The organism is Apibacter adventoris, assembly GCF_002964965.1.
Lineage (GTDB): Bacteria > Bacteroidota > Bacteroidia > Flavobacteriales > Weeksellaceae > Apibacter > Apibacter adventoris.
On sequence record NZ_PSZN01000005.1, the window covers coordinates 57,672 to 105,378 of the forward strand.

Below are 47,707 nucleotides of genomic sequence, written 5' to 3' on the forward strand. Positions count from 1 at the left end.
TTTAAACAATTTAGTGCTGTTGCAGATCTATTAGAACATGACGGAGAAGAAGTAGGAGATTCTAAAACTATGCTTTTAGAATTATGTGATGATCACGAAACCATTATTCGTATTATACGTTCTGAGTTAATTCCTATCGCAGACAAATATAAAGATGAAGGAACTAGTGATTTTCTTACAGGAGTAATGGAGCAACATGAAACTATGGCATGGATGCTTCGCGCGACAGCTAAATAATAATAAGTAAAATAATTTCATATTAAAAAAACCTCTAATATTGAGAGGTTTTTTTATTTTATAACCAGATAAAAGGTATTTGACTTTTTATAGATATCTTGCCAAAAACTAGTAATATTGAGTTCTTATAAGTTTTAAACAATATTTATTTTCATAAATTAATTGTAATAATTTTATTTTGTTTAAAATTTAAATGAAACAAATTTTTTATATAAAAAGTTATAATTACAGAATTACATACCAGAATATTTAGTAATTATTTTTTCAAACCATTTTTGAGGAAGTACTTTTTGTATAAATAAAGAAAGTTTTTGAATATTTGAACCAAAATAATAATGAGGTTTTAATTTAGATTTTTGAATTAATAATTTTTCTAAAAAAGGAGCTAAAATTTTAGGATCAAAGCCATTATTTACATCTTGATTTATACCTTCATAAACTTTTTTAAATATAATTTCATAAGGAGTGGAGACTTTGCTTTTAATTCTACTATCTGCAATATTTGTTTTAACATCACCTAAATTTACGGTACATGCTTGAATATTCGTATTATTTAGTTCATATCTCAAAGCTTCTGTAACAATATCTAAAGAAGATTTAGAAGCAGAATATATTCCTCTGAAAGGCAATCCGATTTTGCTTCCAATTGAAGATATATTTATAATTTTCCCAGTATTATTCTTTCTCATTATTGGTAAAACTTCGGAGATCATATTTATAACAGATATTAAATTTAGATTAAATAAATCTGTTATTTCTTCTTCAGTAGCATCTTCAATAGCCCCAACCATTCCCCTTGCTGCATTATTAATTAATAAATCAATAGAATCAGTTTCTTTTTCAATTTGACAAATTGCTTTTTTAACTTCGGATTTTATAGTAATGTCAGTAACTATAGTTTTAAAATTGGTATTACTAGGTAGAGAACGGCTTAGACCGTAAACTAAATATCCCTTTGCTTGAAAAAAATTACCTAAAGCTAATCCTACGCCAGAAGATGAGCCTGTTATAATTATACTTTTAGACATCCACAAAAATTAATATTAACAAAATTAAAATATTAATTTGATAATTGTAGTATAAAAAATAAAATGACCTTAAGCTATATGTTTAATATAACTTAAGATCATAAAATTAATAAAAAATAAATTTATATCTTATATTTAATTATATAGTCAATGAGTCCATCTATAGGCCGTCTAAGTGCAATACCTATTTTTAAATCATTTTCAGAAAGTTTTTGTTCTAATTCGTCTTTAAGATAAAAACCAATCGAGCCATTGAAATTGATAGGAACTTCTTTGCAATTATCATATTGTTTAATATAATAATCAATAAAAGTTTGAATTTGTTTATTGACTATTTTTTGGATAAATTCATGATCTTTGTTTTCTATGATAAATTTTGCAAATGTAGCTAAATAGGCATTTGGATTTGGTTTTTTATATAAATTAACTTTAATGTAGTCAGCATCCATATTATATTCTTGCTCTAATTTTTTAGATAATTCTTCAGGAAGTATTTTAAAATTATATGCACGTATTAAATCTGCCCCTAATTTATTTCCACTACAGTCATCCATTAAAAGGTAGCCCAAAGATAAAACTTTTTGATTGAGCTTTTCGCCGTCATAATAGCTACAATTAGAACCGGTACCTAATATACAAACGATAGCCTTACTATTAGGTGGAGTTGTTGCATATACAGCGCCATAAGTATCTTCCTCTACAATGATTTCTTCAGCTTTTGAAAAGAATTTTTTTAATGTACTGCGTACAATATTTTTCATATTTTCCGTACCACAACCAGCCCCATAAAAAAATACTTTGGAAACTTTTGTTTTATTTTGAACTATATCAAAACGTTCATTTAGCCGTTTTAACATTTCTTCTTTATCTATAGCCTCAGGACTTAAACCATTTGTTTGTGAAGAAAATAAACGGTTGCCCTGACTATCAATTGCAACCCAATCAGCTTTAGTAGCTCCAGAATCTGCTAATAGAATCATATTTTTATTTTTTGTATTTAGTTATGAGTTCAAAAATACAAAATAATAACTGGGAATAAAATAAAAAAATGTGATTTATATTTTAAAATTTTATTTTATATGTAATATTAAAAGTTATTTTTTATAATAAAGTTTAAATATTATAATTTTAAAAATTGCATTAAACATTTCATGTATTTATCTTTCTTGAATGAGTACAAGATTGTAGGTTTTATTCCTCTTTTTTCACTTTTTTCATTTAATTTATTGATAAATCCCATAGATAACATTTTTCTTTGAAAATTTCTTCGGTCTAAATTTTCTCCTAAAAATGCTTCATAAATAAGTCTTAATTCACTCATCGTAAATTTTTCAGGAAGTAATTCATAACCAATAGGAATATGATTTATATATTTACATATTTCAAAAATTGCAGTATTAATTATTTTGTTATGATCTCCATATAATTTTGGAAGTTTATTTATATCAAACCAACGTATTTCTTCCTTTTCATTACAAAACATTTTAACTTTTGAATAATTTACAAAAGCATAATAGCCAATACTTACATACCGTTGATTTAATATATTTTTATCTACTTTAGAATAAAGTCTATTGATTTCTCCAAAAACATGGAACTGAGTTAATAAAATATTGTCTATTCCAATATTTTCTTTTAAAGCGCGGTAAGCTGCTTCTTCAACTGATTCAGTTTTATAAATAAAACCTTCTGGAAGCATCCACTTATCATAAATCATTAATTTTTTAAGCAAGATTTTGATTTTTCCATCATAATAACCGAATATTACATTGTTAAGTAAGATACTCGGTAAAAATTTATCTTTAGAGTTTAAAAGTAAATGTTTACTTTCAAAAAAATGATTCATGACTTTTTCTAAAAAAATATAAATTTAATATTGAATATTATCAACAAAAATACTTATTTTTTTTATTTATATTTATTAATATAATGTAATTGTAATAATTCCATAATATTATTTTATTAAATATAATTATTATATAAAATTAAAATAATATATACTGTTTAGTTATAAAAAATATGCAATAGAACATAAAATGACGTTTATGTGTTTTTTTGTTGCAAGTTTAAAGAGTAGATTTTGTTAAATTTTGTGATTTCTTATTTAATAATAGCTATTTTTTTATATGATATTAGTCACAACCTATTAATATAAATTATTTAATTTCAATGCATTAATTATTGTTTTTTTTACTTGTTTGTAATTGAATTAGGATAAATATAGCCAAACAAAAAAATTTAAATTATCTTTAGAGTCAATATGACGCATATATGTGTCTATATGGGCTTATGTGTGTATAATAAATAAAAAAACTTCTAATTAAGTATATTGATCTATGAAAAAAATTATAATCTCAATTGCAATTTTAATTATTTTCGAAGCTAATGCACAACAAACTGATTTTGTTACAATTCAAAATGATAATGGTGTAACTTTAGGATATTCTCCTACTTCTGGAGTAAAAATTTTGACCATTGAAGGCAAGAAGTTTAAAGACCTTAATAAAAATGGAAAACTAGATAAATATGAAGACTGGAGACTATCAGTAGATGAAAGAGCAAATGATTTAGCACAAAAAATGTCTCTTGAACAAATTGCAGGATTAATGCTTTATAGTAAACATCAGGCGATTCCCTTAAATGATAAAGGATTCGGATCTGGTAAATATAATGGAAAACCTTTTACAGAAAGTGGGGTAAAACCATGGATACTATCAGATGAACAAAAAATTTTTTTAAAGAAAGATAATTTAAGACATATTTTAATAACCTCAGTACAAAGTCCGGAAATTGCTGCACGCTGGAATAATCAAATGCAGGCTTTTGTTGAAGGAATAGGTTTAGGTATTCCTGGAAATACAAGTTCAGATCCCAGACATTCCGGACAAGCTACAGGTAATACAAAAGCAGAATTTAATGCCGGTTCAGGAGGTGAAATTTCCATTTGGCCCGATGGTTTAGGACTTGCTGCTACGTTTGACCCATCTCTTATACGTAAGTTTGGTAATATAGCATCACAAGAATATCGAGCTTTAGGAATAACGACCGCATTGTCACCCCAAATAGATTTAGGCACAGAACCACGATGGTATAGGATTTATATGACGTTCGGCGAAAGTCCCGAATTATCAGCCGATATGGCAAGAGCTTATATTGATGGATTTCAAACATCTACAGGCAAAGATGAAATTTCAGACGGATGGGGATATAAAAGTGTAAATGCAATGGTTAAACATTGGCCTAGTGGAGGTCCAGAAGAAGGAGGTAGAGATGCACATTGGGCTTTTGGAAAATTTGCTGTTTATCCAGGAAATAATTTTGATATGCACTTAAGACCTTTTACAGAAGGAGCATTTAAACTAGATGGTAAAACTTCTAAAGCGTCAGCCGTTATGCCATATTATACAATTTCTTATAATCAATCTAAAGATAAGAGCAACTATGCAAATGGATTTAATAAATATATTATTAATGATTTATTAAGGGAAAAATTTGGTTATGATGGAGTTTTATGTACAGATTGGATGATTACTGAAAATGAAGGTAAAACACCTGATGAATTTCAGGGTAAACCCTGGGGAGTTGAGAATAAAACCATAGCTGAAAGACATTATATTGCTTTAATGGCAGGTATGGATCAATTTGGAGGAAATAATGTTATAGAACCTGTACTCAAAGCTTATAAAATGGGTGTTAAAGAACATGGAAAATCTTATATGAGGAAAAGATTTGAACAATCAGCAGTTAGGCTTTTAAAAAATATTTTTCGGTTAGGATTATTTGAAAACCCATATTTAGATCCGCAAGAAAGTGCTAAAATAGTTGGAAATCCAGAATTTATGCAAGCGGGATATGAGGCACAGATAAAATCTATAGTACTATTAAAAAATAAAGGAAAAGTATTACCAATAAAAAAAAGAAAAACTGTATTCATTCCAAAAAATTACTATCCTTCTACCAAAGATTGGTGGGGAAACTGGTCGAGACCAAGCTTAGACTATCCAATAGACTTGGAATTGGTTAAAAAATATTATAATGTTACTGATATTCCTGAAAAAGCAGATTTTTCAATAGTCTTCGTATCGAGCCCTTACAGTAATAATGATGGAGGAGGATATGATATTAATGACCGCAAAAGAGGAGGTAACGGTTATGTGCCTATTTCTTTACAGTATAATAGCTATACAGCCATAGATGCTCGCAGTCATAGTATAGCTGCAGGAGATCCCGTTATAGATCCTTCCATTAAAGATCGATCATATAAAGGAAAAACCGTAAATGTTTCCAATGCTTCAGATTTGTCAACAATTTTAAGTACTAAAAATCAAATGGGGGATAAACCCGTAATAGTTGTGGTAAATATTAATCGCCCCATGGTATTTAATGAATTTGAAAATCAAGTAGAAGGTATTATAGGCCGATTTGGTATAGGCGAACAAGCAATATTAGATATTATTTCAGGAAAATTCGAGCCATCAGGGCTTTTACCTTTACAAATGCCAGCAAATATGTCTACTGTGGAAAAACAGAAAGAAGATGTTCCTTTCGATATGGAATGCCATCAAGATAGTGAAGGAAATGTCTATAATTTTGGTTACGGATTGAATTGGAAAGGAGTTATAAGAGACGAAAGAACCGTTAAATATGGAATAAAAAAATAAATATAGTCTAATATTTAATTGTAGTATTTATACAATTTAGATATATGATAAAAAATTAATAAAAAATCAAACTAAAACCATAAAAATAAAATAAATTATGAATAATACTGTGAAAACTATAAGTGTCTTTGCTGTTACGTTTTCTATAATAAATATTGCTTATGCCCAGAACAGTAAGACAGATAGTATTAGAGTGAAGGTAGAATCGAAGAAAGATCAGAATTCATCAGTAATGTTAAATGCCTCAGCAGATAATGGACCAAGAAATGTTAATATAGGACTTCCCGCAAGTGTAGGAGGAACGACGATTTTAGAAAATGGGCTTCCGGTAGTTTTTGATTTTATGGGGCAAATGCCTGTAAATGCTTGGAGATCAGATTCTAGTTTTGATCGTATGGAGGTACAAGATGTAGCAAAGACAGCAATTACTATCGGAGATATTGGAGTTTCAGTAAGTACTTATACTAATAAAGGAACAGAAAAATTACAAGGTTCAGGAGCCTTTACTACTAATTCTTATGGTTTATTAAGAGGGAGTTTTAATGTCAGTGGACCAATGAAAAATGGGTTCTACTATTCAATAAGTGCCTTTGCCAATATGGATCCGGGAACATTTAATGCAGCATTTTCCCAATTTCTTGATAAAACCCAGATTTACAAAGCAATAATCAATAAAAAATATAATGAAGGAAAAGGAGAAATCGGGATACAATACAAATCTGCAAGTTCTGAATCCGTTTCTACTAAACAAAATCCTTACTATTATCGATCTAATGGAAAAGTAGATGCTGTAGAAGGATTTAAATTAGGAAGAGATTCATATCTGGAAAAATCAGGAGTAGTTCATTATGTGAATCCGCTTACAGGAGAATATGTAACTAAAGATGCAATGAAAGGTTCAGGAGCAGAAAATCATATTATAGATATTTTTGGAAAAAATAGTCTAGATAATGGAATGAAGTTAGATTATATTTTGAGGTATCAACATGCAGAATCAGGAAATTATAATCCATATTATTCATCAATAAGTAATCCCATAGATGGGAAAACACGTTATCGCTATGTAGGAACAGATAATATATATAATGGAAAAGTACAATCTGTTTTAATGCTTTATACCCCTAGAATACCTACTAATACCTATATGACTCGCGTGGAACTAAGTAAAAAAACGGACAAACATCATTGGAATATTGGTTTTGACGAATGGTATTATCATGTTCACAATTCTAATACTGCAACTTATTCTTTTTATCATGAAGTTGCTCCCAATCCGACTCGTTTAATTCAGGAAACTTATGATCCTGTAACGGGAATTTGGTCACCAAGAAAAGGGTCAGATATATATGGAGGATATAACCATAACGGGGCTATGCAATATTATACAGGGAGTGAAAATAAAATGGCTTTATATGTAACAGAGAAATGGAATCCTTCTGAAAAAGTGGAAGTAGAAGGAGGAGCTAGATTAGAATGGCAAAATGTAAATGGAAAATGGTATACAGATGAAGACAGAAAGGTAGCAGGAACCAATTGGGTATCTGGAAATAAAACAAATGTAAAAAAAGATTGGATAAACAAAACATTTATAGCGAAAGGTTTATGGAAAATAATTCCATCATTTGGAATACAAGGAGATATAACCTATACCGAATTAGGGGGAAAACTTAGTAGTTATGCAGGAGCAGATGATCCTGGTATTAAAAAATCTAAAATACCCGGTGCATCTATGGGAGTATATTTTAACCATTCTTTAGTGAGAGTAGTTTCAAAAGTAACTTATATACAACGTAGTAATTTTACAAATAACTCAACATTTACTAATCCTAAGGACCCTTCGGATTATATGAAAAAAACAATAAGTTACGATGTAAAAACAATTGGATGGACAACAGATGCATTATTTACACCCTTTAAAAATTTTCAATTTCATATGTTGTTAACACTTCAAAACCCGGAATATAAAAACTATAAATTTGAAGTTTACGGGATAAATTATGATTATGATGGCAACATTGCTAGAAGTGTTTCTAAAACAATTATAGAACTGGATCCAAGCTATGAATGGAAAAAATTTAAGTTTTGGGCTAGTGCTCGTTATTTTAGTAAAGAATATGCAAATTATACCAATTCATTATATTTTGCAGGACGTTGGGAAACCTTTGCTGGAATAGATTATAAATACAGCAAAAATGTAAGTTTTGGAATTAGTGCAGTTAATTTATTAAACCAAAGTGGTGCTCAGGGATCAATTTCAGGAACCAATACGGCAATAGATCCTACACCGTACTATAACAAACCGGTTGCAGGTACCTACATTCGTCCGTTTACGCTGGAATTTAAAACTAAATTTAAGTTTTAACATTAATAATATTTAAAATGATATTACATCAACTTATTTGTATGTTTTATTAAACTTGAAGTTTATTATTTTTTTATAAACAAATACGAAATAAAAAAAGAAAATAAAATTAACTAGATAGAATATTAAAAATAAAACGAAAGGAGAAATCTACTAAAAAACAAATTAAAAAATTAATAATGTTTTTTCACCTTCAGAATAAGAAAATTTTGAATTACAAGATAAAATTACTCTACAATTTAATATATAATTGTTTATAAAAATTATAAAACATAAAAATATAAGAAAATTGTTTGGTAATTATTGTTATCTGAATTTTAATGTAAAAAAATAAAAAATTGAAATAAATGATGAAATCTATGTTATTAAAATGTAAGTGTATAGCTTTTATCCTGTTAATGGGGTTGATTAGTCAGCAGATTCTGGGACAGAATAAACAGACATCTAAAAAGGACAATACAGTAATTTTATACATTACCAGACATGGGAAAACCATTCTTAACACTATGGATAGAGTACAGGGATGGGCAGATACTCCTTTGACTCCTGAAGGAGTACAAGTTGCAGAATTTTTAGGAATGGGAATAAAAGAAGTAAATTTTAAATCTGCTTATTCTAGTGATTTAGGACGTGCTCGTCAAACTGCCAGAATTGTTTTAGATACAAAAGGACAATCTGACTTGAAAATAGTAGAAGTGCCTCAAATTAGAGAAACTAATTTTGGAAGTTATGAAGGAGACCTTAATTCAAAAATGTGGGGAGATGCAGCATTATACTTACATTATAAATCTTCAAAAGAGCTTTTTACCGATATGAATAAAAATCCAGATGTTTTAAAAAATGCAATGGCAACTTTTAAAACATTGGAAACACTTGGAATTGGAGAAAATTATGATGATGTTAAAGCTAGAGGACAGAAAGCGATTCGTCAAATAGCTGAAAATGAAGCCGCTTCAGGAGGAGGAAATGTATTGATAGTAGGACACGGAATGTCTATAAGTGTTTTCCTCTCAGATCTAGACAGTAATGGGAAAAATATATCAGGTACACATATGGGAAATGCAGCAGTATGTAAAGTAATTTATAAAAACGGAAAATTTACTATAGAATCTTTTGGAGATTTGAGTTATGTAGAAAAGGGAAAACAAATATCAGAAAAAAAGAGATAAACTAATCTAATGCATGATATTTATTTTTTATATAAGAAATAATAGAGTGAAAAATAATAAAAAATTAAGTTATTTTAACTTTTATAAAGGTCCACTATTATATTAAATATTTAAAAAATAGACTTTTTCCAAGTTTTCTTTTATAAAGAATATACTGTAAAATAATATATAATAAGAAGGATTTAAATTCAATAAAAACACACATTTATTTAAAAGAAGCCAATTGTAATATTAGAAATAATAGTTAGTAAATATAGATAAAAATGAAAAATAAAAATTTTAAGATTCTAATTCCATTTTCAATCATATTTTTAATAAGTACTAGTATAATATATAGTCAAAATAAAAAAATAAAAGATTCAGTTAAAGTCGATATAGATCAAAAAAATGATAGAAACGTTATGTTAAATGCAACTAATAGTACAGGGCCAAGAGATGTTAATATAGGCTTGCCTGCTTCTGTGGGAGGAACAACCATTCTTGAAAATGGCTTGCCTGTAGTATATCATTTCTGGCCTGAACTGCCAACAAAAGCGTGGAGATCCGATGTTACCATAAATCGTTCAGGTCTTTATGATTTAGGTCAGACATCTATAAATATAGGAGATGTAGGATTTTCGTTAAATTCTTATGATAATTTAGGAACTGAAAAACTTCAGGGAAAAATTAATTTGGAATCAAATCATTTTGGATTAATGAGAGAAGGGGGAAACATAAGTGGTCCCATTAATAAAAAAGGACTTAAATATTCAGCAGGTGTTTATTTAAGCTTTGATCCCGGTACTTTTAAGCCTTCAGAAATAGACAGATATTATTCCGATAAAGCTCAATTATATAAAGCAGCATTAACACAAGATTATAAATATACTGGTGGAATAGGTTCTGTATCAGTATTATACAAATATGTTAATGTAAAAAATTTAGCTTATACATATAGTCCTTTTATCTATGGAAAAGACGGAGATGTAAGTGAAATCCCCGGATTTAAAATAGGAAGAAAATCATATTATGAAAAATCTGGAAAAATAACTTTAATGGATGCTTTTACGGGGAATATGGTAGAAAGAGATGTATTAAAAGATTACGGAACAGAATCTCATACAATTGATGTAATAGGAAATAATAAATTTGATAGTGGGTTACATCTCAATTACATAGTTCGTTATCATTCTGCAAAAGCCGGAGTCTATATTCCTATTATGGCGGGAGTTTCTTCTGTAAAACCAGGAGAATATGTTTATGCAGATACAGGAGAAGCCTATACGGGAAATAATGTTCAAGGGGTGTTAATATTAGCAACTAGAAGAACACCAATAAAATCCTTAATGGGGACTGTAGAATTAGGCAAAAAAACAGGAAAACATGATTGGAAAGTAGGTTTAAATGAATGGCATTATGATATTGATAAGTATGCTACAGAATCTGCAATGTATTTTCAGGAAGTAGCACCCAATCCAAGAAAATTAAGACAAGTTGCAGGAAATGCCAATGCCAATGGAGATTTTAACTTAAATCAAGGATTAGAATATCATAACGGAAATGAAAACAAATTCGCTTTATATATTTTAGATAAATGGTCATTAATAGAAAAACTAGAAATAAATTTGGGTGGAAGAATAGAATATCAGACCCTAAGAGGAGATTACCAAGACAGAAATTTAGGATATCTGACATTAACAGGACCTAAAACCAAAATAAATAAAGATTGGGTTAACCAATCCTACATGTTAAATGCGATTTATAAAATAACAGGTAATTTTGGTTTATTAGGTGATTTAAATTATAATGAACAGGCAGGTCATTTGGAAAACTATAATATAGGTGTAGATCCTAACATAAAAAAATCCAAAATACCAAGTGCCGGGTTAGGAATATATTTCAATCATCCTATTGCAAGTATAGTATCTAAAGCAACTTATATTACCCGAAATGAATATCGTTCTACTGTTAATTTTTCCAATCCTAATAATCCTGGTGAAGTTAAAAGAGAAACGACTAATTATGATATTCGAACAATAGGTTGGACTACTGATATAATATCAAAACCTATAAAAAATTTCGAGTTACATTTTTTACTAACTTTACAAAGTCCTAAATATAAAAATTTTGTTGGGCAAGTTAATTTTACTGATGGTTCCATCGCAAAATATGATTTCACAGATAAATATGTGACTGGAATCTCAAAAGTTTTATTAGAAATTGATCCTAGTTATGTATGGAAAGATCTTAAAGTATGGGCCAGTGCAAGATATTTTAGTAAACAATATGCCAATAGACCTAATACAATATATTTTGCAAGTCGTTGGGAAACCTTTGCAGGACTAGAATATATGATAAATAAAAATTTAAGTTTTTCATCTACCGTTATAAATTTACTAAATCAAAGAGGAGCAAAAGGAGATATGGGAGATGCAGATTTAATATTAACTTCTGAACAGGCAAAAAAGAAAGAAGGAACAATACTTTCCGGAACGTATATACGTCCATTTACAGTTGAGTTTAGTCTCAAATATACTTTTTAATAAAAAAAAAATAATTTAAAAAATACAAAATATGACTAGTAAAGAAAAAAATTATACGTTGCCTATAATAATGATGTTTGCCCTATTTTTTATGATTTCTTTTGTAACTGGTTTACAAAATCCAATGGGTATAATTGTAAAAAATCAATTTGGGGCTTCAAATTTTATGTCTCAGTTAGGAAATGCAGCTAACTTTATAGCATATGCATTCATGGGGATTCCTGCAGGAATTCTCTTACAAAAAATTGGATATAAGAAAACAGCTTTACTTGCTATTATTATAGGATTTTTAGGAGTAGGAATTCAATATTTGTCTGGTGGAATGGAAAGTTTTGCTACCTATTTAACCGGTGCCTTTGTTTCCGGTTTTTCTATGTGTATGCTCAATACTGTGGTAAATCCTATGTTAAATACTTTAGGAGGAGGTGGTAAAAAAGGAAATATATTGCTGCAACTTGGAGGATCTATAAATTCTATAGGAGCTACAATTGTACCTGTATTGGTAGGCTATTTAATTGGTAATGCTTCAAGAGCAACAATAAAAGAAGCAAACCCTGCACTATTCTTAGCTATGGGAATTTTTATTTTGGCATTTTTAGTATTATTATTTGTAAAAATACCAGAACCATATTTAGATAAAAAAGAAAAAGTTAAAAGTAAATACAGTGCATTCTCTTTTAGACATTTTTGTTTAGGAGTAATAGCTATATTTATTTATGTTGGAATAGAAGTAGGAATTCCCAATACAGCAAATTTGTATATGACCTCAGATACAGATAAAGGAGGTTTAGGTATTGATACAACAATAGCAGGCACAGTAGTTGGAACCTATTGGTTTTTAATGTTAATAGGGCGTTTAATTGGAGCTTCTTTAGGAGCTCGCGTGTCTAGTAAAACAATGTTAACGTTTACCTCTTCATTAGGGTTAATATTTATACTATTAGCTATTATTAGCCCAATTTCTACTACAGTAAGTATGCCTGTGTTTAAATCAGATATATCGTTAGGATTTGCAAAATTACCTATTACTATAGTATTTTTTATATTGTGTGGTTTGTGTACCTCTGTTATGTGGGGCGGAATTTTTAATTTAGCCGTAGAAGGCTTGGGAAAATTTACTTCTGCAGCCTCTGGTATATTTATGATGATGGTTTGCGGTGGTGGAATATTGCCTCTAATTCAAAATTATTTTGCAGATTTAACCGGATTTTTATCCAGTTTTTGGCTAGTTATAATAGAGTTTGCTTTTATTCTTTATTATGCATTAATTGGAAGTAAAAATGTAAACAAAAACATACCTGTAGATTAATTTATTTTTTATTATATATTTTTAAAGTTTTCCTAATTTAATTAGGGAAACTTTTTTATATAAAATAGGTATGGGGTTGAATATGCTAAATAGTTGAAATTATAAAACCAAGCAACATTCCACTAAATACGAAAAGGAGTTTTTGCCAGTTTAAATTATGTTTCTCATTATTTTCAAATATTATAACAGAAGAAATATGTAAAAAAATGCCAGCAACAATTCCCATAGCAATAAAATATAAATCTGAGTTCAAAAAAGAACCAAGATAGGCACCTAAAGGGGCTGATATTGCAAATAATAGTAAAATAAGTACAGTATAAGTGTTTTTTAACTTTAGAGATAATAAAAAAGTAGTTAGAACAATGGTTTCAGAAATTTTATGAATACTTAGTGCCCATAAAATATTTGAGTCGGCATGATGTTCATGGTTATGATTTAGATGATGAGCAGCTTCTATAGGCATCCCTTCTAAAAAAGAATGAATAAAAAGCCCTAACATAACACTTAATGGGATAGCAGCATTTTCATGATGTTTATGATAATGTATATGCCCATGTTCAATGCCTTTAGAGATCCCTTCCAAAAAAAGTTGTAAACCTACTCCCATTATCACCCAAATACCTGCGTTTCCTCTACCATTTGCATATAAAGAGGGAAACATGTCTAATATAGTTATAGCTAAAAGTAATCCTGCACTAAACATTAATAACTTTTTACTAAACCTTGAATTATCCTGAAAAAAATAAGCAATACCCGAGCCTATAACTACTGCCATAAAAAGGATAAAATAGTCCATCAACTTATTTCTTGAAAATTAAAATCAAACGAGGAGATTTTTTTTCTTCAAAAGTATTTAATTGATAATCTCCAAAAACATTTTTAAGAATAAATCCGGCCTTTTCAGCCAGTTTTTTAAAGTAATCTAATTTACATATTTCTACTCTTTCTTGAAAATGGTAATCTTTGCCTTTGTCAAAAAAATTAATATCTTTAATAATGAAACCGTTTTCAATTTTCCTGCGCAAATGAAATAAAATTCCATCCACCATTTTATCTTCTTTTTCTACTAAATTATGTTCTACTAAGGATACATTCATAAAATCCATAACAAATGTACCTTCATATTTCAGCTGATCAAAAACAGATTTAAACACCTTGAAATTATCTTCTTCATTATTAAAATATCCAAAACTTGTAAATAAACTAAAAACAGCATTAAATTTATTAGGGAAATAAACTTTTCTCATATCCCCTACAAAAAACTTTAAGTATTCATTTTCATACTGTTTAGCACTTTCAATACTTTTAGAAGCTAAATCAACTCCCGTAACATTATATCCTAATTTATTTAAAAAAATACTGTGTCTTCCTTTTCCACAAGCTAAATCTAAAATTTTACTTTCTACTGGTAAGCAAAGATATTTTAGTAAATTAGTAATAAATTCTTGTGCCTCTTTGTAATCCCTATTTTTATATAAAATATGGTAATAGGGAGTGTTAAACCAATCTGCAAACCAATCCATATTTCAAAAATAAGACAAATTTTTCACCTGATTTATATATTCATGATAATATTTTTAGGTTCTGGTATTTTAAGGATATAACTAATTTTTTTTAATAACTTTCTATTATTTTTATAAATTCAGTATTTATATTTATATAATAGTTTTTATTTTTTAATTTAATTTATTTGTATCATATGAAATAATGTAAATAGAAAAATAATAAAAAAATTATTTCATGTATATATTGTATACATATACCAAACTAAAAGACAGGCTTACTTATAATCTGCATAAATTTTTATTTATAATTTTTTAATACTCTTGTATTATTTCCACACAATGATTATCATACATCATTTTTTTGATTTATATTTTTAATAATTATATATATTGAAATGTAAAAAAATTATTTATATTCTTAATAGGTAAAATTTGATTAACTTTTAGTATATCAATAAAAAAGACATAGAATACGCTTAATAAATAAAAACTAATTTGTATATTTGCGCTTCGATTTTAGCGGTTTAAGAGACAAAATCGAAATAACAATATGTAAAACCTCTTTCTGTATAAAATTATTCCGCTTGTAATCTCAATTATTTTATCAGAAATACAATATATTAAATTTATGTCTGAAGAGACTAAAAATCAAGTAGAAGAACAAGAAGTTCTTAAAAATGCAAACATAGCTCCTGAGCAGTTTGACTGGGATTCTTTTGAATCTGGGCTAGATGCTGAAGATAGAAAAGAAAAATCTGAATTAGAGAAGATGTATGACACTTCTTTACAAGAACTTGATGAAAATCAGGTTTTTAAAGGAAAAGTCGTTCGTTTAACAGATAAAGAAGCTATCGTAGATATTAATTTTAAATCAGAAGGAGTTATTTCTTTAAATGAGTTTCGTTATAACCCTAATTTAAAAGTTGGGGATGAAGTAGAAGTAATGGTTGCTCAAAGAGAAGATAAAACCGGACAACTTCAGCTTTCTCATAGAAAAGCAAGAATGCTGAAAGCATGGGATAGAGTAAATGAACTTCATGAAACAGGAGAAATAGTAGAAGGATACGTTAAATCTAGAACTAAAGGAGGAATGATTGTAGATGTGTTTGGAATAGAAGCATTCTTACCAGGTTCACAAATAGATGTTAAACCAATACGAGATTACGATCAATATGTAGGTAAAACTATGGAATTCAAAATTGTAAAAATCAATCATGAATTCAAAAATGTAGTGGTATCTCATAAAGCATTGATTGAAGCTGATATTGAAGACCAGAAAAAAGAAATTATTGGACAACTTGAAAAAGGTCAAGTATTAGAAGGAGTTGTCAAAAATATTACTTCTTACGGAGTATTTATAGATCTTGGAGGAGTTGATGGTTTAATTCACATTACTGATTTATCATGGAGTAGAATTAATCATCCTTCTGAAGTAGTTCAATTAGATCAGAAAGTAAATGTAGTAATACTTGACTTTGATGATCAAAAATCCAGAATCCAGTTGGGTATGAAACAATTAGAACCACATCCATGGGATGCTTTGGATCCTAATTTACAGGTCGGAGATAAGATAAAAGGAAAAGTAGTGGTTCTTGCAGATTACGGAGCTTTTGTTGAAGTAGCCCCAGGCGTAGAAGGATTAATTCATGTATCTGAAATGTCTTGGTCTACCCATTTAAGATCAGCCCAGGATTTTGTTAAGATAGGAGATGAAGTTGAATGTGTAATTTTAACCTTAGACAAAGAAGAAAGAAAAATGTCTTTAGGTATGAAGCAATTAACTCCTGATCCATGGACAGATATAACAGCTAAATATCCGGTAGGATCAAAACATAAAGGTACTGTAAGAAACTTTACTAATTTTGGAGTATTTGTAGAATTAGAAGCTGGAGTTGATGGATTGATTTATATTTCAGATCTTTCATGGACCAAGAAAATTAAACATCCTTCAGAATTTTGTGCTGTAGGAGACGTTTTAGATGTTGTAGTTCTTGAATTAGATACAGAAGCAAGAAGACTAAGTTTAGGTCATAAACAATTAACGGATAATCCTTGGGATAATTATGAAAACAAATATGCAGAAGGAACAGTGCATAAAGGAATAGTAGCTCAGTCATTTGATAAAGGTGCTACTGTGCAGTTTGAAGATGCAGATGTTGAAGCATTTTGCCCATCAAGATTGTTAGAAAAAGAAGATGGTTCAAAAATAAAAAAAGGAGAAGAAGCTGATTTTAAAGTTATAGAATTCAACAAAGAGATCAAAAGAGTTGTTGTTTCTCATACAGGGACTTTCCGTGAAGAAGAAAGCCGAGAAGATAATGAAAAACAAATTAAATCTCAAAATCAGAATGTTGAGAAATCAACCTTAGGAGATCTTGATGAATTACAAGAATTAAAAAGAAAAATGGAAGAAGGAAAATAATATCAATTATTTAACTTCGTAAAATTTTTAATAATAAATAAGGGCTGCTTTTTAGCAGCCCTTATTTATTATTACAAACAGCTTATTTAGATTCATAAGATATCATAAAAAAACTAAATGAATTTAGAATTTTTAAAAAACTAAACTTAACATATATTAATTTTGAGATGGTAAATAGATATTTATCTGATTAATATGTAATTTATCTTTTAATATGTAAAAATTAAAGAAAATTAGAGTATAACTTTTGAATAATTAAAATATAAATAAAGGAATGAATTTTTATACAATAAATAAATTATTAATTCCTGTTTTTAAGCTTTCTATTTTTTTAATTTCTAATGTTTAAAATGACGTATTCCTGAAAATACCATAGGAATATTATATTCATTGCAAGCTTCTATACTTTCGTTATCTCTTATGGATCCTCCAGGTTGTATGATAGCTTTAATTCCGTTTTCAGCACAAGTATCTACTACATCTCTAAAGGGAAAAAATGCATCAGAAGCTAGTACCAGATTTTTTGTTTTCTTTTCTTTGGCTCTTTGAATTGCCTGTTGAGCCGCCCAGATACGATTGGTTTGGCCTGAGCCAATACCTAAAGCTTGTTTACCAGAAGCAACAACGATTGCATTAGATTTAGCATGTTTTACTATTTTTTGTGCAAAAATAAGATCTTCCATTTCTTCTTTTGTAGGAAAAGAATGAGTTACCTGCTGAAAATCTGAAGAGAAAGACCTATCTGTATCTTGGATTAATAATCCTCCATCTACTTTCACAAATTCAATAGTGTCAGCCAATGGATTTTGTACTTTAATGATTCTTAAATTTTTCTTTTTGCTGAATATTTGCAGTGCTTCAGAAGTAAAATTAGGAGCAATAACAATTTCTAAAAATGTAGGAACTAATAATTCGGCTGTTTTTTGATCGACCTCTTGATTAAAGGCAACAATACCTCCAAAAATAGAAACAGGATCACAATCAAAAGTTTTTTGATATGCTTCAGCAACTGTATTACCGATAGCAACCCCACAAGGAGTAGAATGTTTTACCGCACAGCAAGCAATTTCAGAAAATTCATTAACAACTTTATATGCCATATCCATATCACGGAAATTGTTAAATGAGAGATCTTTTCCTTGAAGTTGATCAAGGTTTTTCATAGCTCCATTTTTAGTTTTATCTACATAAAAAGCAGCTTTTTGATGTGGATTTTCTCCATATCTTAAATCATTAACTTTTTCATAAGAAACATTTAAATAATGAGGATAGTCACTTTGAAGCAGATAAGAAGAAATAGCAGCATCATATGCAGATGTCAGATTAAAAACTTTTCCTGCAAGTTGTTTTCTTGTGGATAATGTAGTATTCCCATTATTTGTAATTTCTTGAATAATTAATTCATAATCTTCGATTTGAGAAACAACTGTAACTGAGTTAAAATTTTTTGCAGCTGAACGTAACATACTAGGGCCACCTATATCTATAAATTCAATCATTTCAGGTTCAGAAAGACCTGTATTTAATTTATTAAAAAATGGATATAAATTTACCACTACCATGTCTATGGGGTAAATTTTATGTGTATTAAGGGTTTCTAAATGTTTAGGGTTGTCTCTTAACGCTAAAATTCCACCATGTATATTAGGGTGTAAAGTTTTTACACGGCCGTCCAGTATTTCAGGAAAATGGGTAATTTCATCAATTTCTATAACCTTGATGTTATGAGTTAAAAGAAATTTATAAGTTCCCCCTGTAGAAATAATTTCATATCCTTTAGAAATTAGAAATTTAGAAAATTCTATCAAATTAGACTTATCTGATACGCTTATTAATGCTCTTTTCATAAATATTAATTGATTTAGTTTATTCGGTAATTAGATAGTAAGCATTTCCCTTAATTACATCATGAGATGAAATGGGAAAATCTATATATTGTTCCCAGTATTGTGGTTTAATTTGGATTCCATTTTCTTTAGAATATTTATCTAAGCTATATCTGAATTTTAATATGGAATTGAAACTTCCTTCTATAGGAGTATAAATAGCTTTTCCTCCGGGAATGGAAATAAGGGACATTGTATTGTTTTTTGGCAATACATCTAATTTGATAGGATAACCGGAATAGAATATTGCACTATGATTTAATGTATCAAATTTGGAATAATAAAGGACAGGATTTTTTATATCTGTAGGAATATATCGTAAACTGTCAATTAAGTATTTAGATATTTCTTTTAATGATTTATGAGCAGCATTAAATATTTCATCAGGATCCGTTGTAGTTTCATTTTTTATAGATAATAATTGTAATCCCGGAAAATCTGCAAATTCTGTATCTCCTACACCAACATGAGTATTTAAATTATTTTTACTAAGCTTAGAAGATAGTTTATTTAGCCCTTCTTCCCAGTCGTCCTTCAAATGATTTAAATAAAAATAAGCCAGAATTCTATTAAAATATGAAAAATTTTCAGATTTAAGATGTAATTTTACCTGTGTATTGTTATTTTCATATTTAAAATGAATATCTTGTAAATAGATGACCCCTATATGGTCAAAAATAATTTGAGATTGAATATATGTATTTATCTTACTTTTTAATATTTTATATTCACCTTTTCCTATTTCATTATTTTTTTTATTTACCCAAGTGAAACTACTTCCCATACCTTTATATGGAAACATATAATTAATATTAGTATTAAGAGAATCAGTACTAATTAATGGAGCCCAAGACCCATAATTTTCTAAATTATTAAATTCTAAAAAAACCTCACTGACAGGATTATTAAACTGACGAGAAGTTTCAAATTCAATATTTTTAGGAAGAAACGTGGGGATTATACATCCGGCTATTATAAATAAAAATATAATTATTAAAAAGGTGTTAACTATTTTTTTCATTCAGAAAAGATTAATTATAATATTTATATATAAATTTTATAAAATATATCTGTTAACAAAATTACAAAAAACATTTTCCTAAATATAATAATTAAAAAAAAATAAAATAAAAAAACCTGTTTTTAAAACAGGTTTTTTTATTTTAATAGAAATATAAAACTAATTTTAATCACTAATTACAGTTCCCTGTACTTTTACGGCTAAAGATGGATTATTAACATCATTAGAATTAACTGTAATCGTTTTATGAAAACTTCCAAGGTTTGCAGTATTATAAGTAACGGTTATTTCACCTGTTGCTCCCGGAGCAATAGGGTCTTCTGTCCATTTAGGAACCGTACAACCACAAGAAGTGGATATACTAGAAATAACAAGAGGCTTATCTCCTATATTTTGAACAGTAATAATTCTTTTTCCATCAGCTCCTTTTGAAACATTTCCATATTCTATAGTATTATTTTCATAATTTGTAATTTTTAATTCCTGAGCTTTACTTAAAATAAATGTTCCTAATATGAAGGCAGAACTTAAAATTATTTTTTTCATATCTTTATATCTTTATTATATTATTTTATTTCACCTTTAATTTTTAAAAGCTTTCGAGGAGTTTTAGTATCATTGCTAAAAACTTCAATTGTTTTTGAAAAATTTCCTATAATTTTTGTGTCATATACTACGGTTATTTCACCGGATTTACCAGGTAAAATAGGTTGTTTTGTCCAAGAAGGCACAGAACAGTCACAAGAAGATTTTACATTTGTAATAATAAGAGGTTTATTTCCTGTATTGGTAAATGTAAAAACTTTTTTACCATCAGCCCCTTTATTAATTATTCCATAATTTATTTGATCCTGCAAAAAAGAAATCGACTGTGCTGATAGAATTAGCGTTAAGCAATTAAAAAAAGAAATTGTAAAAATTTTTTTCATATCATAATCTTAAAAAATTAGTGATAAAAACTTATATTGATATTTTTTGGACAAAAACAATACCAAAAAGATACTTTTCCAAGTTTTTATTTTTTATGTATTTTTTTAGCTAATTAAAGGCAACGGATAAAAAAATCTTATCAGGCTCTTTCATATTGTGGGGGATAATGAAAATCTTCCCCTAAAATATCTGCGGCTTCTCTTGGAAAATAAGGATTTCGAAGAAGTTCTCTTCCTATTATTATAAGATCAGCTTCTGTATTTTCAAGAATTTCTTCTGCTTGTATAGCTTGAGTGATAAGACCAACAGTACCAGTGGTCATTTTGGCTTCATTTTTTATTCGATGAGCAAAAGGTACCTGATAATTTGCTTTTACCGGAATTTTGACATGAGGAATTATTCCACCACTAGATACATCTATAACTTCTACATTATAGGTTTTAAGTATTTTAGATAATTTTATGGATTCTTCCAGAGTCCAACCTCCTTCAACCCAATCTGTAGCTGATATTCTTACCCATAGGGATACATGTTTCGGAATAATGTTTTGTAATACTTTAATGATATCTAATAATAAACGAATTCTATTTTCAAAATTCCCTCCATACTCATCTGTTCGAGTATTGCTTAAAGGAGATAAAAATTGATGAATTAGATATCCATGAGCAGCATGCAGTTCAATAATATCATATCCTATTTTAACTGATCTTTCTGCAGATTCTTTGAAATCATTAATAATGATTTTTATTTCATCTAAAGACAATTCATGAGGAGGTTCTGAGTTGTTTTCAAAAGCTATTGAAGAAGGAGCTACTACTTTCCAGGTAGAGTATCCATCTACTAATTTTTTATCAGTCATCCAAGGAATAGATGAGCCCCCTTTACGTCCGGAATGGGATAGCTGAATTCCTGCAAGAACATTTTGTTTATGTATAAAATTAACTATTTTATTAAGCTCGATCATATGTTCGTCTTTCCAGAGGCCTAAATCGTGAAAAGTAATACGCCCTTGAGGAGAAACAGCTGTAGCTTCTTGTATTATTGCAGCTACCCCACCAACAGCTCTGCTTCCGTAATGAACAAAATGCCACTCATTAGCAAAACCGTCTTGTGCAGAATACTGACACATAGGAGACATAATAATTCTGTTTTTTAAAGAAATACTTCTTAAATCTATTGATGAGAATAATTTAGGCATAATTAATGATCTTTATTTTTAATAGGTATATATAATTAAATCATATAACAAAAATATTTATTTTTTTTATAAAAAATGATAAAAAATGATAGTATTTTTGTATGTAATAAATAATTATATATTTGTAGTTAATAAAATAAAAATAAAAGTATATATGGTTAATAATGAAAAAATACTAAAGCTTATTTTTTTACCACTTTTATTAAACTCAGGAGTTCTTTCTTCACAATCTCTTTCTTTTTCAGAAGCTCAAGCCGTGATGGATAGAGACAATAGCCTTATTAAAGCAGTACAAAAAGAAGAAGAAGCATATACTTATGAATGGAAAGCATCTAAAGGAAACCGTTATCCTCAACTTTCTGTTTTTGGAGGAGGTTTATATTTAAATAAGGAATTAGGAACTAATTTAAATGGTGCTAAAAATGAATTTTCAAATTTATTAGGAGTTTCCAATCCAGAAATTTTAGGAAATTGGGATATTAATATTTTGAAAAGAGATATAGCTTTTGGTGGAGTAGGTATTATTTGGCCGGTTTTTACCGGTGGAAAAATTAATGCATTGATTGAGTCATCTAAAATAAAAACAGATATTGGACATGAAGAATTAGTAAGTACTAAAAATAAACTCATATCTGAATTGGTAGAAAGGTATTTTCAGGTAAAGCTAGCAGAAGAAGCGGTTTTAGTAAGGAAAGAGGCATTAGAAGGCATGAACAAACATTTATATGATGCGACTAAATTGGAACAACAAGGAATTATTGCTCCTGTAGAAAAATTACAGGCAGATGTTGCTGTGTCCGAGGCAAACAGGCAATATTCTGCATCTCTAAAAGATTTAAGTTTATCTAAAGTAGCTTTAGCTAATACATTAGAATTAGATGAAGCAAATTTTGATCTTACCACACAATTTTTTTTAGTAGACAATCTACAATCATTAGCCTATTATCAAGATAAAGCATTGACGAATTACCCTGAATTACTTAAACTTAAACTTCAGATAGATTTAGCTGAACAAGGAATAAAATCAAAAAAATCATCTTATTATCCTACAATAGATGCATTCGGTCAATCAGTTTTATTACATAATAATCCTGTAGGAGTTTCTAAGAAAAATGAAAAGCCTTGGATGGTTGGAGTAACTTTAACTTATAATTTGTTTGAAGGTTTTAAAAATAAAAATGAAATTAAAGCTGCTAAAGTAACAAAAGAAAGTGCAGAACTACATGAAATAAAAGCAAAGAAGGATATAAAAAATCAGATAGAAAAAATTTATCAAGATTTAGAAAAACAAAATGAACAAATACAAAACCTACAAATACAAATTGTTCAAGCAGAAGAATTATTAAGAGTACGTTCACGATCATTTGCAGAAGGAATAGCATCATCGACAGATGTTGTAGATGCTGAGGTTAATTTATCTGGAATTAAATTACAAAAATTAGAAGCTCAATATAATTATGTGCTCGATTTGGCAGATTTATTGGAGTATAGTGGATTAAGTTATGAATTTACGCAATATGCAAACTAATTAAATATATGAAAAATAAGTTTTTAAGTACTATAATTGGTATATTAATTATTATAGGAATTATAGGAACCGCTTTTTGGTTTATGAGTAGGCCTAAAGATTTAGTAATACAAGGTCAGGCAGATGCTACAGAAATTAATGTTTCACCTAAAATAGCCGGCAGATTAATTAAAATAGAAGTTAAAGAAGGTGATCAGGTTGAACAAGGTCAATTATTAGCAATATTAGAAACACCGGAATTAGACGCAAAATTAATTCAGGCACAATCTGTTAAGCAAGCTGCAGAAGCGCAAGATAGAAAAGCAAAAAAAGGTTCAAGAACAGAACAAATACAATATGCCTATAATGTATGGCAAGAAGCAAAAGCTTCTTCTGAATTAGCAGATAAAACATATATGCGAATGCAGAACCTTTATAAAGATAAGGTTATTTCAGCACAAAAAAGAGATGAAGCATATACGCAAAGTAAAACTAGCAAAGAACAGGAAAAATCTGCCTATTCCAATTATCAAATGGCTATAAATGGAGAAAGAATAGAAGATAAAGAGGCTACATCGGCACAAGTTACACAGGCTCAGGGTGCTATAGATGAGGTTTTAGCATCTAAGAAAGAAGCAAAAGTTATATCACCAGCCAATGCAGAAGTTTTAAAAATTGTTCCAAACCGAGGAGAACTGGTAAATGCCGGTTATCCGGTTGTGAATTTGGTAGATTTAAATGATTTATGGGTAGTGTTTAATATCAAAGAAGAATTAATGGAATATTTTAAAAAAGGATCAACTTTTGAAGGAACAATTCCGGCATTAAATAACAAAAAAGTGCAACTACAAGTAAGATATATAGCTGCACAAGGAGATTTTGCTACTTGGAATGCTACAAAAACAAGGGGCGATTTTGATATGAAAACTTTTGAAATCAAAGCATATCCTAAAAATAAAATTGAAGGATTTAGACCCGGGATGACAGTACTCGTAAATATGAAAAATTTAAAGCCTGCTAAATAAGTAGAAAATAAATGAAGAGAGGATTTGCATTTATATTTACAGAAGAAATAAAAAAGCTTTTAACAAATTATAGGCTGTTATTTGTAATATTTGTAATTCCTTTAGGTTTATTTTTTTATTACAAAAGCATTTTAAATAAAGGAGTACCTCAAAAATTGCCTATAGCTTTATATGATCAGGATGAGACTAAAACTTCTAGGGAATTAGTTCGTATGTTAAATTCTACTTCGAGTTTGGATATTTCATCAAATGTAAATAGTCAAGAAGAAGGAGAATCTAAAGTACGTACCAATGAGGCTATGGGATTTATTATTATCCCTACTAATTTTGAAAAAGATATTTTTAGAGGCAATCAAGTAAAAGTAAGTTGTTATTACAACGGAGAATATCTTTTAAGTGGGAGCCTTATAAATAGAGCATTTCAAGCAGTTATAGGAGAATTTTCCGGTTCTATACTCCAAAATAATCTAATGAAAGAAGGATTATCTTCTTATCAAGCCGCGTCAAGTCTTTCTTCTTTAGGAATAGATACACATATTTTATATAATCCTTTTACAAATTATTCCTACTATCTAAGTATATCTTTGATGGCAATGTGTTTTCAGTTAATGGTTATGACTGTTACTATTTATGTATTAGGTTCGGTACTAAAATATAGAAAAGGAAGAGAACTGTTTTTAGCTAGTAATGGTAATTCTTGGGTAGCTTTTTGGGGAAAAGTATTACCTTATACTATTTTGTTTAGTATAATAGGTTTTTTTATGAATACTTTAGTTTTTTATAATATAGGAACTCCTTTGAAAGGAAATTTTTTTATTACTAACCTATATTTCATATTATTTATTATAGTTTGTCAGTTTTTATCATTAGCATATGTCTCTTTTTGTTCCAGTTTAAGAACGGCTTTAACACTTGGAGGAGGCTCTGCAGCTATATCATTTACTTTTGCCGGATATACATTTCCTGTAGAGGGGTTACCAGTAGTCATACAATATTTTAGCTATGTTTTTCCGTTTACCTCTTATTTGAGATTTACAATAGATTACTCCATAAGAGGAGTACCTATCCAGTACGACATAAAATATCTAGTGGTGTTCAGTATTTTTATTATAGTAGGGTTGTTTTCTATGAAATTTTATATTAAATTATTGAAAAAAGGTTGTTATGACTCATACTATGAAAGTAAAATATCTTTGAAATGATAGAGTTTTATAAATATTTTAAACAGGAATTTAAGTTAATTTCTTCGGACAAAGCAGTATTGAGTACTTATTTATTTACAACTGTATTGATAGTTATTTTTTATTCATATATGTATTCTAATGAAATAATAACTAAAATGCCTGCGGCTATTGTAGATCAAGATCAATCAATTGTAAGTCATGAAATAACCCGTATGTTGGAAGCTACTCCGCAGTTAGACTTAGATTATAAATCAATAAACTTATTAGATGCTCAGGATAGATTGAAAAAAGGTGAAATAAGAGGTATAATATTAATACCACAACAATTTTCCAGAGATTTGCAGAAAAATAACCATCCTAGCATATCGATTTATTGCGATGCTTCCTACATGCTTTATTATAAACAATTATATATATCCGCTGTAACCACAATCAAATCATTTGGTTATCAGATAGGAATAAAAAATATGATGTCTCAAGGTCTAACCAAAGATCAGGCAATTAGTGTAACTCAGCCAGTGAAAGGGATTAGTTATCCATTATATAATATAAATGGTGGTTATGGAACTTTTTTAATGCCTATGGTTTTTTTAATAGCCTTGCAAATATTACAGTTATCAGCTATGGGTACTATGTCGGGTACTCAAAGAGAAAGAAATAAATTGAATAATTTATTTCCTTTAGCAAAAAAACGATTAGGAAGTATAATAGTAGTTTTAGCTAGAGGATCCGTTTATTTTCTTATATCTCTATTTATAATTATAATTATTATAGGATTTGTTATGAAATGGTTCACTTTTCCTATAAGAGGAAATCCATTTGAAGCATTATTATTTCTAGTACCATTTATTTTAAGTGTTACATTTTTAGGATTTACATTATTAAATTTTTTTAAACATCGTGAAGATGCCTTAATGGTTATTACAATTTTTTCCATACCGTCATTATTTTTATGTGGGGTTTCTTGGCCTACAATCGCATTTCCTGAATGGATTAAATGCATATCATATTTTATACCCACTACGTTAGGTGTAAAAGGCTTTTTAGAAATAACTCAATTTGGAGCTACTTTTGAAGAAGTGAAATCTGTATGGTTCCAGCTTTGGGGTGTCACTGCTTTTTATTTTATTTTAGCTGTAATAACAATAAGAAAATTTGTTTATATATAAATAATAAAATATAAAAAACTTAATTATGTATAAACTAAATTTTTTATTACATAGTAAAAAATGATAAATAATAATGCTTTATAAGTGTGAATAATATCATATACATTGAAAATAACAGTATTGATTAAATTAGTACCTTTGTTAAGGTAAAAAATAATAAACGTATTTACAATTTTAAATTATGGAACAAATAAAAAAATCATTAGAAAAACTTGGCATTACAGGGGTTAAAGAAATTATTCGTAATCCAGGATATGAAAAGTTATACCAAGATGAGATGAGTTCAGATGCTCAAGGTTTTGAAAAAGGAGAATTAACTTCTTTAGGTTCTGTTTCTGTTAAAACAGGAGAATTTACAGGTAGGTCTCCTAAAGATAAATACATTGTAAAAGATGCGACAACCCAAGATAATGTTTGGTGGGAAAATAACCATGAAACAACAAAAGAAATATTCGATTCATGTAAAAAATTAGTTACAGATCAATTATCAGGTAAAAAACTATATGTGGTTGATGCTTTCTGCGGAACTAATTTAGATACACGTATGAAAGTTCGTTTTATCATGGAAGTAGCATGGCAAGCACACTTTGTGACTAACATGTTTATTCGTCCTAATGGGTATGAATTAGATAATTTTGGAGAACCAGATTTCATTGTTATGAATGGTTCCAAAACAACTAATCCTAATTGGAAAAGTCAAGGATTAAACTCTGAAAACTTTGTAATGTTTAACTTAACAGAAAGAATTCAGATTATTGGTGGAACATGGTATGGTGGAGAAATGAAAAAAGGAATGTTCTCTATAATGAACTATTACAACCCATTAAAAGGAATAGCTTCTATGCACTGTTCAGCTAATGTAGGAGAAAAAGGCGATGTAGCTGTATTCTTTGGTTTATCAGGAACAGGAAAAACTACTTTGTCTGCAGATCCTAAAAGATACTTAATTGGTGATGATGAACATGGATGGGATTCTAATGGAGTATTTAATTATGAAGGAGGATGTTACGCTAAAGTAATTGACCTAAGTGAAGAAAAAGAACCAGATATCTGGGGAGCTATCAGAAGAGATGCACTATTAGAAAATGTAGTGGTAAAAAATGGAGTAGCAGATTTTGCTGACAAATCCATCACTGAAAATACACGTGTTTCTTACCCAATTTATCATATTAATAAAATAGTTCTGCCTTCAAAAGCTGGACATGCAAGTAAAATTATCTATTTGTCTGCTGATGCATTTGGTGTATTGCCACCAGTATCTATACTAGATTCTGAACAAGCTAAATATTACTTCATTTCAGGATATACTTCTAAATTAGCTGGAACTGAAAGAGGTATTACTGAACCAACTCCAAACTTTTCAGCAGCATTTGGGCAAGCATTCTTATCTCTACACCCAACCGTTTATGCAAAAACATTGGAACAAAAAATGAAAGAGCATAATACAAAAGTATACTTGGTAAATACCGGATGGAATGGTACAGGAAAAAGAATATCATTAAAAGATACACGTGCAATTATAGATGCAATTATAGATGGATCAATAGAAAAAGCCCCAACAGATAAAATCCCTTATTTAAATCTTAAATATCCTACAAAACTAGATAACGTATCAGATATTTTAGATCCAAGATCTTCTTATGCAGATAAATCTCAATGGGATGTTAAAGCAAAAGACTTAGCATCAAGATACATTAAGAATTTTGAAAAATTTGCAACTAATGAAGAAGGTAAAAATCTAGTTAAAGCTGGTCCTCAATTGTAATAGAAATTAGAATATTATAAATAAAAAGCTGTCCTTTTGGGCAGCTTTTTGTATTTTTGCAATCATTTTTATGAATCGAAGAATTGATAAGGAATATTTTTTACAACAAGCTCTATTCTTAGCACAAAATTTATTAGGCAAATATTTAGTTCGTGTTTTCGATAATGGAGAAACACAAAAATATATAATTTCTGAAACAGAAGCATATATAGGAGAAGAAGATTTAGCATGTCATGCCAGCAAAGGAAGAACAAAAAGAACAGAAATAATGTATGAGGAAGGTGGCAAGGTTTATGTGTACTTAATATATGGAATGCATTGGTTATTAAATATAGTAACTGGTGAGAAAAATTGTCCTCAAGCAGTATTAATAAGGGGAGTACAAGGATGTTCAGGTCCGGGTCGCGTTGGTAAATTATTGGAGTTGGATAAAAGTTTTTATGGTGAAGATTTAGTGAGTTCATATAGAATATGGATAGAAGATTCTTTAATTAAACCCTCATATATATCAACTCCAAGAATTGGTATAGAATATGCAGGAGATATATGGAAAAATAAACCTTGGAGATTTATTTTAGATAATTAAATTATTAACATTATAAAAAATTATTAAATGAAAGTATTTAATACGTCACAAATAAGGCAATGTGACCAATATACTGTAGAAAACGACGAAATTTCATCAATAGAATTAATGGAGAAAGCGGCTTTAGCTTGTTTTGAATGGATTAAGTCTCAGTTCTCAGCTAATTATACATATTATGTTTTTTGTGGAAAAGGAAATAACGGAGGCGATGGTTTAGCTATAGCTCGGCTATTATTAGAAGAAAATTATAAGGTTGAAACTTTTGTTATACAATCATCTTCAAATTTTTCTACTGATGCTCAAATTAATTTTGATAAATATCCTGATTCCGTATCTTTTTTAGAAAATGATGATTTTGAAATCCAACAAGAAAATAAAAAAATAGTTATAATAGATGCATTATTCGGAACAGGATTAAACAAACCTTTAGAAGGAAATACTCAGAAAATTATTCAGAAGCTTAATCATATTAAAGGGAAGAAAATATCTATAGATATTCCATCTGGATTATTTTCAGATAGTTTACCTTCTGAAGATCAAACTATATTTAAAGCAGATGTAACTTTGAGTTTTCAATTTTATAAAAGAGCATTTTTACATGTAGAAAGTGCCCAATATGCCGGTAAAATATTTATTTTAGATATAGGATTAAATTCAAAATTCATACAGGATGAAGAAACAAATAATTACATTATTTCTTCAAAAAGCGTTTCTGATAACTTTAAACCAAGAGATCCTTTTAGTCACAAAGGGAATTATGGCAAAGTAGCATTAATTGGAGGAAGTTACGGAAAAATAGGGTCTATAGCCTTATCAACTCGGGCAGCTTTAAAAATAGGTGCAGGAATAGTATTTACTATAGCTCCTAATTGTGGATATTCAATACTTCAGACATTAGCTCCAGAAGCTATGTTTATTTCTGGAGGAGATGAAAAATTAATTACTGAAATAAAAATATCTACAGAAAAGACAACTATTGGTATTGGACCGGGCTTAGGTAAAGAAAAATTAACAAAAGTAGCATTAGAAGAATTATTAAAGTCAATCCAAACTCCTGCAGTATTAGATGCCGATGCACTTAATATTATTTCAGAAAATAAGTCAATGCTAAACCTTATACCTAAAAATTCTATTATAACTCCTCATCCTGTTGAGTTTGCAAGGTTATTTGGTGATTCGAAAGATTCTTTAGAGCAATGTGAACTTGCCCGTGAAATGGCAAATAAATATAATATTATTATTGTTTTGAAAGGTCATAGAACAGCTGTGTTAACTCCCGAAGGTAAATGTTATTATAACATCACAGGAAATGCCGGAATGGCTAAAGGAGGAAGTGGCGATATATTAACAGGAATGATAACAGGTCTTTTAGCCCAAGGATATGCTCCTCAAATTGCTGCCCAACTAGGAGTATATATTCATGGTAAAGCAGGAGATTATGCAGCAAAAAAATACTCTCAGGAAGCTATGACTGCGCAGGATATTATTCATAGGCTACCGGAAGTTTTTTTAAACATAAAAAAATAATTCAATCAGTTTATATTTTTTAGGATAAAAAAGGACTTTCAAATAAGACCATTTATCATAGGAAATTCATCTGGTAACTTTTTTACATAATGCTTAATTAATTAAGCATTATGTAATATTTTTTATTCATTTATTTTTTTAAAAACTAAACTCATAAATTCGCGATCAGTTAAAATTCCTGTTTTGCTTATACTTTTATCTTGCTTATGATCTTCCTGAATAAGCTCAAAGGGTAAACCTAAGATTAAATCTTTTACAGCTTTAACATCATATAATTGAAATTCATTTTTGGTAAAAGGTAACTTTTCCATAAAAGATTTATCACAAAAAGTTAAACAAAAATGACCATTTGTTTTTAATACCCTGACAATTTCTTTAAGTAAAAATATAGGATTTTTCCAGAAATATAGGGTATTTATTGTTATAATTTTATCAAAAGTTTGAGATTCTAGAGGAATTGACAATCCATCAAATAGGAAATACTGAGCCAAACCAGCCTGTATATAAACACTATTAAAAGAAATAGCTTCTTCATGCATAGTAGGGGAGATTTCCAGTCCTGTATATCGAATATCTTTAGCTAAGGATAAAATATAGCCTAATAATCCACCATTTCCGTATCCCAATTCAAGAATATGATCATTATTTTGGATCTGTAAATTAGAATATCCATTAAGTATTACTGGTAAATTATTCAGATTCATTTTTTCAGCAAGTTTTTTGCCTTTTTCTCCTTCAGGGCAACTTAACTGGCGGGCTAGTTTTTTTAATTCGTTCTCCATTCTTTTTATATTATAGATAAATGTACTGAATATTTGTTCATATTTGGGTAATAAAATAGAAATAAAAACCCATCGAATTAAAATTTACATACATAAATATTAATATAAAGGTGGTAATAAATACATAATTTCCGCTATGATTCGGAAATAGCGAAATGATTAATATTGGTATATCGTTTTTGTATCAGTTCATTTTATTGAAACTCCCGATTTTCATTTCCCAATAATTTTTGTCCGTTAATAAATTGATTCCGATTTCTCCATTCGCTATTTACAGTAAAAACTAAAGAAATACACATTAAGATCTGATTATTCCATACATTTTTTGTCAGTTGTAATTTTTCTTTGCCTTTTTTTATTCTATAAATCTAATAATATTATTATCTATAAAGGTTAGTTCTGACAGCTTTTTAAGATATAAACCGAAAAAAACTTCTGAAAATATTTCAACTATTGGGAACCTTTTTTTTTACATCCTATTAAGCCAAAGGTTCACAATCTTTTTTATTAACTACTTTATCTCTCATAATGGCTTTATTATTAAAGTTTCGGGAAATATTTCTTACCATATCGCTGTAGTTATCCGTTCCATCTTCTTTTAAATAATAAAAAGGCTTTATCGAAACACAATTTTCATGTTCAAATAAAGTATTTAAGAGGGTTCGGTCTGAATTTCCACAAGAATGTCCAAAAATAAATATTTGATACTCATCACTATTTACAATTTCCAATAGCCTTTTGTAATTATCTGTTTCCAAATACTTGATAGACTTTATATTTTCCAAATATTCATTATTATTGAGGTTTTCAATTTTTTTATACTCTTCATCTAGTTCATCCCCAAAACCAAAGATAATAGGGTTAGCAGGAGAATTAAGAGTACCATGTATATGAATAGATTTGATAATGATATTAGGATTTGTGTATTTAATTTTATGATATAATGAGTCTGTATTAGTATAATTAAAATTTAAAAATAGGATTTCATTAGGAATTTTACTATATTCAGAAAAAGAATATTTAGTTTTTTGTATAAAATCATCAACAATAAAATTAGAATGTATCTTTTTTGAAATAGAAATAATTAAATCTTCATGTCTTGTTCTATCAAATTTTTTTTGTTCTTCAGTCAAATATTTTTCTAACTCATTTTTTATTTTTTCAAAATCTGAGTTTAGTTCTGAAATTGAATAGAATTTTTCTTTTTCAGTCATTATATCTTTTAAAAGTTGATAATATTCATTTTCAATATCTACCCAATTTTGGATATATTGCTTTTCAGTAATTTGTTCTAAAAATTTATTTTTAAAATTAATAGCAACTCTTTGACTTTTAATTACATTTTTAATATCGGAATAATTTTTACAATTTGTAAAATCAAGTTTTATGTTATTTTCATCACCACCTATATTTGTAAGTTGAAAATATTCACATTTATGAATTCTATTTTGGATTTCAGTGGCCTTAGGCATCCAAAACCAATCCATAAAATCTCCATAACTGGTTTTCATACCATGAGCTAAATCAAAGCCATTTCCAATTAAAATAATTCGATTCATATAAACAGTGTATTGTCAGATAAATATAAGAAGAATTAGATAAAAAACAAGCACCTCAATAAGTAATTATTGAGGTGTTTAATATGATAGATAAATATATTTTATACATATAATAATAAATAGTATAAGACAAAGTAAACTAATAGGTATATTATAAATAACAGAATCTTTTAGTTCTGCATAAAACATCTTCTTTCCTATTAACAAGAAAAACAAACTCCAAAGCTACTTAAAGCTATTTCAAAAAAGAGTTAAAGGATAAGTTCGATAATAAACATTTATTTTTTCTTTCCGTTTACGTTCAGTACATTCACAATCCCTTCCAGATTTACATTAAAGTCCATTAACTGGGCAATTACCTGTCCTACCTGATTATCCTGCGTTAAAGCTCCGAGCTTGTTGTTTTTAACAAAAATCTCTTTAATTGAGGTCCAACGTTTCGTTTCCTCTGGGGTTAATACCTTCATAAGCTCTTTCAATTTCAGTAAATTGGCTTCCGTATCAGAGGTTAAGGTCTGCGATTCGTTTTCATAATGAGTCATAATCAGTTCCTGCACCTCATCTTCATTCATCAATGGAACAATTTTCCCTACCATTTTATTCATATCCCGGTAAGATCCTTGTAATTTAAAAGCAGGTTCCGTACGGTAGGCATGATCCATGGCAGCACTCTGGATATAATTCTGATTTACTTTCATCACTATTTCACGTACTTGCATACATTTTTTCAATACCGATATAAACTCCTCAATTTCCTGATTAGAATAATTTCCTTCAAGATTTAATAATTCTTCATTTCCTGTTTCTATATAAGAAATCAGTTGATAGAAATCATCAAAACTGCGGCTGCATAGCTTTTGTAAATAGGTATTTTCAGCAATGGAATTTTCCAGTAAACTAAGTTTGAACAGATTTTCGGTGCTACCAATAACATCTCCGAGGTTATAAACATCTGACCGGTTGGCAAGCATATCCGGAATCTGGAATTTTTCTCCGCTTTCCGTGTATGGATTCCCGGCCATTACAATACAAAAACGTTTCCCCCTTAAGTCATAGGTTTTACTCTCACCGTTAAAAGTTCCGTCCATTTTTCTTTGTCCGTCTGCCAGAGAAATGAATTTTTGAAGGAATTCGGCACTACAATGCTGAATATCGTCCAGATAGAGCATTACATTGTCAGCCATTTCAAAAGAAAGGTTAATTTTTTTCAGTTCTTCCCTTGCTCCGGAGGTTTTAGCCTCATTTGGATCTATAGAAGTTATAGAGTGACCAATGGTAGGACCATTAATTTTTACAAAATTTAACCCCAGCGATTTAGCCAGATATTCCATCAGGGTGGTTTTTCCGTAACCCGGAGGAGAAACCAGTAAAAGCATCCCCATTCGTGCGGTTCTTTTATTGTCACCAGCAACACCGATTTGTTTAGCCATGTTAGCTCCGATCAGCGGAAAATACACTTCATTAATCAGTTTATTTCTGACGAAAGAAGTCAGAACTTTGGGTTGAAGTTCATTGAGTTTCAGGGATTTTTTGTACTGATTTAACAACTGCTCTTTGGCTTGTGAAAATTCCTGAAATTCAGGAACACTGATTTCTGAAAACATTTTCAGTTTATGTATAAACTGATGGTAATCGAGTGTATAAAGATTTTTTTCTATAACCGGATGGCTTCCTTTTAAAGTATTAATAGTTAAGTGATCCGGATATTCCAATATAGGATAAGCGTTATCTTTTTCAAACATAAGTAAACAACAGGCTTCTTCAATATATTTATCAAAAGCCGAATAGGTATCGGATAGATTGATATAAGAAACCAACCAGTTTTGTATCAGGTGAAACCGTTCAGCCGGTTCCATTGAAGCATCGTTGCAATCAGCTTCAAAAATGCTAATTGCATTTTGAGCTTTCAGGTAATGCAAAAAATCTTTTTTTAAGGTATCAGCCTGAATACTTTTTGCAAAAAACGGAGATTTTGAAAATTCTTTAAACAAGTATTCAGCAAGGATTTCAGATGAAAATTCCAATTCGGAAAATGAGCGATTCCATTTTTCGAACTTTTCTTGTATTCGTTGAATAACATAGTTGTAATTTTCGGATTCCGGAAAAACTTTTAACACATAGCTCGCAGAGGTGATAAGTTTATTCAGCTTATCTGTATCTTCTTCAGTTAGGCTGTTCCAGAATAATTGGGCTACAGCACGCAGGGAAGGAGAGTAGGTTAAGGTTTTTAAATTCGTATGAAGCTGGTGCAACGATTTATATATTTCCAAAGCATCAAAATCATGCACACCTTTTAAATAGGACTCTGCATAGCTCTGTTCGGTTTTTAGTTTTATATAGTTTTCAGGGTCAAAATTTTTATTTTTCAAACTTTCCTGAAAAGCTTGGTAGGCTAAATATTCTGCTCGGTATACTTTAGAATTTTCCGAAACTACTTCTTGCTCCCAAAGAGTGCGATATTTATACATTGTATCTTCTTCTATTTCATAAAAGAAACTGGTACCGGTAAGGTGGTAATAAAGCAGATTGTTTCTTCTGACTATAGTTAAATCCAAAGGCTGAAAGTTTACAGCAAATTTGTAGTTTCCTAGGCTTATGATATTATCACCGTCTACAAACAAATCTTTTTTGTCCCTAAGGGTACGAAGGCTATCTTCCAGAGATGTTTTTAAACTATTTTCCAGATTTTCAGCTTTGGAAACATCTCCCAGTTCTTTTAATTCTAAGGCAAGCTTTCGTACTTTATCAATCATCAAATCCGTAGAGAAAAATGCCTGTATTTCTTCTTTGGACTTAAATGAACCTGCTTTAGTTTCAATATTTTTTAGTATACGAAGACCAATTTGCTCTAAAGATGTAGTTCGTTTGTTAATTTGCTCTATGAGTTGTGCTTTTTTGGAATCAAAAGCTTTGCTTACTTCTTCTCGTTTATCGGCAATTTCGGTAATAAATTCTTCAAAATCTGCAAATTTACTTTCCATTTCTTCAATCTGTACGCTTACTTTTGTAAAGTATTCATCGCATTTTTCTGGAGAAGAGGATAGTTCCAGAAAATTCATAATACTTTGGTCCAACAACGTAAGTTGTGCATGAAATTCAGCTATGGCTTCACTACTTTTTAAAGAATCAAGTTTTCGTTTAAGCAGGGTACGAACTTCATTTAGGGAAGCAAAAATTACAGAGATTTTTTCAATAATTTTAGTAGTTTGGGTAGTATCTTCAATTTTTAAACTGTTAAGTATATCTATCAGCAATTCCAGTTCGGAAGATACTAATTTACAGTTTTCTTCTACTTTTTGTCCGTCTATTACTTTAGTAACTTTTTCTACTCTTTTATGTTCATCTTGTACTTTGTTTTCATAGGGAGCTAATGCCTCATCTAATAAAAGAAATTCAACGGTTTGGTCTGAAAGCGTATGATTACTTTTATTCAACTTACCTTTTAAGACGTCTATTTTTTCCAGATCTATATATTTTACGTTCCCCATTTCCGTAACTTCTCCTTGTAACTTTCGGTTTTCAGCCAATAATTTCACCAGATTTTCCAAGGTATCACCTTTAGTGTTTTTTATGCTAAATAAAAGCTTCTCAACTTTTTCGGTGATTTCATTAAGTACCTGTGAAGCATTTTTTCTTTGTTGTTGGACTTTTTCAAATTCATCAACCGCCGTATCCGCAATAGATTTAATTTGTTTTAATGGTTCTGACAATTGAAAAGCAGAAGGATTTGTAATCCAGAAAAAGGAATCGATTATATCATTAGCTTTTTTGGAAATATCGCCATATAATCCTTCATAAGAATCTTCTTTACTTATAAGGTTAATGACTTCCTGACATTCTGCCATAGCTTTGACAATATCTTTGTTACCTATTTTATAAAGTTCGTTATCTTTTTTTTCTCGGTTCTCAACAATTTCTGACTGATACGGAGTCTGCCAGATCTGTACTACATGATGCTTTACTGCTTCCTCTTCTGAACGAAAATAGATAAGTTTTCCGTTTTTAAACAGGGTAAATCCATTACAGATAATAGGAGTTTCCACTTGTTGTTTGATGATGTTGTAAGACATGAGTACATAAATATTCTTTTCATTATGGTAGAAAATGAAAAGATAATCTTCACCATTGGCAGAGGGTATTCGTCGTACAAATTCCAAATTTGTTAATTCGCTTTCAAATATTTTATATTCTCCGCTTTGCAAATAATAGCCATTAGCAAATATAATCCCTTGATTGTCGGGTAGTAAGATTCCTGTTTCATTCAGGGTTGGAATATTAAGAACTTCCTTGGTTTTATTATTGAAAATAAAGGCACGGAAATTTTCCTGATAAGGTTTAATCCGTATAAGGATAAAATTTCCTAAATCGGCATAGTAATATTCAGCATCATCTAGTTGTTGATCTTTGTTTTCTACGGTTTCGGAATAAATCCCTTTTCCGGTATCAGTATTATCTTCAATTTTAAAGGTAATATCACCGTTGATGGCTTCTATAAAAACTTTATCCTGAATAGAGATGTGAGGATGTATTCCCAGCCTGCGGTTGTCTAGCGAGGTTTTTATCCATTTAAATTCGTATTGTTGAGCTTTTTGAACTTCATGAATGCTTCGATCGTCCTGATAAATCAGTTTATCGTCTTTGACCAACCATTTAAAGGCTTTCAAATCATCTATATTCTTACTGGTTTGGAAAATCATGTATAAATAATTTTCCGTCCTTCGGAATCGAGAAAATATAGAATCCCGGTAGTATTGATATAAGTTTTTATAATCGTTGATGAAGGTTTCATCGTTAATCAAGTCTAACGATTGAGGAATAAATTGATGAGTTTGTTCTGCATCAAAAGAATAGATACTAAAAACATCGCTTAATTGGATGTCTGTTCGTAATCCAAAATGAACATTATAGGCAAACAAACAAAGGTCGCCTACTGCAATGATTCCTCGGGCTGTACAGTTATTTTCGGTAGTAATCCGCTGATTAGCCGCCAAAGTAAATTCTACAGAATTGAAAACTTCTTTTCTGGCGTTATTTAGTTTTCCTAAACGTGTGGTGAGGTCTTCTTTTTGGCTTTGAAGTCTCTTTTTTATTATTTCATAAGTACCGGAATCTAGAGAATCCGTTTTTTTATTTTCGTCTAATTCTGCCATAATTTGATAAACAAATTGTTTATTTATATTTGCTAAATATTCTTTCTATTCTTTTGCTTTAATACAAAAGAATAGAAATTAAATAAATTGAGAATTTAAATTCGTTTTTTCATTTTAATATTCTCCTATAATTCTTCTGAAAGAATTAGTATTTCATGTATGTTTAACATAATAATTTATTTCAATATATTTTCCACACATTCTATTACCAATTCCTGATCTCCCATGCCATTATGCTTAATGGTTGGAAATTTAATTATGTGAATATCGAATTTCTTTTCTTCTTCTGGCGTTGGTAGTACTCCTTCATCCGCAGGGAAATCGTAGGCTTTCAGGTAATAGATTTCCGGTTTGGAAGTTCTGGGTATTGGCATTCTGCGATTATCCAGTGAAATAGCTTTGGTGATTTGTTCCGGATACTCTCGGGCATACAACATGGTCATGTCTCCTCCATTGGAATGTCCAGCAATAATTAAATTATTCCATGGAAGTTCGGGTTTAAGTTTCATGAGTTCTTTCCGAATAAAAGATATATTTTCTACTCCGCGCTTCCAGTTAGGCATACGGGTTAGATATAAATTTCCTTCCATAGCGAGTAATTCATCAGTAGGCAATTCATGCTGAATGCTTATGACATAGTAACCTAAAGAGGCAATTTTTTTATTGAGTTTTTTGTAAGATTTATAACTTCCACCATAATTTTTTGTATACCCGTGATTAAAAATAACTATACCTCTGGGTATAGACGTATCATAATATATAGCAAAGGGTATTTTACGCTCTCTAACTGAGTCATATACAGTTATGCATTCTTCTTTTATAATTTGAGCTTTACATGTATGGCCCCATAAAGCTATACACAAAATAAATAGGATATTTTTCATTTGGTTATCCTAATTTTTTATTAGATATACCCAGGGTTTTAGCTAAGGTAAATAAGTTAGCTAAAACGCTTTGGTCTTCACTTCCTGCATTTTGTTGCATCTTGAATATAAGGGAAGCAATGCTCAGGTTTTTGATATCCTCGGATGAAATATTCAGTTTATCGGCATAGTTTCGTATTCGTTCATATAAATCGCCTTCTCTACCATTTCCAAGTAAAGCCTCTTTAATTTCTGTTATAGTCTCACTTTCATTAACCAGTTTATCGAATCCTTTGGCTCTTGAAATCTGATTAATTATATTTTCAAAGAAAGTAGATTCTCCTCCTACGATGTCAATTTTAGCAGACTTCATAGCTTCGGATAATACAGATGCTTGCGCTTGTGCAATTTCTTTTTGTATATGGATTTGAGCCAGTTCTACCTCTTTGTTTTTTTGTAATTTCAACTTAAACTCTTCATGGTCTTTTCCCACTCCATCCAATTTTTTCATAGCCTCGGCTTTTTCATGAATTCCTTCTGCTTCAGATAGAGCTTTTTGTTTAATGACATCCGCTTCTGCTAAACCTTCTTTACGTTTGGCATCGGCTTTTGCCTGAATACCGGTAGCTTCGGCCACAGAGGTTTTTTCAATAATGCTGGCTTCTCCTTCTGCAGATGCCAAAGCTTTTTCGCGGGTTACTTCTGCTTCCACTAAACCTTCTTTTCGCTTAGCTTCTGCTTTTAATTCAATGCTGATAGCTTCCGCTTTGGCTTTTTTCTCTATAATGTTAGCTTCTACAACTCCTTTTTGTTCATCAGCCTCTGCTTTGGCTTTAATTACTTCTGCTTCAGCTAAACCTAAGGTAGCATCTTCTCGTGCCTGTGCATCGGCTAAGGTTTTTCTGGCTTCAGCGTTTTTAACCGCAGCTTCTTTTTGGGCTTCAGCATCAATAAGTAATTGTTGGGCTTTTTGTTCCTCTGCTTGTTTTAATGCTTCTGCTTCTTTTACAGTTTTAATTAATTTTTCTTCTGCCTGTTGGCTTGCCAAGGTAATACCGGCTTGTTTCTGACGTTCTACTTCACGTAGCACTTCTATGTCTTTTACATTTTGTTGTTCTTCAACCACACCTTTTTCCAATTGTACTCTTTCTCGGATTACATCCTGAATATTTTTCTTTTCTTCTTCTACTACTTTTTCTTTGTTAATTTGAGCAAGGGTAACAATTCTTTCTCTTTCGGTTTGTTCGAGTGCTCGGTCTTTTTCTACTCTTTCTGTTTCTACCGCGTTAGTTCTCTCTTTGTTTTTAGCGGCAATAATAATTTGACGGAGTTTGTTTTCTTCTTGTACAGCCAAACTTTCTTCGGTAGTAATACGTACGGTTTCAGCCTTTAACCTTTCTTCTTCGCGTACTTTTAGTATTTCAGCTTCTTCTCTTGCTTTAATGTTATCTACTTCTCTTTTTTGTTTTTCTTCCTTTTCAGCTAATTGTCTTTCTAATTCAAGAATGGCTTCACGGGCCTCTACGTCTTGTTTTTTTATGGTTTTTTGCTCATCTCTTCGAATTAGGTTGGCATTGATATTTTGATTTGCGGTTAACTCGGTAATTTTTTTAATTCCTTCTGAATCCAAGATGTTTTGAGGATCTAGAAAATTCAAATTGGTTTGTTCCAAATAATCAATGGCACAATCGTCTAAATTGTAGCCGTTAAGATCGGTACCAATAATATTCAGAATTTCATCTCTAAATTCGCGACGGGCTTCATAAAGTTCAATAAATTCAAATTTTTTACCTACGGTTTTTAATGCTTCTGAAAATTTCGCTTCAAAAATATTTCTTAGAGTAGCCACATCACTGGCTCTTTCACAGCCCAAGGTCTGAGCTACGTTAATGACATCGTCTACCGATTTGTTTACCCGAATAAAAAAGGCCACTTTTATATCAGCCCGGATGTTATCTTTACAGATTAATCCGTCTTGTTCCATCCTTTCAATTTGTAATTTTTTAACGGAAATATCCATAATTTCCATTTTGTGAAAGACAGGAATCACATAAATTCCCTTGTTAAAAGCAACTTTAGTTCCTCCAACCCCGGTTCTTACAATGGCTTTTCCCTGAGGAATTTTTTTGTAAAATGATGCGAGTATGGCTAAAGATAATAAAATAATGAACATAAAAGTTCCGACAATGACAGCGATTATGCCTCCTATTCCCATAATATTAAATGTTTTTAAATGTTGATATTATATATGATTAATTTTGATCAATAGTAACTTCTTTGGTAACGTAATAAAATTTTTTATCTTGAGTTTCATCTGTAATCATTACTGATTCTCCATATTTAATTTCCTCACCGCTTTGGCTGATTACGTTGAGACGTATCGGATTTTTTTCAATAATAAATTCTGCGCTTCCTATCTTATCTTTAGAAATAGTAGATATCATTCGTCCGGATCTTCCAAGAAATTCGGTTCTTTCTTCACCTTGGTATCCGGTTTTGGAAAGAAAACGTGCCAGTGGATTAGTCGCATATTTAGTAAGAACTGCTCCGACAATAAAACAAGGAATTAAAATAAAAACTGATTTCCAGCCCCAGTTTCCTATGGGGGTAAATTGAGTGGTAATTAAAGAACCTACCCAGGTAAAAAATTTTAAAGTAGATAAAATTAGCATAAAAGGAACTTTTCCGACATTCATGAATTTTAAAAAACGTATAAATAGGCCGTCTCCTTCATTTTCATGTGTAACATGGTTGTCGTCTAATTCTGGATAAGAAGAAGCTTTTCCATGATAATTTGTATCCGGCTGGGTGTCTGTTTCTACATGAGTATCTACATCAATATCCGAGTCTATATCTGTCCCGAAATCTGTCCCAAAATCCAATTCACCTAATCCTATTCCAAGAAAAGAGAACAGCCAGTAGATAAGTATAACTATCATAAAACCACTCATGATGGCATTAGATAAAGGGTAGAAAAAAGAATGTAGCAATTCAGTCATGACAAGGTTAGTTTCAGATTATAAAGTTGGTTTTGAATTCGGATTTATTCCATCCCTAACCTTTTTTTTATGTTATCTAAATCATTGTTTACTTTTAAAGAGTCTTTGCCTATAGCACGGTCTATTTCTTCATCAATAGAAATATTTTGGTTAGCCAATTCTCCGTAAGCTTCTGCTAAGGCTTCTTCTTCTGTAACTTTTTCTTTCATTTTTTCTAACATACTGATGGTGCTGTTGTTATCAATTTGAGCAAGTTGTTTATTTACTTCTTTTGTAGCTTTACTTACTTTTACACGGGCTCTTAAAATGCGTAATTCGTTTTCCCACTTGTTGATATTAAATTTTAATATTTCAACATTTTTTTGCATTTCATCAACAGCATTTTCATGCTGAATTTTCTCACCATTGAGAATTTCTACTTCAGAAAGTAGATGAGCTTTAAGAGAAAGAGCTTCTTTAGCTAATTTTTCTGCTTGTATTGCATCCAGCTCGCCTTTTTGAGCTTTTGACATGAGTAGAAACGCTTTATTTTCATAATCTTCAGCATCAGAAGATTTTTTTATGATATCATTTTTTGCCCGTATTGCAAGGGCTTTTACTTGGGCAAGAGCTTCCAGACTTTTTTCCAAATCTTCTTTCATTTCTCTAATTCCTTGTTCAGTCATTCTTATAGGATCTTCCATTTTGTCTACAACAGAATGTATTTCTGCTGTTCCTATTCGTAAAAGTCGTTTAAAGATATTCATAATAATTTTTTTTATTTTTTTGAAAATTCTAGTATTTGTTCATAATATTCACTTAGTAAAAGACCTAAAGAGTTTAAAGCTCCTTCTAATTCATTAATGTCCAGATGCTCAATTTGCAGAGTATACCGAAAAATCACTTTTTTTCCGGTTTCATCCAAAACAAAAGCACCATGCACTATATCTCTGTTTTTTTGTAATAAAGATTTTAATATTTCTTTATCGTCGTTATGTAAGGTGAATATGTATTGTTCTAAAACGACTATAGGTGGAGCAATTCCTAATATGAGGTTTTTAATGCCGTCTTCTTCATTTTCAATACAAAATATACTTTGTTTTTCATCTTTATAGGAAATTGTATGTCCCAGTTCGGAAATGAAATTTTCTATTTTTTTGAAATACATGCGAGTGAGTTTTAGTTATCTCAAATATATGTAATATATTTGCTAATAGTTTTAGCAAATATAGCTAAATATTTTTTAATTGCAAAAAAATTTAGCATTTTTATGAGCAAAGTAGGAAGGAATATAAAAAAAATTAGAAGCGTTAAAGGTTTAAGCCAGCAAGCATTTGCAGATTTATTTAGTCTTACAAGAGGAAATATCAGTTCTTATGAGGAATTGAGGGCAGAACCTAAAATCGAAATTATTGTTAATATTGCTAAATATTTTGGCATTCCATTGAATGATTTTATTTTAAAAGATTTATCTGTAAATGAATTATTGCATTTTGATACCAGCTTAGTACTGGATATGGAAAAATTGAAGAAAAAGGATAGGTTTGTAGAGATTCCGTATGTTTCTTCAGTAAATTTTAATGATTATATAAGTAATTTTCTTGAACCTGAATTTTTAGAGACTTTGCCTAAAATCAGTATACCTAATAGTTCGCCATTTAATCTCTTAGCTATAGAAGTTGATAATTCTCAAAATTTTCCGGAAGGATTTACTTATAAAAATGGAGATGTACTTATTTTTGAATCCGTCAGTAAAGAAAATATTCATAGAATATTAGGAAGGTTTGGTATTATGGTTAATAGAGAAGGAATGAAGATGGGAATTTTCGAGAAAAAAGAAGAGAATATGGTTTTAGCTTTAAATGAACTTGTTTTTTACTCATTCACCTTAGATTCTGACTTTAGATATTGGGTATTAAGAGCTTTGTATTCACAAGAAGTTTAAAAATCTGGTAAGTAGAAAATGAATAAATTATTACCGGATTTATGAGGATATTTATCTCTGAGAATAAAAAATTAAAGAAGCTTTCTTTATGGTATGTTGTTGTAAATAGAATCCGACTAAAGCAGGTGAGGCATCTTTATCTAAATCTAAGTGTGGAATATTTAAAGCATATACAGTAATAATGTATTGATGTGGATGATCTCCTATTGGCGGGCAAGGTCCCCCAAAACCATAGGTGCCAAAGTCTGTTTTACTTTGGATAGCCTCAGTTGGAGCAAGATGGCTTGAAATATCTCCTGCATTTGCTTTCAATTCCTTTATTTTAGATGGAATATTAAACACAATCCAATGCCACCATCCGCTTCCGGTTGGAGCATCAGGGTCGTAGATGGTTATTGCAAAACTTTGTGTATTTAGAGGAATATTTTCCCAAGATAACTGGGGTGAAATATTTTTTCCATTACAACCCATTCCGTTAAACATTAGGTTATTTTCTGCTTGTCCCTGGATAGTCTTGCTCTTTAATGTAAAATTTTGTGCCTGTATTGAACAGTATACACATGTCATTAGGATTAAAAATACTTTTTCCATATTTCTGTTTTTATTTTCAACAAAATTAAGGTTATACTCGGTAATAAGATTATTTTTAAGATTTTATTTTTTATCCTGAACTTTTAAATCTAAGAATTGATATTATTGCTATGTTCTTTAGGCGAATTTTCGAAATATTTTTTTAAACCTTACTTAAAAATGGTAAATGTAGGTATTGAAATTCTCCAATTCTATTTTTAAAAGTATATAATATCTCAATATTTTATATCAGATTTATTTACTTTTCAGATACAGCTTGGTTTTATTTAAGAATTTTCATTATAAATTAAAAAATTAATCTTCAGAAAAATCTACAATTAGTTTGCGGTATTTTTGGAGCAATTTAGATTTAGAAAGCATTCCTAAATATTTAGAATTATCTATAACTGGAAGATACCAAGCATCCGTTTTATCAAAAACTTTAAATATTGATTCATTATCCTGATTAAGAGATATAGTTGCCGGAGGAGGAATTACCAAATCTGCTACACGTAGATTTTCATATTTAGATTTATCTAATAAAATATCTAAAATATCATCTATTTGTATAATTCCTACAAATTCTCCGGTGTTTTTTTCTACTACAAATAGATTTTTATTAGAATTAGGTAAAACGGTTTTTACTAATTCGCTCAAAGTAAGAGTAAGTGGAATAGTTGTAAAACTTTGATCTATCAAATCATAAATATTTAATCTTCTTATAGCTTCTTTATCTTTATTATGGGTGATGAGTTGATTATTTTTCCTTAAAGAGTAGGTATATACAGAATATTTGTCGAATTTATATTTTACTAAATATGCAATAGTAGAGACAACAATGAGAGGAAATAATAGAGTATAACCTCCGGTTATTTCTGCAATCAGAAAAATCGAAGTAAAAGGAGCATGCATAATTCCTGACATAACGCCAGCCATACCTACCAAAGTAAAGTTATGTTCGGAAAGTTTAAACCACTGAAGTAAATTTATGGTTTTTGCAAAAATGTAACCTAAAATTCCTCCTGTAAATAATGCTGGGGCAAAAACGCCACCTATTCCACCGGAAGCAGTGGTTAAACTGCTGGCTATGACTTTAATAAATAATAAAATTAATAAGAAACAAATTAAGGAAAAAGAATTATCATCTAAACTGAAAAATATAGAATTACTCATAATTGTATTGGGAGAATTTCCCATAAGGTGTTGTAATCCTACATAGCCTTCTCCAAATAAAGGTGGCAATATAAAAATCAAAATACCTAAACTAAGCCCTCCTAAACAAGCCTTGAAATAAATATTTTTTTGTTCTGATAGTTTTTTTTCAATTACCCGGTTAATTTTTACAAAGTATAAAGAAAACAAACCGCAAAATATTCCTAAAACTATATAAAAAGGGATTTTAGTTTTGTCAAATGGTTCGAAAACTGCAAAATAAAAAGATATTTTGTCTCCCATAAAAAAATAAGATATTAATGCTCCTGTAGTAGATGATATTAAAATGGGTATTAAAGACCACATACTTAAATCAAGCATAATCACTTCTAAAGAAAAAATTATGGCAGCAATAGGAGCTTTGAAAATTCCTGCAATAGCTGCTGAACAGCCACAAGCAATAAAAAGAGTTCTTAATTTAAGTGTAAGGTTTAATTGCTGAGCAATATTAGAACCTATTGCAGCACCTGTATAAACTATAGGGGCTTCTAATCCTACAGACCCTCCAAACCCAACGGTTAAACTACTGGAAATTATAGAACTGTATGTATTCTGTTTTTCAATTTTACTTCTATTTTTTGAAATTGCATATAAAACTTTTGCTACTCCGTGGCTAATATCATTTTTTACAAAATATTTTATAAAAAGTATAGTTAAAAGGATACCTATAGCCGGAAAAAAAATTGTCCAGTAATTAAAACGAATTTTACTGTTATGATATACTAATTCTTCCGTTAATGTGACCATATTTTTAATAACAACAGCACTTATACCTCCTATAATTCCTATGAGAGTACTTGTTAGGTATATAAAAATTTGTGGATTATGATAACGAAATTTTCGAATGAATATATAGAGTTTTATTTTACTTTTTTTTAACATGATATTATTTAATAATCATTTTTCATTCGCTTCTGCAGAGGATTTATAAAAAAAATTGTATCCTATTATTTTTTTGTAAATAATATAAATTATAACTAAAGAAAAAGGAATCGTAAATATAAAAGCGTATATACTCATAAGAAGGGTTCCTAAGAAATTTCCTGTTAAAAAAATAATAAAAGTAAGGAAAAACATTTTCCCAAAATTAATATAAGCAATTTTTGTACTGTACTTAATAGCTTTGAATGCAGATATATTATGTATAGCAATAAAAGCTCCTGCTAATGTAAAAGCAGGTGCAAAAAATATCATAGGAATATACATAAAAATAATACTGCAAATCATAATTATAAGGTATATGGTATTTAATACAATTAAATTTAAAAATCTTTTACCTTCAAACCCAGATATAAGATCATTAAAAGAGGCTTTTCCAAAATTATCATATTTATAAGCGCAATATATAACTCCAGAATATAAAGGAGAAATTAATATTTTTATAACTAATAAGATAAGGAATCTTATTATTATATAAGGATTTGAGAAATAATTGTAATAAATATTCCATATCTCTTTTGAAGAATTAATATTATTATAATAAGTGTTTTTTAATGGAATATTTTTTAAAGCTATTAAAAATTCATTATCTATTGAAGAGATGTTCCAATAATTATTACAAAGTAACATTCCTAAAGAAATTAAACTAAATGTAAACAACATGGAAAATATTCCTAAAAATAGAATTTTAGACCA

The 47,707-nt window shown here is 29.6% G+C and carries 37 protein-coding genes (1 of these 37 running past the window's edge); 15 read left to right on the plus strand and 22 right to left on the minus strand.

Features of this window, described 5'->3' with window-relative positions; all coding sequences use genetic code 11:
- Positions 1-237, plus strand: partial view of a Dps family protein gene (locus C4S76_RS03545; RefSeq protein WP_105192731.1) — the 3' portion only. 261 nt of this gene lie to the left of the window's left edge; only the last 237 of its 498 coding nucleotides appear in the window; its start codon lies beyond the left edge, outside the window; the stop codon is at positions 235-237.
- Positions 238-470: 233 nt separating this feature from the next.
- On the opposite strand, the gene C4S76_RS03550 is transcribed toward C4S76_RS03545, so the two are convergent.
- The 3 genes from C4S76_RS03550 to C4S76_RS03560 form a co-directional block, all read right to left on the minus strand.
- Positions 471-1,265: an SDR family NAD(P)-dependent oxidoreductase gene (locus tag C4S76_RS03550; protein ID WP_105192733.1), complete on the minus strand. Its 795-nt coding sequence runs from the start codon at positions 1,263-1,265 to the stop codon at positions 471-473.
- Positions 1,266-1,387: 122 nt separating this feature from the next.
- Entirely contained in the window at positions 1,388-2,245 is an 858-nt protein-coding gene (locus C4S76_RS03555; protein ID WP_105192735.1) for an N-acetylglucosamine kinase, read from the minus strand.
- A 140-nt stretch (positions 2,246-2,385) separates the two neighbouring features.
- Entirely contained in the window at positions 2,386-3,111 is a 726-nt protein-coding gene (locus C4S76_RS03560) for an NUDIX hydrolase (protein ID WP_105192737.1), read from the minus strand.
- A 490-nt stretch (positions 3,112-3,601) separates the two neighbouring features.
- Between C4S76_RS03560 and C4S76_RS03565 the strand changes: the two genes are divergently transcribed.
- The 5 genes from C4S76_RS03565 (at position 3,602) to C4S76_RS03585 (ending at position 13,288) form a co-directional block, all read left to right on the plus strand.
- Positions 3,602-5,926, plus strand: coding sequence for a glycoside hydrolase family 3 protein (locus tag C4S76_RS03565; RefSeq protein ID WP_105192739.1), 2,325 nt, complete (start codon positions 3,602-3,604; stop codon positions 5,924-5,926).
- Positions 5,927-6,023: 97 nt separating this feature from the next.
- A complete protein-coding gene (locus tag C4S76_RS03570) occupies positions 6,024-8,288 on the plus strand; it encodes a TonB-dependent receptor (protein WP_146105678.1) in 2,265 nt (754 codons plus the stop codon).
- Between the two features lie 347 nt (positions 8,289-8,635).
- Positions 8,636-9,457 carry a histidine phosphatase family protein gene (locus tag C4S76_RS03575; protein WP_221404977.1) on the plus strand — a complete coding sequence of 274 codons (822 nt, stop codon included), beginning with the start codon at positions 8,636-8,638 and terminating at the stop codon, positions 9,455-9,457.
- A 263-nt stretch (positions 9,458-9,720) separates the two neighbouring features.
- Positions 9,721-11,979 carry a TonB-dependent receptor gene (locus C4S76_RS03580; RefSeq protein WP_221404978.1) on the plus strand — a complete coding sequence of 753 codons (2,259 nt, stop codon included), beginning with the start codon at positions 9,721-9,723 and terminating at the stop codon, positions 11,977-11,979.
- A gap of 22 nt (positions 11,980-12,001) precedes the next feature.
- Positions 12,002-13,288 carry an MFS transporter gene (locus C4S76_RS03585; RefSeq protein WP_221404981.1) on the plus strand — a complete coding sequence of 429 codons (1,287 nt, stop codon included), beginning with the start codon at positions 12,002-12,004 and terminating at the stop codon, positions 13,286-13,288.
- Between the two features lie 85 nt (positions 13,289-13,373).
- Here C4S76_RS03585 and C4S76_RS03590 read toward each other — a convergent pair whose 3' ends face one another.
- Complete coding sequence (locus C4S76_RS03590; RefSeq protein WP_105192747.1) at positions 13,374-14,084, minus strand: ZIP family metal transporter; 711 nt, start codon at positions 14,082-14,084, stop codon at positions 13,374-13,376.
- Between the two features lie 4 nt (positions 14,085-14,088).
- Positions 14,089-14,811 carry a class I SAM-dependent DNA methyltransferase gene (locus C4S76_RS03595; RefSeq protein WP_105192749.1) on the minus strand — a complete coding sequence of 241 codons (723 nt, stop codon included), beginning with the start codon at positions 14,809-14,811 and terminating at the stop codon, positions 14,089-14,091.
- 610 nt (positions 14,812-15,421) lie between these two features.
- Here C4S76_RS03595 and rpsA point away from each other — a divergent pair.
- Positions 15,422-17,215: a 30S ribosomal protein S1 gene (rpsA, locus tag C4S76_RS03600; RefSeq protein WP_105192751.1), complete on the plus strand. Its 1,794-nt coding sequence runs from the start codon at positions 15,422-15,424 to the stop codon at positions 17,213-17,215.
- A gap of 338 nt (positions 17,216-17,553) precedes the next feature.
- Here rpsA and purH read toward each other — a convergent pair whose 3' ends face one another.
- From purH to C4S76_RS03625, 5 genes are all read right to left on the minus strand, one after another.
- Entirely contained in the window at positions 17,554-19,062 is a 1,509-nt protein-coding gene (purH, locus tag C4S76_RS03605) for a bifunctional phosphoribosylaminoimidazolecarboxamide formyltransferase/IMP cyclohydrolase (protein ID WP_105192753.1), read from the minus strand.
- Positions 19,063-19,081: 19 nt separating this feature from the next.
- The gene (locus C4S76_RS03610; protein WP_105192755.1) at positions 19,082-20,122 is read right to left on the minus strand and encodes an SRPBCC family protein; all 1,041 of its coding nucleotides are present in this window, start codon (positions 20,120-20,122) and stop codon (positions 19,082-19,084) included.
- A gap of 165 nt (positions 20,123-20,287) precedes the next feature.
- Positions 20,288-20,668, minus strand: a complete 381-nt coding sequence (locus tag C4S76_RS03615) for a DUF1573 domain-containing protein (RefSeq protein ID WP_105192757.1) — start codon at positions 20,666-20,668, stop codon at positions 20,288-20,290.
- A 20-nt stretch (positions 20,669-20,688) separates the two neighbouring features.
- The gene (locus C4S76_RS03620) at positions 20,689-21,051 is read right to left on the minus strand and encodes a DUF1573 domain-containing protein (protein ID WP_105192759.1); all 363 of its coding nucleotides are present in this window, start codon (positions 21,049-21,051) and stop codon (positions 20,689-20,691) included.
- A gap of 140 nt (positions 21,052-21,191) precedes the next feature.
- Entirely contained in the window at positions 21,192-22,250 is a 1,059-nt protein-coding gene (locus tag C4S76_RS03625; protein WP_105192761.1) for an NADH:flavin oxidoreductase/NADH oxidase, read from the minus strand.
- A gap of 85 nt (positions 22,251-22,335) precedes the next feature.
- On the opposite strand from C4S76_RS03625, the gene C4S76_RS03630 reads away from it, so the two are divergent.
- The 7 genes from C4S76_RS03630 to C4S76_RS03660 all read left to right on the plus strand — a co-directional run bounded on the left by C4S76_RS03630 (position 22,336) and on the right by C4S76_RS03660 (position 31,013).
- Positions 22,336-23,778 (plus strand): TolC family protein, encoded by a 1,443-nt coding sequence (locus C4S76_RS03630; protein ID WP_245915784.1) that lies wholly within the window; start codon positions 22,336-22,338, stop codon positions 23,776-23,778.
- 8 nt (positions 23,779-23,786) lie between these two features.
- A complete protein-coding gene (locus C4S76_RS03635) occupies positions 23,787-24,782 on the plus strand; it encodes an HlyD family secretion protein (RefSeq protein ID WP_105192763.1) in 996 nt (331 codons plus the stop codon).
- Between the two features lie 11 nt (positions 24,783-24,793).
- Positions 24,794-25,984 carry an ABC transporter permease gene (locus tag C4S76_RS03640; protein WP_105192765.1) on the plus strand — a complete coding sequence of 397 codons (1,191 nt, stop codon included), beginning with the start codon at positions 24,794-24,796 and terminating at the stop codon, positions 25,982-25,984.
- On the plus strand, positions 25,981-27,135 hold the full coding sequence (locus C4S76_RS03645; protein ID WP_105192767.1) for an ABC transporter permease: 1,155 nt from the start codon (positions 25,981-25,983) through the stop codon (positions 27,133-27,135). Before C4S76_RS03640 ends, C4S76_RS03645 begins: the two co-directional genes overlap by 4 nt.
- A gap of 181 nt (positions 27,136-27,316) precedes the next feature.
- Positions 27,317-28,900, plus strand: coding sequence for a phosphoenolpyruvate carboxykinase (ATP) (gene pckA / locus C4S76_RS03650; protein WP_105192769.1), 1,584 nt, complete (start codon positions 27,317-27,319; stop codon positions 28,898-28,900).
- Positions 28,901-28,970: 70 nt separating this feature from the next.
- The gene (locus C4S76_RS03655) at positions 28,971-29,486 is read left to right on the plus strand and encodes a DNA-3-methyladenine glycosylase (RefSeq protein WP_105192771.1); all 516 of its coding nucleotides are present in this window, start codon (positions 28,971-28,973) and stop codon (positions 29,484-29,486) included.
- A 27-nt stretch (positions 29,487-29,513) separates the two neighbouring features.
- On the plus strand, positions 29,514-31,013 hold the full coding sequence (locus C4S76_RS03660) for an NAD(P)H-hydrate dehydratase (protein WP_105192773.1): 1,500 nt from the start codon (positions 29,514-29,516) through the stop codon (positions 31,011-31,013).
- A 122-nt stretch (positions 31,014-31,135) separates the two neighbouring features.
- On the opposite strand, the gene C4S76_RS03665 is transcribed toward C4S76_RS03660, so the two are convergent.
- From C4S76_RS03665 to C4S76_RS03705, 9 genes are all read right to left on the minus strand, one after another.
- Entirely contained in the window at positions 31,136-31,795 is a 660-nt protein-coding gene (locus C4S76_RS03665; RefSeq protein ID WP_105192775.1) for a class I SAM-dependent methyltransferase, read from the minus strand.
- 194 nt (positions 31,796-31,989) lie between these two features.
- Positions 31,990-32,163, minus strand: coding sequence for a DUF1348 family protein (locus tag C4S76_RS12085; protein ID WP_105192777.1), 174 nt, complete (start codon positions 32,161-32,163; stop codon positions 31,990-31,992).
- Positions 32,164-32,274: 111 nt separating this feature from the next.
- Complete coding sequence (locus tag C4S76_RS03675) at positions 32,275-33,354, minus strand: AbiH family protein (protein ID WP_105192779.1); 1,080 nt, start codon at positions 33,352-33,354, stop codon at positions 32,275-32,277.
- Positions 33,355-33,632: 278 nt separating this feature from the next.
- Positions 33,633-38,504 (minus strand): DNA repair ATPase, encoded by a 4,872-nt coding sequence (locus C4S76_RS03680; RefSeq protein ID WP_105192781.1) that lies wholly within the window; start codon positions 38,502-38,504, stop codon positions 33,633-33,635.
- A 176-nt stretch (positions 38,505-38,680) separates the two neighbouring features.
- Entirely contained in the window at positions 38,681-39,388 is a 708-nt protein-coding gene (locus C4S76_RS03685) for an alpha/beta hydrolase (RefSeq protein WP_105192783.1), read from the minus strand.
- Positions 39,389-39,392: 4 nt separating this feature from the next.
- Positions 39,393-41,582, minus strand: a complete 2,190-nt coding sequence (locus C4S76_RS03690) for a flotillin (protein ID WP_105192785.1) — start codon at positions 41,580-41,582, stop codon at positions 39,393-39,395.
- A gap of 37 nt (positions 41,583-41,619) precedes the next feature.
- Positions 41,620-42,366, minus strand: coding sequence for an OB-fold-containig protein (locus C4S76_RS03695; protein ID WP_105192787.1), 747 nt, complete (start codon positions 42,364-42,366; stop codon positions 41,620-41,622).
- A gap of 44 nt (positions 42,367-42,410) precedes the next feature.
- A complete protein-coding gene (locus tag C4S76_RS03700) occupies positions 42,411-43,112 on the minus strand; it encodes a PspA/IM30 family protein (protein ID WP_105192789.1) in 702 nt (233 codons plus the stop codon).
- 11 nt (positions 43,113-43,123) lie between these two features.
- Positions 43,124-43,513, minus strand: coding sequence for a type III secretion system chaperone family protein (locus C4S76_RS03705; protein WP_105192791.1), 390 nt, complete (start codon positions 43,511-43,513; stop codon positions 43,124-43,126).
- 102 nt (positions 43,514-43,615) lie between these two features.
- On the opposite strand from C4S76_RS03705, the gene C4S76_RS03710 reads away from it, so the two are divergent.
- Positions 43,616-44,290, plus strand: a complete 675-nt coding sequence (locus tag C4S76_RS03710; protein ID WP_105192805.1) for a helix-turn-helix domain-containing protein — start codon at positions 43,616-43,618, stop codon at positions 44,288-44,290.
- A gap of 51 nt (positions 44,291-44,341) precedes the next feature.
- Here C4S76_RS03710 and C4S76_RS03715 read toward each other — a convergent pair whose 3' ends face one another.
- From C4S76_RS03715 to C4S76_RS11740, 3 genes are all read right to left on the minus strand, one after another.
- Complete coding sequence (locus C4S76_RS03715) at positions 44,342-44,881, minus strand: YbhB/YbcL family Raf kinase inhibitor-like protein (protein WP_105192793.1); 540 nt, start codon at positions 44,879-44,881, stop codon at positions 44,342-44,344.
- A gap of 294 nt (positions 44,882-45,175) precedes the next feature.
- Entirely contained in the window at positions 45,176-46,819 is a 1,644-nt protein-coding gene (locus C4S76_RS03720; RefSeq protein WP_181044046.1) for a chloride channel protein, read from the minus strand.
- A 150-nt stretch (positions 46,820-46,969) separates the two neighbouring features.
- A partial coding sequence (locus C4S76_RS11740; protein ID WP_181044047.1) for a hypothetical protein occupies positions 46,970-47,707 on the minus strand: 738 nt, incomplete at its 5' end.

Excerpts from the sequence above, each read along its gene's own strand:
- C4S76_RS03550 (WP_105192733.1), bottom strand. The coding sequence starts at position 1,265 with ATGTCTAAAAGTATAATTATAACAGGCTCATCTTCTGGCGTAGGATTA.
- C4S76_RS03555 (WP_105192735.1), bottom strand. The coding sequence starts at position 2,245 with ATGATTCTATTAGCAGATTCTGGAGCTACTAAAGCTGATTGGGTTGCA.
- C4S76_RS03560 (WP_105192737.1), bottom strand. The coding sequence starts at position 3,111 with ATGAATCATTTTTTTGAAAGTAAACATTTACTTTTAAACTCTAAAGAT.
- C4S76_RS03565 (WP_105192739.1), top strand. The coding sequence starts at position 3,602 with ATGAAAAAAATTATAATCTCAATTGCAATTTTAATTATTTTCGAAGCT.
- C4S76_RS03570 (WP_146105678.1), top strand. The coding sequence starts at position 6,024 with ATGAATAATACTGTGAAAACTATAAGTGTCTTTGCTGTTACGTTTTCT.
- C4S76_RS03575 (WP_221404977.1), top strand. The coding sequence starts at position 8,636 with ATGATGAAATCTATGTTATTAAAATGTAAGTGTATAGCTTTTATCCTG.
- C4S76_RS03580 (WP_221404978.1), top strand. The coding sequence starts at position 9,721 with ATGAAAAATAAAAATTTTAAGATTCTAATTCCATTTTCAATCATATTT.
- C4S76_RS03590 (WP_105192747.1), bottom strand. The coding sequence starts at position 14,084 with ATGGACTATTTTATCCTTTTTATGGCAGTAGTTATAGGCTCGGGTATT.
- C4S76_RS03595 (WP_105192749.1), bottom strand. The coding sequence starts at position 14,811 with ATGGATTGGTTTGCAGATTGGTTTAACACTCCCTATTACCATATTTTA.
- rpsA (WP_105192751.1), top strand. The coding sequence starts at position 15,422 with ATGTCTGAAGAGACTAAAAATCAAGTAGAAGAACAAGAAGTTCTTAAA.
- purH (WP_105192753.1), bottom strand. The coding sequence starts at position 19,062 with ATGAAAAGAGCATTAATAAGCGTATCAGATAAGTCTAATTTGATAGAA.
- C4S76_RS03610 (WP_105192755.1), bottom strand. The coding sequence starts at position 20,122 with ATGAAAAAAATAGTTAACACCTTTTTAATAATTATATTTTTATTTATA.
- C4S76_RS03615 (WP_105192757.1), bottom strand. The coding sequence starts at position 20,668 with ATGAAAAAAATAATTTTAAGTTCTGCCTTCATATTAGGAACATTTATT.
- C4S76_RS03620 (WP_105192759.1), bottom strand. The coding sequence starts at position 21,051 with ATGAAAAAAATTTTTACAATTTCTTTTTTTAATTGCTTAACGCTAATT.
- C4S76_RS03625 (WP_105192761.1), bottom strand. The coding sequence starts at position 22,250 with ATGCCTAAATTATTCTCATCAATAGATTTAAGAAGTATTTCTTTAAAA.
- C4S76_RS03630 (WP_245915784.1), top strand. The coding sequence starts at position 22,336 with ATGATAGTATTTTTGTATGTAATAAATAATTATATATTTGTAGTTAAT.
- C4S76_RS03635 (WP_105192763.1), top strand. The coding sequence starts at position 23,787 with ATGAAAAATAAGTTTTTAAGTACTATAATTGGTATATTAATTATTATA.
- C4S76_RS03640 (WP_105192765.1), top strand. The coding sequence starts at position 24,794 with ATGAAGAGAGGATTTGCATTTATATTTACAGAAGAAATAAAAAAGCTT.
- C4S76_RS03645 (WP_105192767.1), top strand. The coding sequence starts at position 25,981 with ATGATAGAGTTTTATAAATATTTTAAACAGGAATTTAAGTTAATTTCT.
- pckA (WP_105192769.1), top strand. The coding sequence starts at position 27,317 with ATGGAACAAATAAAAAAATCATTAGAAAAACTTGGCATTACAGGGGTT.
- C4S76_RS03655 (WP_105192771.1), top strand. The coding sequence starts at position 28,971 with ATGAATCGAAGAATTGATAAGGAATATTTTTTACAACAAGCTCTATTC.
- C4S76_RS03660 (WP_105192773.1), top strand. The coding sequence starts at position 29,514 with ATGAAAGTATTTAATACGTCACAAATAAGGCAATGTGACCAATATACT.
- C4S76_RS03665 (WP_105192775.1), bottom strand. The coding sequence starts at position 31,795 with ATGGAGAACGAATTAAAAAAACTAGCCCGCCAGTTAAGTTGCCCTGAA.
- C4S76_RS03675 (WP_105192779.1), bottom strand. The coding sequence starts at position 33,354 with ATGAATCGAATTATTTTAATTGGAAATGGCTTTGATTTAGCTCATGGT.
- C4S76_RS03680 (WP_105192781.1), bottom strand. The coding sequence starts at position 38,504 with ATGGCAGAATTAGACGAAAATAAAAAAACGGATTCTCTAGATTCCGGT.
- C4S76_RS03685 (WP_105192783.1), bottom strand. The coding sequence starts at position 39,388 with ATGAAAAATATCCTATTTATTTTGTGTATAGCTTTATGGGGCCATACA.
- C4S76_RS03690 (WP_105192785.1), bottom strand. The coding sequence starts at position 41,582 with ATGGGAATAGGAGGCATAATCGCTGTCATTGTCGGAACTTTTATGTTC.
- C4S76_RS03695 (WP_105192787.1), bottom strand. The coding sequence starts at position 42,366 with ATGACTGAATTGCTACATTCTTTTTTCTACCCTTTATCTAATGCCATC.
- C4S76_RS03700 (WP_105192789.1), bottom strand. The coding sequence starts at position 43,112 with ATGAATATCTTTAAACGACTTTTACGAATAGGAACAGCAGAAATACAT.
- C4S76_RS03705 (WP_105192791.1), bottom strand. The coding sequence starts at position 43,513 with ATGTATTTCAAAAAAATAGAAAATTTCATTTCCGAACTGGGACATACA.
- C4S76_RS03710 (WP_105192805.1), top strand. The coding sequence starts at position 43,616 with ATGAGCAAAGTAGGAAGGAATATAAAAAAAATTAGAAGCGTTAAAGGT.
- C4S76_RS03715 (WP_105192793.1), bottom strand. The coding sequence starts at position 44,881 with ATGGAAAAAGTATTTTTAATCCTAATGACATGTGTATACTGTTCAATA.
- C4S76_RS03720 (WP_181044046.1), bottom strand. The coding sequence starts at position 46,819 with ATGGTCACATTAACGGAAGAATTAGTATATCATAACAGTAAAATTCGT.